This window comes from Bradyrhizobium elkanii USDA 76, assembly GCF_023278185.1.
Classification (GTDB): Bacteria; Pseudomonadota; Alphaproteobacteria; order Rhizobiales; family Xanthobacteraceae; genus Bradyrhizobium; species Bradyrhizobium elkanii.
In genome coordinates this window covers 5,013,018-5,068,739 of sequence record NZ_CP066356.1, presented here as the reverse complement: position 1 = coordinate 5,068,739, position 55,722 = coordinate 5,013,018, and the positions used below count along the sequence as shown (strand labels likewise).

55 protein-coding genes and 1 pseudogene (1 of these 56 cut by a window edge) are annotated in these 55,722 nt (G+C 64.7%); 39 read left to right on the top strand and 17 right to left on the bottom strand.

What is annotated here, in order from left to right; genetic code table 11:
* The 3 genes in view from JEY66_RS24725 to JEY66_RS24715 are tightly spaced (at most 14 nt apart) and all read left to right on the top strand, a layout consistent with a single transcriptional unit that may run on beyond the window.
* Positions 1-323: the end of a carboxyl transferase domain-containing protein gene (locus JEY66_RS24725; protein WP_018271510.1), read on the top strand. It extends 1,282 nt beyond the left edge of the window; the window shows 323 of its 1,605 coding nt (coding positions 1,283-1,605); the start codon falls outside the window, past its left edge; the stop codon is at positions 321-323.
* Between the two features lie 14 nt (positions 324-337).
* Entirely contained in the window at positions 338-2,347 is a 2,010-nt protein-coding gene (locus JEY66_RS24720; protein WP_026192729.1) for an acetyl/propionyl/methylcrotonyl-CoA carboxylase subunit alpha, read from the top strand.
* Positions 2,344-3,258, top strand: coding sequence for a hydroxymethylglutaryl-CoA lyase (locus JEY66_RS24715; protein ID WP_018271512.1), 915 nt, complete (start codon positions 2,344-2,346; stop codon positions 3,256-3,258). Before JEY66_RS24720 ends, JEY66_RS24715 begins: the two co-directional genes overlap by 4 nt.
* Positions 3,259-3,510: 252 nt before the next feature.
* Here the strand turns inward: JEY66_RS24715 and JEY66_RS24710 are convergent, their stop codons facing one another.
* Positions 3,511-3,693 (bottom strand): hypothetical protein, encoded by a 183-nt coding sequence (locus JEY66_RS24710; protein WP_016846867.1) that lies wholly within the window; start codon positions 3,691-3,693, stop codon positions 3,511-3,513.
* 467 nt (positions 3,694-4,160) lie between these two features.
* Between JEY66_RS24710 and JEY66_RS24705 the strand changes: the two genes are divergently transcribed.
* Complete coding sequence (locus JEY66_RS24705; protein ID WP_018271513.1) at positions 4,161-5,777, top strand: sensor domain-containing diguanylate cyclase; 1,617 nt, start codon at positions 4,161-4,163, stop codon at positions 5,775-5,777.
* Between the two features lie 152 nt (positions 5,778-5,929).
* On the top strand, positions 5,930-6,142 hold the full coding sequence (locus JEY66_RS24700; protein ID WP_041482651.1) for a hypothetical protein: 213 nt from the start codon (positions 5,930-5,932) through the stop codon (positions 6,140-6,142).
* On the opposite strand, the gene JEY66_RS24695 is transcribed toward JEY66_RS24700, so the two are convergent.
* Positions 6,126-7,211 carry a tetratricopeptide repeat protein gene (locus JEY66_RS24695; RefSeq protein WP_018271514.1) on the bottom strand — a complete coding sequence of 362 codons (1,086 nt, stop codon included), beginning with the start codon at positions 7,209-7,211 and terminating at the stop codon, positions 6,126-6,128. The genes JEY66_RS24700 and JEY66_RS24695 overlap by 17 nt on opposite strands.
* On the bottom strand, positions 7,208-8,317 hold the full coding sequence (locus tag JEY66_RS24690; RefSeq protein ID WP_018271515.1) for a tetratricopeptide repeat protein: 1,110 nt from the start codon (positions 8,315-8,317) through the stop codon (positions 7,208-7,210). The genes JEY66_RS24695 and JEY66_RS24690 overlap by 4 nt, the downstream gene beginning before the upstream one ends.
* An 849-nt stretch (positions 8,318-9,166) precedes the next feature.
* Here JEY66_RS24690 and ilvD point away from each other — a divergent pair.
* Together ilvD and JEY66_RS24680 are read left to right on the top strand one after the other, a co-directional pair.
* A complete protein-coding gene (gene ilvD / locus JEY66_RS24685) occupies positions 9,167-10,891 on the top strand; it encodes a dihydroxy-acid dehydratase (protein ID WP_018271516.1) in 1,725 nt (574 codons plus the stop codon).
* Positions 10,878-11,714 (top strand): tetratricopeptide repeat protein, encoded by an 837-nt coding sequence (locus tag JEY66_RS24680; protein WP_026192730.1) that lies wholly within the window; start codon positions 10,878-10,880, stop codon positions 11,712-11,714. Before ilvD ends, JEY66_RS24680 begins: the two co-directional genes overlap by 14 nt.
* A 22-nt stretch (positions 11,715-11,736) precedes the next feature.
* On the opposite strand, the gene xth is transcribed toward JEY66_RS24680, so the two are convergent.
* Positions 11,737-12,528 (bottom strand): exodeoxyribonuclease III, encoded by a 792-nt coding sequence (gene xth / locus JEY66_RS24675; RefSeq protein ID WP_018271518.1) that lies wholly within the window; start codon positions 12,526-12,528, stop codon positions 11,737-11,739.
* A 163-nt stretch (positions 12,529-12,691) separates the two neighbouring features.
* Here xth and JEY66_RS24670 point away from each other — a divergent pair, with 163 nt between their 5' ends.
* Both JEY66_RS24670 and JEY66_RS24665 read left to right on the top strand, forming a co-directional pair.
* Positions 12,692-13,825, top strand: coding sequence for an efflux RND transporter periplasmic adaptor subunit (locus tag JEY66_RS24670; RefSeq protein WP_026192731.1), 1,134 nt, complete (start codon positions 12,692-12,694; stop codon positions 13,823-13,825).
* Between the two features lie 3 nt (positions 13,826-13,828).
* A complete protein-coding gene (locus tag JEY66_RS24665) occupies positions 13,829-16,957 on the top strand; it encodes an efflux RND transporter permease subunit (protein ID WP_018271520.1) in 3,129 nt (1,042 codons plus the stop codon).
* A 68-nt stretch (positions 16,958-17,025) separates the two neighbouring features.
* Here the strand turns inward: JEY66_RS24665 and erpA are convergent, their stop codons facing one another.
* Positions 17,026-17,355, bottom strand: a complete 330-nt coding sequence (gene erpA / locus JEY66_RS24660; RefSeq protein WP_018271521.1) for an iron-sulfur cluster insertion protein ErpA — start codon at positions 17,353-17,355, stop codon at positions 17,026-17,028.
* Positions 17,356-17,493: 138 nt separating this feature from the next.
* Between erpA and JEY66_RS24655 the strand changes: the two genes are divergently transcribed.
* The 10 genes and pseudogenes from JEY66_RS24655 to serS all read left to right on the top strand — a co-directional run bounded on the left by JEY66_RS24655 (position 17,494) and on the right by serS (position 28,319).
* Positions 17,494-18,702, top strand: a complete 1,209-nt coding sequence (locus JEY66_RS24655; RefSeq protein WP_026192732.1) for a deoxyguanosinetriphosphate triphosphohydrolase — start codon at positions 17,494-17,496, stop codon at positions 18,700-18,702.
* A gap of 9 nt (positions 18,703-18,711) precedes the next feature.
* Positions 18,712-20,508: an arginine--tRNA ligase gene (gene argS, locus JEY66_RS24650; RefSeq protein ID WP_026192733.1), complete on the top strand. Its 1,797-nt coding sequence runs from the start codon at positions 18,712-18,714 to the stop codon at positions 20,506-20,508.
* Positions 20,509-20,626: 118 nt separating this feature from the next.
* On the top strand, positions 20,627-22,093 hold the full coding sequence (locus JEY66_RS24645; protein WP_018271524.1) for an SPOR domain-containing protein: 1,467 nt from the start codon (positions 20,627-20,629) through the stop codon (positions 22,091-22,093).
* 46 nt (positions 22,094-22,139) lie between these two features.
* A complete protein-coding gene (gene nagZ, locus JEY66_RS24640; RefSeq protein WP_018271525.1) occupies positions 22,140-23,162 on the top strand; it encodes a beta-N-acetylhexosaminidase in 1,023 nt (340 codons plus the stop codon).
* Positions 23,159-23,980, top strand: coding sequence for a segregation and condensation protein A (locus tag JEY66_RS24635; RefSeq protein WP_016846880.1), 822 nt, complete (start codon positions 23,159-23,161; stop codon positions 23,978-23,980). The genes nagZ and JEY66_RS24635 overlap by 4 nt, the downstream gene beginning before the upstream one ends.
* Positions 23,981-24,002: 22 nt before the next feature.
* Positions 24,003-24,872: pseudogene (gene scpB, locus JEY66_RS24630) on the top strand (SMC-Scp complex subunit ScpB); the annotation flags it as partial.
* Positions 24,873-25,034: 162 nt separating this feature from the next.
* Complete coding sequence (locus tag JEY66_RS24625) at positions 25,035-25,268, top strand: twin-arginine translocase TatA/TatE family subunit (protein ID WP_016846882.1); 234 nt, start codon at positions 25,035-25,037, stop codon at positions 25,266-25,268.
* 160 nt (positions 25,269-25,428) lie between these two features.
* Entirely contained in the window at positions 25,429-25,992 is a 564-nt protein-coding gene (gene tatB, locus JEY66_RS24620) for a Sec-independent protein translocase protein TatB (RefSeq protein ID WP_018271526.1), read from the top strand.
* Positions 25,989-26,786: a twin-arginine translocase subunit TatC gene (gene tatC / locus JEY66_RS24615; protein ID WP_018271527.1), complete on the top strand. Its 798-nt coding sequence runs from the start codon at positions 25,989-25,991 to the stop codon at positions 26,784-26,786. The genes tatB and tatC overlap by 4 nt, the downstream gene beginning before the upstream one ends.
* Positions 26,787-26,987: 201 nt before the next feature.
* The gene (serS, locus tag JEY66_RS24610; protein WP_018271528.1) at positions 26,988-28,319 is read left to right on the top strand and encodes a serine--tRNA ligase; all 1,332 of its coding nucleotides are present in this window, start codon (positions 26,988-26,990) and stop codon (positions 28,317-28,319) included.
* 108 nt (positions 28,320-28,427) lie between these two features.
* On the opposite strand, the gene JEY66_RS24605 is transcribed toward serS, so the two are convergent.
* Positions 28,428-28,757, bottom strand: a complete 330-nt coding sequence (locus tag JEY66_RS24605; RefSeq protein ID WP_018271529.1) for a hypothetical protein — start codon at positions 28,755-28,757, stop codon at positions 28,428-28,430.
* 602 nt (positions 28,758-29,359) lie between these two features.
* Between JEY66_RS24605 and surE the strand changes: the two genes are divergently transcribed.
* Entirely contained in the window at positions 29,360-30,127 is a 768-nt protein-coding gene (gene surE / locus JEY66_RS24600) for a 5'/3'-nucleotidase SurE (RefSeq protein WP_018271530.1), read from the top strand.
* A gap of 121 nt (positions 30,128-30,248) precedes the next feature.
* On the opposite strand, the gene JEY66_RS24595 is transcribed toward surE, so the two are convergent.
* Positions 30,249-30,626 carry a response regulator gene (locus JEY66_RS24595; RefSeq protein WP_026192734.1) on the bottom strand — a complete coding sequence of 126 codons (378 nt, stop codon included), beginning with the start codon at positions 30,624-30,626 and terminating at the stop codon, positions 30,249-30,251.
* A 375-nt stretch (positions 30,627-31,001) separates the two neighbouring features.
* Here JEY66_RS24595 and JEY66_RS24590 point away from each other — a divergent pair, with 375 nt between their 5' ends.
* On the top strand, positions 31,002-31,658 hold the full coding sequence (locus tag JEY66_RS24590; protein WP_016846889.1) for a protein-L-isoaspartate(D-aspartate) O-methyltransferase: 657 nt from the start codon (positions 31,002-31,004) through the stop codon (positions 31,656-31,658).
* A gap of 110 nt (positions 31,659-31,768) precedes the next feature.
* The gene (locus JEY66_RS24585; RefSeq protein ID WP_026192736.1) at positions 31,769-33,154 is read left to right on the top strand and encodes a LysM peptidoglycan-binding domain-containing M23 family metallopeptidase; all 1,386 of its coding nucleotides are present in this window, start codon (positions 31,769-31,771) and stop codon (positions 33,152-33,154) included.
* 99 nt (positions 33,155-33,253) lie between these two features.
* Here the strand turns inward: JEY66_RS24585 and JEY66_RS24580 are convergent, their stop codons facing one another.
* On the bottom strand, positions 33,254-34,237 hold the full coding sequence (locus JEY66_RS24580; protein ID WP_016846890.1) for an ATP-binding protein: 984 nt from the start codon (positions 34,235-34,237) through the stop codon (positions 33,254-33,256).
* 190 nt (positions 34,238-34,427) lie between these two features.
* Between JEY66_RS24580 and yajC the strand changes: the two genes are divergently transcribed.
* The 5 genes from yajC to JEY66_RS24555 are packed head-to-tail and all read left to right on the top strand — an operon-like array spanning position 34,428 to position 38,721.
* Complete coding sequence (gene yajC, locus JEY66_RS24575; RefSeq protein ID WP_026192737.1) at positions 34,428-34,784, top strand: preprotein translocase subunit YajC; 357 nt, start codon at positions 34,428-34,430, stop codon at positions 34,782-34,784.
* Between the two features lie 40 nt (positions 34,785-34,824).
* Entirely contained in the window at positions 34,825-36,426 is a 1,602-nt protein-coding gene (gene secD, locus JEY66_RS24570; RefSeq protein ID WP_018271532.1) for a protein translocase subunit SecD, read from the top strand.
* A 10-nt stretch (positions 36,427-36,436) separates the two neighbouring features.
* The gene (gene secF / locus JEY66_RS24565) at positions 36,437-37,471 is read left to right on the top strand and encodes a protein translocase subunit SecF (RefSeq protein WP_018271533.1); all 1,035 of its coding nucleotides are present in this window, start codon (positions 36,437-36,439) and stop codon (positions 37,469-37,471) included.
* A gap of 6 nt (positions 37,472-37,477) precedes the next feature.
* Complete coding sequence (locus JEY66_RS24560) at positions 37,478-37,861, top strand: Mth938-like domain-containing protein (RefSeq protein ID WP_018271534.1); 384 nt, start codon at positions 37,478-37,480, stop codon at positions 37,859-37,861.
* The gene (locus JEY66_RS24555) at positions 37,858-38,721 is read left to right on the top strand and encodes a phytoene/squalene synthase family protein (protein ID WP_018271535.1); all 864 of its coding nucleotides are present in this window, start codon (positions 37,858-37,860) and stop codon (positions 38,719-38,721) included. The genes JEY66_RS24560 and JEY66_RS24555 overlap by 4 nt, the downstream gene beginning before the upstream one ends.
* Here the strand turns inward: JEY66_RS24555 and JEY66_RS24550 are convergent.
* The 4 genes from JEY66_RS24550 to JEY66_RS24535 all read right to left on the bottom strand — a co-directional run bounded on the left by JEY66_RS24550 (position 38,718) and on the right by JEY66_RS24535 (position 41,896).
* Complete coding sequence (locus JEY66_RS24550; protein WP_026192738.1) at positions 38,718-39,002, bottom strand: DUF1488 family protein; 285 nt, start codon at positions 39,000-39,002, stop codon at positions 38,718-38,720. The genes JEY66_RS24555 and JEY66_RS24550 overlap by 4 nt on opposite strands.
* 87 nt (positions 39,003-39,089) lie before the next feature.
* A complete protein-coding gene (locus JEY66_RS24545) occupies positions 39,090-40,193 on the bottom strand; it encodes a serine/threonine protein kinase (RefSeq protein WP_018271536.1) in 1,104 nt (367 codons plus the stop codon).
* Between the two features lie 5 nt (positions 40,194-40,198).
* A complete protein-coding gene (trmFO, locus tag JEY66_RS24540) occupies positions 40,199-41,632 on the bottom strand; it encodes a methylenetetrahydrofolate--tRNA-(uracil(54)-C(5))-methyltransferase (FADH(2)-oxidizing) TrmFO (protein ID WP_026192739.1) in 1,434 nt (477 codons plus the stop codon).
* 111 nt (positions 41,633-41,743) lie between these two features.
* Positions 41,744-41,896: a DUF1127 domain-containing protein gene (locus JEY66_RS24535; RefSeq protein WP_016846063.1), complete on the bottom strand. Its 153-nt coding sequence runs from the start codon at positions 41,894-41,896 to the stop codon at positions 41,744-41,746.
* 732 nt (positions 41,897-42,628) lie between these two features.
* On the opposite strand from JEY66_RS24535, the gene JEY66_RS24530 reads away from it, so the two are divergent.
* Complete coding sequence (locus tag JEY66_RS24530) at positions 42,629-42,913, top strand: hypothetical protein (protein ID WP_016846064.1); 285 nt, start codon at positions 42,629-42,631, stop codon at positions 42,911-42,913.
* Between the two features lie 134 nt (positions 42,914-43,047).
* Here JEY66_RS24530 and JEY66_RS24525 read toward each other — a convergent pair whose 3' ends face one another.
* Entirely contained in the window at positions 43,048-43,863 is an 816-nt protein-coding gene (locus JEY66_RS24525; protein ID WP_018271538.1) for a lytic murein transglycosylase, read from the bottom strand.
* Positions 43,864-43,918: 55 nt separating this feature from the next.
* On the opposite strand from JEY66_RS24525, the gene JEY66_RS24520 reads away from it, so the two are divergent.
* The gene (locus JEY66_RS24520; RefSeq protein ID WP_018271539.1) at positions 43,919-44,068 is read left to right on the top strand and encodes a hypothetical protein; all 150 of its coding nucleotides are present in this window, start codon (positions 43,919-43,921) and stop codon (positions 44,066-44,068) included.
* 26 nt (positions 44,069-44,094) lie between these two features.
* Here JEY66_RS24520 and JEY66_RS24515 read toward each other — a convergent pair whose 3' ends face one another.
* Positions 44,095-45,006: a DUF2189 domain-containing protein gene (locus JEY66_RS24515; RefSeq protein WP_016846067.1), complete on the bottom strand. Its 912-nt coding sequence runs from the start codon at positions 45,004-45,006 to the stop codon at positions 44,095-44,097.
* A gap of 288 nt (positions 45,007-45,294) precedes the next feature.
* On the opposite strand from JEY66_RS24515, the gene JEY66_RS24510 reads away from it, so the two are divergent.
* Positions 45,295-45,708: a DUF3597 domain-containing protein gene (locus tag JEY66_RS24510; RefSeq protein WP_026192740.1), complete on the top strand. Its 414-nt coding sequence runs from the start codon at positions 45,295-45,297 to the stop codon at positions 45,706-45,708.
* A 105-nt stretch (positions 45,709-45,813) separates the two neighbouring features.
* Complete coding sequence (locus JEY66_RS24505; RefSeq protein ID WP_018271541.1) at positions 45,814-46,605, top strand: fumarylacetoacetate hydrolase family protein; 792 nt, start codon at positions 45,814-45,816, stop codon at positions 46,603-46,605.
* A gap of 113 nt (positions 46,606-46,718) precedes the next feature.
* On the opposite strand, the gene JEY66_RS24500 is transcribed toward JEY66_RS24505, so the two are convergent.
* Positions 46,719-46,991, bottom strand: a complete 273-nt coding sequence (locus JEY66_RS24500) for a GNAT family N-acetyltransferase (protein WP_018271542.1) — start codon at positions 46,989-46,991, stop codon at positions 46,719-46,721.
* A gap of 100 nt (positions 46,992-47,091) precedes the next feature.
* Here JEY66_RS24500 and JEY66_RS24495 point away from each other — a divergent pair, with 100 nt between their 5' ends.
* The 4 genes from JEY66_RS24495 to JEY66_RS24480 all read left to right on the top strand — a co-directional run bounded on the left by JEY66_RS24495 (position 47,092) and on the right by JEY66_RS24480 (position 51,350).
* On the top strand, positions 47,092-48,036 hold the full coding sequence (locus JEY66_RS24495) for a tetratricopeptide repeat protein (RefSeq protein ID WP_018271543.1): 945 nt from the start codon (positions 47,092-47,094) through the stop codon (positions 48,034-48,036).
* A gap of 181 nt (positions 48,037-48,217) precedes the next feature.
* Entirely contained in the window at positions 48,218-48,619 is a 402-nt protein-coding gene (locus JEY66_RS24490) for an SPW repeat domain-containing protein (protein ID WP_016846072.1), read from the top strand.
* 210 nt (positions 48,620-48,829) lie between these two features.
* On the top strand, positions 48,830-50,470 hold the full coding sequence (locus tag JEY66_RS24485; protein WP_051110106.1) for an acyl-CoA synthetase: 1,641 nt from the start codon (positions 48,830-48,832) through the stop codon (positions 50,468-50,470).
* 4 nt (positions 50,471-50,474) lie between these two features.
* Positions 50,475-51,350 carry a PCC domain-containing protein gene (locus JEY66_RS24480; protein WP_018271545.1) on the top strand — a complete coding sequence of 292 codons (876 nt, stop codon included), beginning with the start codon at positions 50,475-50,477 and terminating at the stop codon, positions 51,348-51,350.
* Between the two features lie 210 nt (positions 51,351-51,560).
* Here the strand turns inward: JEY66_RS24480 and JEY66_RS24475 are convergent, their stop codons facing one another.
* Complete coding sequence (locus tag JEY66_RS24475) at positions 51,561-51,884, bottom strand: hypothetical protein (protein ID WP_026192741.1); 324 nt, start codon at positions 51,882-51,884, stop codon at positions 51,561-51,563.
* Between the two features lie 4 nt (positions 51,885-51,888).
* The gene (locus JEY66_RS24470) at positions 51,889-52,347 is read right to left on the bottom strand and encodes a PaaI family thioesterase (RefSeq protein ID WP_240537291.1); all 459 of its coding nucleotides are present in this window, start codon (positions 52,345-52,347) and stop codon (positions 51,889-51,891) included.
* A gap of 126 nt (positions 52,348-52,473) precedes the next feature.
* Here JEY66_RS24470 and JEY66_RS24465 point away from each other — a divergent pair, with 126 nt between their 5' ends.
* The 4 genes from JEY66_RS24465 to JEY66_RS24450 all read left to right on the top strand — a co-directional run bounded on the left by JEY66_RS24465 (position 52,474) and on the right by JEY66_RS24450 (position 55,590).
* On the top strand, positions 52,474-53,241 hold the full coding sequence (locus JEY66_RS24465; protein ID WP_026192742.1) for an AAA family ATPase: 768 nt from the start codon (positions 52,474-52,476) through the stop codon (positions 53,239-53,241).
* A 158-nt stretch (positions 53,242-53,399) separates the two neighbouring features.
* Positions 53,400-53,939 (top strand): SRPBCC family protein, encoded by a 540-nt coding sequence (locus JEY66_RS24460; RefSeq protein WP_018271548.1) that lies wholly within the window; start codon positions 53,400-53,402, stop codon positions 53,937-53,939.
* 103 nt (positions 53,940-54,042) lie between these two features.
* Positions 54,043-54,981: a YVTN family beta-propeller repeat protein gene (locus JEY66_RS24455; protein WP_018271549.1), complete on the top strand. Its 939-nt coding sequence runs from the start codon at positions 54,043-54,045 to the stop codon at positions 54,979-54,981.
* Positions 54,982-55,257: 276 nt separating this feature from the next.
* On the top strand, positions 55,258-55,590 hold the full coding sequence (locus JEY66_RS24450) for a PRC-barrel domain-containing protein (protein WP_018271550.1): 333 nt from the start codon (positions 55,258-55,260) through the stop codon (positions 55,588-55,590).
* The last annotated feature ends 132 nt before the right edge of the window (positions 55,591-55,722 follow it).

The window sequence follows — 55,722 nt, the reverse complement described above, 5'->3', positions numbered from 1 at the left end:
ACAGCCCGCGTTTCCTCTGGCTGTGGCCGAATGCGCGCATCTCGGTGATGGGCGGCGAGCAGGCCTCGATGGTGCTCAGCCAGGTGCGCCGCGACGGCATCGAGGCCAAGGGCGAGAGCTGGTCGGCGGAAGAGGAAGACAAATTCCGCGAGCCGATCCGCGCGCAATACGAGAAGCAGGGCAATCCCTATTACGCCACGGCGCGGCTGTGGGATGATGGCGTGATCGATCCGGCCGATACCCGCCTCGTGCTCGGGCTCGGCCTGTCGGCGGCGGCCAACGCGCCGATCGAGCCCACGAAATTCGGCCTGTTCAGGATGTGACCCAGGATCTGATCATGGACCGCTCAAAACTCACCCGGCGTTTCCGCACGCTTCTGATCGCCAACCGCGGCGAGATCGCCTGCCGCGTCATCCGCTCGGCGCGCGCCATGGGGCTGCGCACCGTCGCTGTTTATTCCGAGGCCGACCGCGACGCGATGCATGTCGCGCTTGCCGACGAGGCCGTGCTGCTCGGGCCGGCACGGGCGCGCGACAGCTATCTCAACATCGAACGCGTCATCGCCGCCGCCAAGGAGACCGGCGTCGAGGCGGTGCATCCCGGCTACGGCTTCCTGTCTGAAAATGCCGAGTTCGCGCAGGCCTGTCTTGAAGCAGGTTTGGTGTTCGTCGGCCCGACCGCCGAGATGATGACGGCGATGGGCTCGAAGTCCGGCTCCAAGGCGCTGATGGAGAAGGCCGGCGTGCCCTTGGTGCCCGGCTATCACGGCGAGGCCCAGGACGAGGCGACGCTGGCGGAGGCCGCCAACCGGATCGGCTTCCCCGTGCTGGTGAAGGCGTCCGCCGGCGGCGGCGGACGCGGCATGCGCGTGGTCAATTCGGCGGCTGAACTCACGGCCGCGATCACCAGCGCCAAGCGCGAGGCCAAGGCGGCATTCGGCGACGACCGCATGCTGATCGAGAAATACGTGCAGAACCCGCGCCACATCGAGGTGCAGATCATCGGCGACAGCCACGGCAATCTGCTCTCGCTGTGGGAGCGCGAATGCACGCTGCAGCGCCGCCACCAGAAGGTAATCGAGGAGGCGCCATCGCCGACGCTGAACGCCGCGCAACGCGAGACGGTTTGCGAGGCCGCCCGCAAGGCCGCCGGTGCGGTCAACTATATCGGCGCCGGCACCATCGAGTTCGTCTCCGACGGCAAGGATGTGTTCTTCATCGAGATGAACACCCGCCTGCAGGTCGAGCATCCCGTCACCGAGCTGATCACCGGCGTCGATCTCGTCGAATGGCAGCTGCGCGTCGCCTTCGGCGAGGCGCTGCCGCTGAAGCAGGACGAGATCAGGCTGAACGGGCATGCCATCGAGGCACGCGTCTACGCCGAAAATCCGCAGAAGAACTTCATGCCCTCGGTCGGCCGCATCAAGACCTGGCGCACGCCACAGGAAGGCGACGGCCTGCGCATCGATGCCGGCTATCGCAGCGGCGATAACGTCTCGCCGTACTATGACGCGATGCTCGCCAAGGTGATCGCCTGGGCGCCGACGCGCGAGGGCGCGATCGAGAAGCTCAATCGCGGGCTTGAGGAAACCGATGTCCGCGGCATCGTCACCAATATCCCGTTCCTGTCGGCGCTGGTGATGCACAAGGATACGCGAGCCAATGCGATCGATACCGGTTTCATCGAGCGCGAGCTGAAGAACCTGACGTCGGGCACGGGCGCTGCCGGCGAGTTCGAGCTTTGCGCGGCGGTGGCCGCGATCGTCAACGACGAGCAGAAGGCGGCGCGGCGCGAGGCCAACTCGCCTTGGCAGGCCTTCGGCTGGATGCCGGTCGGCCGCCGTCAGCGGGTGTTTTCGTTCCGGCAGGGCCATGAGCCCGCCCAGACCATCACGCTGCACTATGGCAATGGACCGTCGACGCTCTCCGTCGGCGGCCGCGAGCTCGCCTTCGCGATCTCGTCAGGCGGCGATGACGGCTTCGATCTGACGCTCAACGGCCTCAAGTCGCGCATTGCTTCGGTCGTCGAAGGCCACGAGCTTTACTTGCGCACCCGCAACGGCCGCTTCGACCTGCATTGGGTCGATCCGTTCGGCGGCGAGAGCGAAGAGCAGGTCGGCGAGGACAAGATCGTTGCTCCCTTGCCGGGCACCGTGGTCGCGCTGCTGGCCGAGGAGGGTGCGACACTCGAGAAGGGCGCGCCGATCCTCACCCTGGAGGTGATGAAGATGGAGCAGACCCTGCGCGCGCCCTATGCCGGCGTGCTGAAGAAGCTCAGATGCAAGGTCGGCGACATCGTCGGCGAGGGCGTCGAGCTTGCCGAAGTCGAACCTGCGGCCGCGTCATGAGCGATCAGATCAAGATCATCGAGATGGGGCCGCGCGACGGCCTGCAGAACGAGAAGACGCCGGTCGGCGTCGAGGCGCGCATCGCCTTCGTCGAGGCGCTGGTGGCGGCCGGGCTCAATACGGTCGAGGTCGGCGCCTTCGTGTCGCCGAAGGCGATTCCGCAGATGGCGAGCTCCGACCAGGTGCTGCGCGGCGTCAGCCACATCAAGGGCGCCGAATTCCACGTGCTGGTGCCGAACGAGAAGGGCTATGACGCCGCGCGCGCTGCCGGCGCCCAGGTGGTCTCGGTGTTCGCGGCGGCCTCCGAAGGCTTCTCGCGCGCCAACATCAACTGCTCGGTCGCGGAATCGATCGAGCGTTTCAAGCCGGTGCTGGCGCGCGCCAAGGCGAATGGCGTCAGGGTGCGCGGCTACGTTTCCTGCGTGCTCGGCTGTCCGTTCGACGGCGAGATCAAGCCGAAGGCGGTCGCCGACCTCGCGGTGACGTTGTGGGATCTCGGCTGCTACGAGATCTCGCTCGGCGACACCATCGGCGTCGGCACGCCGCTGAAGGCCAAGCAGATGCTGCGTGCGGTCGGTTCTGAGTTGCCGGTCGGCAACCTCGCGATGCACTTCCACGACACCTACGGCCAAGCGCTGGCCAATCTCTATGCCGGCATGGAGGAGGGCGTCCGCGTCATCGATGCCGCCGCCGGCGGCCTCGGCGGCTGCCCCTACGCCCCCGGCGCCACGGGCAATGTGGCGACGGAGGACGTCGTCTACATGCTCGAGGGCATGGGCGTGAAGACAGGGATCGACATGGACAGGCTGCTGGCCACGACGAACGAAGTCGCCGGCTTGCTCGGCCGTCCGCCGGTGAGCCGTGTTGCGTCCGCGCTCAACGCGAAACGGAAGCGGCTCGGCAACTCGTAAATTGTGGGGTGCTTGGGGCGATTTGGGATTATAGCCGCCTCAACCTTCGGCGCTCGCGCTCGGAGTTATGCGCTGCGAAGCGCAGATTCAAGGCACATAGTCGCGCCCCTGGCTTGCGCAGTCTGGGCTCCCGAAGCTGGACTCTCAACCCATATGCGTTTGGTGCGACAGCGCCTCGCGCTATCGCCGCCCTCCTTGAGGGCGTTTCCTCCCTAGACTTGGGCCGCTTGTTGTTTCGAGCGGCCCTTTTTCTTACGCTGCCGGAGCGTTGATCGTCGCGATCACGGCCCTCATATCGGTCGCCAGCTCGCGATAGTGCCCGCCCAGCCGCTGGTATAGCTCGCGGTTGCTCCCATCCAGCGTCCTGCTAGCGATCAGCTCGCATTCGTCGGCGAGGATCTCAAATCGTTCCAGCTTTGCTTGGAGAGCAGACATGGCGGGCGTTTCCCTGACCGTTACTGAGGGAGTTGCGACGCTACTACTCCGACTGCGTCTAGCGCAGCATAATTATAGGATAGAACTAAATTCTTCCGGGCAGTCACCTTGACCGAATGATGGGAGCGACTTGTCCGCCGTAGCTCGAACAGCGAAGGCGGAAACGCATGAGCGGTAATAAGGTGGTTGGAGCGAACCGAAGCTTTTCGCAGGTGGGAGGTATTCGGATCGGACGGTGGGGCGCAACCATTCCGTATGCGGTCCTCTCAGGAGATCAAGTCGCATTGAGCCTTGCGTCCTTTGGCCGCGAGTCCGTTTTCCATGTCGGTTGGAACCGGTTTTGCGGCGCACACAGCGGTCGTCATTGGCCCGGCTCCCGATTAAACCCTCCCGAAAGCGTTCATGGCTTGGTGACTCAAACGTGCTGAGGTGAAGGGGCTCGCAATTGCTCCAGGTGGATTCTCGCCATGTCCGGACAGGTGTCAGCTTCCCGCGGCCGAACGTTTCTGGCCGGAAAAATCGTCTTCAACTTCGGCCGGTCGGCCTTCGACTGCACGGTCCGCCAGCTCACGGAGACGGGCGCCACCGTGGAACTCGAGAGTGTCGTTGGCATTCCCGATCACATTCAACTGTTGCTCGTCGGCAGCAATCAGGTGAAGCCATGCAAACGGCTGTGGCAATCGGATCGCCAGCTCGGCCTGGCTTTTGAAGAGCAGCAGGCCAACGCTGCGGCGCCCGCGCCTGCTGCTCCTGCACCGGCCGCGATTCCGGAGCGGCGCAGCGGCGATATTCTGCGCGGGCACATGCTGGCGCTGCGCGCGGCGCTCGATCAGATCCCGGTCGGCATCCTGCTTTTGGACTCGGAGCTGAAAGCCCTGTTCATCAATCGTGCGTTTCGGAGCATGTGGGCGCTTCCGGACGCGGTGGCCGACCGCAACCCCACCTTCGCCGATCTGATGCAGCACGGCTGCAAGACCATGGCCTATGAGCTGCCGGCTGAGCAGCTTCATGCCTACCTTGCCGAGCGCGTCCGCCTCGTGAGCGTCGGGGACCCAAACCCGATCGATCTCAGGCGCAGCAATGGTGATGTGGTTCGATGCCAGTGCACGCCGCTGCCCGACGGCGGCCGGATGGTGAGCTACACGCCCGTGACCGACATCGTGCGCGCATCGGACCAGCTGAAGGTGCTGACCGGTGCGCTCGAGAACGTGGAGGACGGCGTCGTCCTGCTCGACCGCGATCTCAATACGATCTTCCTCAATCGGCGAATGCGGGACTTCTGGGAGGTGAGCGAGGAGGAGGTCGCGCGGCATCCGGCTTACATCACGCTGCTCACGCGCAACCGCCGCGCCGTTCCGGCGGGCGCGACACCGGAGCAAATCAGGGCCTTTCCCGCGAAGCGGATTGCGGAGATCAAGGCAGGCGATCACAAGCGCGACGTGCAGACGCCGGACGGCCGCCATATCAGGATCCATTGCTCGACGATGGCAAACGGCGGTCGCATGCTGACCTTCGTCGACGTGACCGATCTTGTCGCTAGCGCACGGCAGCTGGAGGTGCTTGCGACCACCGATCCGCTCACCGGATTGTTCAACCGCAGGCACTTCCTGACGGCGCTGGATGCGGAGTGGAGCCGGTTCCAGCGCTACTATCGTTCCGTATCCGTGCTGATGGTCGATATCGATCACTTCAAGAGCATCAATGATCGCTTCGGTCATGCGGCCGGTGACGAGGCCATCAAGGCTGTTGCCGGGATATGCATTCGGGGCAAGCGCAAGTCCGACGTCGTCGGCCGTGTCGGAGGCGAGGAGTTCGCGGTCCTGCTGCCGGAGACCACATTGTCGCGCGCCCGAACCGTCGCCGAGCGCATTCGCAAGAGGGCGGAAGCATTGTCATTGAGGGCCGATGATCGACTGGTGCCACTGACAGTGAGCATCGGCGTTGCCGAGGCCCTCACAAGCATGCCCGGGATAGACGCCCTGATGAAGGCCGCCGATGCGGCGCTCTACCAGGCCAAGGAGCACGGCCGGAATCGCACGGAGTGCTGGTCACCTCCGTCGCCACCGAAGCTGGCCGCCGGGTAAATTGCAGGAGTGGCTTTGATCGCTGCGCTCCACCGATCGTACGAGCGGCCTATTGCAGCAATGCGCTTGCGTGAGCGGAGCCCGGATGGCTCACGCACAGGGACGAATGTCTCGTGCACCACGGTGTGTAGGTGATTTCCGAGCCTGGGTGCGTGGTCGCAGTTGCGTTCGTTCGCTCGATCAGCGCATTCGACGACGTGCGCCAGGTCAAGGCCTTTGCAGGCCCAGCCGTGGAAGTTTGCGCCAGGCATGAGCCGCCCACCGTCAATCCGGCCAAAACCGACACGATCGGCAGCAATGACGATCGTGCAAATGTTGATGCATTGGTGGCCACTTCCGTACTCCCAGTCACAGTGAATCGCTGACCTTCTCGAAGCATGAATTCAGGCCCATGCAAGCCTGCATCGCCTTCTTGAGTTCTTCCGAGGGCTGACCATCCAGCGCGACGTCCGGGAAACCGTTCTGGCGAAGAAACACCTGCGCCTTCAGCAGCGTGCGACGGCCGCCCGCGTTCAATGCCTCGACAGCTTCCGTGGCCGCATCCCCGAAGCGCTTCAATCGGACCGAGACGAGAGCCCGCTGCATGCGGTAGCGGGCGAGTTCGTTGCCGCCAATGGCATAGTTCGGCCGGCTTCCGATCGGGCCAAGGACCGTGTTGTAGTCCTGCAGCGCCGCAGCGTCGTCGCCTAGAATTTCGTTGGCCATGGCGCGCGTGACGACCAGATCGAGCCGCGGCTCCTCCTTCAAGGCTTCGGTCAAGTCGGCTACGGCCTGTTGCGGATGCCCGGCAGCGACGTTGGCCTTGCCCCGGAGCGCAAGCAGGTTGCTGTTTCGCTGATCGCCGGTAAGGAGGAAATCCAGGTCAGCCACAGCCTCGTCGGGCAGGCCAAGCGCCAAGCGAAGCCTCGCGCGTGCCTCCCGGGAGAAGCGATGGTCGGGATGCGCCGACAATATCCTGTCGAACAGGGGCAATGCCTGATCCGGTCGCGTGTCGATCAGGCGCGCTGCATCAGTCGCTTGCAGGTTTGCATCGTCGGAACGCTGTTGCAGGGCGAGCTTGATCTCGCGTTCGGCGCGAGCGCTATCTCCGGTCGTCAGCGCGAGACGCGCCACGAGGTGACGGATATCTACGTTGTTTGGAGTGAGCTTCAGTGCCTCGTCCGCTTCGACGAGCGCATTGGGCAGTTCGCCCGTGTCAATGTAGAACTTCGCGCGGTCGATGCGCGCGGCCGCCTGCTGTGTTGCGTCCGTTACGTCGGCGAGCGCCGGCAACGGGCAGGGCTGCTTCTTGTATTTCGCGAGCATGCAGGGGGTGGTGGTCACGTGGATGCCGCCGGCCGCGGATTGTCCGGTGTCGAACGCGAGCGCTGGTGTGACTGACGCGACGATCAGGATTACCGCGCAACGCGCGATGGCATTCGAAAATCTCGTCATCGACAGTCCTCGTCAAGCATGCAGGCGCGAACCGCATCGGTCACGGCTGGCCGCGGGTCGGTATCGGGCGCGATTGCGGCGAGGTATCCGCGCTTTTGAAGTTCGCCGAGCTCCCATTCCATGAAGCCCGGATCCAGTTGGAATGCGGTGATGCCCTCGGAGGCTGCTTCCTCGTTCTTTCCGAGCGCTCGCAGCGTCTTCGCGTAGTACCACCGCATGGTGCCGTTGATCGGATATCCCTTCAGTGCCCGCGCGAATTCGGCTGCGGCCGTTTGATATTCGCGGCGGCCGAAGTGGAGCATCGCCTGTTGGTTTAGGCTGAACCAGTAGTCGGGATCGAGAGTCAGCGCCTTGTCGAGATCGTCCTGGGCTGCGCTCAACGATGGCGGAGGCGCACCCGGGGCGTACACGGTCTGTGTAAGCCTGAATTCTGCACGCCAGGCATATGTCAGCGGGTCGGGATCGATCTCAACCGCGTGGTCGTAGGCTTGCTGCGCTTCATTGATGCGCCCGACGATCCTGAGCAGAAGTGCGCGCTCGATCGCCATTGCGATCCGGTAAGTGGTCTGCCTTACATAGCAGGTGACTTCCGATGGTCGGGTGATAACAGGCGTCGGCAACCGAAGGATCGCCTCGGCTTCCTCGATTGCCTCACCGTTGAGGTTGTTTGTCTTGAGCAAAAGGAAGCGATTGTAGCGTGCCAGCGGATCATCCGGCTGCAACCGGATCGCCTCGTCGTATGCCGCTCTTGCCTGCGCGAATTTCTCCGGTCCACCCAGAGAAAGGGCCGCGCCAATCATGCCGTACACATTGCCATATCCGGGCTTGAGTTCCAGCGCGCGGCGGGCGTGGGCGAACAACGTCTCGAAATCCCGCTTGTCAAATGCCGTCCAGCCGCGGCGCAAGTGCAGTTCCGGATCGTCAGGCGCGATCTTGAGGGCGGCTTCATAATCCCTGATGGCGTCGTCCAGATGTTCGGTCCTGTGGAGAGCGCGGCCGCGCACTTTCAAGGCTTCGGCACGCTCCGCCGGCGCAAGCTGGTCCTGGCTTAGGGTGAACGTGCAGCTTCTGACGGTTTGGCGGGGATCGGTCTCGAACATGCTCATCGAACACTGCCCGTCGGCGAGCGATGCTCCGGAATTCCCGACGCAACAGAGTAGAATGAATGATGCGATGACGCCGCTACGCTGAAGCACTGAATCCGCCCCGTGGATGAACGGAGCAGCATTGCCGCTATTGGTAGTAAAATCGGGTCAATACAATCTCGCAAATTTTAGCTGGTTCGCATTTTGTCGGAGGTACCATTATCGGGGCGGCGCTAGCCGGATTGCAAGATCACTGGGTTGCCCGACGGCGCAAGGCCCCGTGACAAAAATATTTCGCTTTATCCGAAGCGCAGTTCAGTGTATAAATAAACCCGTCTCACCCGACCGAGGGGCGGATCGCGATCGTCACGAACGCCGGCGGTGTGAGATGCGGTGGACGCTGATTGCGCAACTGACGAGTGCACGTGAGGTGGACGGCGAAATCGTGCAGGTCGGGACCCCATAACCACCAAACGTGATTGTTGAACGACGCTGGAATGGCGAGTTCCGCTCATAATGACCGCCACTGGATCCTGGTCTTCGCCGGGACCGACAGCGGCTGTCCTTCAATCCAGCTGCTCAAACGAGCTCCGCCAGGCGGCAATCTATAGGCTACCGTGGTCAGGCCGGCGTCAGGTCCCCCATAAGGACTGATAATACATGGTTGCGCGGCGGCCACGATTGTTGCGATGTTGCAACGGTGCCTGAACATTTAACCTTAAAAGCACCCGGTCCGTAGTCGCGCCGCTTTTTAGCCACACCCCGACATGAAAGGATATTCACGTAGCTGAATAGCCAGCGCTCCGACGGCGGGACATTTTTTCGGGTTCCGGCGTTGATGGAGGAAAGAGCGCCGGGAACAGGGTCGCGATGGACGCCAAGACGAACATCAAGGGCAGGCTGCCCAGCCGTCACGTGACGGAAGGGCCCGAGCGCGCTCCGCACCGTTCCTATCTCTACGCGATGGGGCTGACGACAGCCCAGATTCATCAACCCTTTGTCGGCGTTGCTTCATGTTGGAATGAAGCGGCTCCGTGCAACATTTCGCTGATGCGCCAGGCGCAGGCGGTGAAGAAGGGCGTCGCCTCGGCCGGCGGCACGCCGCGCGAGTTCTGCACCATCACCGTCACCGACGGCATCGCGATGGGCCATGACGGCATGCGCTCGTCGCTGCCGTCGCGCGAATGCATCGCCGATTCGGTCGAGCTCACGGTCCGCGGCCACTCCTATGACGCGCTGGTCGGGCTCGCCGGCTGCGACAAGTCGCTGCCGGGCATGATGATGGCGATGGTCCGCCTCAACGTGCCGTCGATCTTCATCTATGGCGGCTCGATCCTGCCCGGCAACTTCCGCGGCCAGCCGGTCACCGTTCAGGACATGTTCGAGGCGGTCGGCAAGCACTCGGTCGGAGCCATGTCGGACGAGGACCTCGACGAGATCGAGCGGGTGGCCTGCCCGTCGGCCGGCGCCTGCGGCGCCCAGTTCACCGCCAACACCATGGCGACCGTCTCCGAGGCGATTGGCCTTGCGCTCCCGTATTCCGCCGGGGCCCCGGCGCCTTACGAGATCCGCGACTCCTTCTGCGCTGCCGCGGGCGAGAAGGTGATGGAGCTGATCGAGAAAAACATCCGGCCCCGCGACATCGTCACCCGCGAAGCCCTTGAAAATGCTGCGGCCGTGGTTGCAGCCTCAGGTGGTTCGACCAATGCTGCGCTGCACCTGCCGGCGATCGCCCATGAGTGCGGCATTAAATTCAATTTGTTCGACGTCGCCGAAATCTTCAAAAAGACTCCTTACGTCGCGGATTTGAAGCCGGGCGGCCGTTATGTTGCCAAAGACATGTTTGAAGTAGGTGGCATTCCGCTGCTGATGAAGACGCTGCTCGACAATGGCCACCTGCACGGGAATTGCCTGACCGTCACTGGCCGAACGATCGCCGAAAACCTCAAAAGCGTGAAATGGAATCCGCACCAGGATGTGGTGCGGCCCGCCGACAATCCGATCACCGTGACGGGTGGGGTTGTCGGGCTGAAGGGTAATCTCGCTCCGGAGGGTGCGATCGTGAAGGTCGCGGGAATGTCCAACCTGAGGTTTACCGGTCCGGCCCGGTGCTTCGACCGCGAGGAAGACGCCTTCGAGGCGGTGCAGAAGCGCACCTACAGGGAAGGCGAGGTTATCGTGATCCGCTACGAGGGGCCCAAGGGCGGTCCCGGCATGCGGGAGATGCTGGCGACCACGGCGGCGCTGACCGGGCAAGGGATGGGCGGCAAGATTGCCCTGATCACCGATGGCCGGTTCTCCGGCGCCACCCGTGGCTTCTGCATCGGACATATTGGACCCGAGGCGGCTGTCGGCGGGCCGATCGGGTTGTTGCAAGACGGCGACATCATTGAGATCGATGCGGTCGCCGGCACCCTTAACGTAAATTTGAGCGACGCCGAACTCGCAAATCGTAAGACCAAATGGGCCCCGCGCGCGACGAACCATACATCTGGTGCGCTGTGGAAGTACGCCGAGCAAGTGGGGCCGGCGGTGGATGGCGCAGTCACCCATCCGGGTGGCGCGTACGAGAAACAGTGTTATGCGGACGTTTAGGCGTACGATATTGGCGTTTGCGTTAGGGGCCATTCCGGTGGCGGGCCCCGGATTCGGATTCGACGGCGCTCCGGTCAACCCACAAGATACGGTTCTTCCTGTGGTTTCCCCGCAGCCGGGGACAGCCGGCGCGCTGAAACGGGCCGCGACCCCGGTGGCGCCTGCGGCGACCTCGCCGACCTCGTCGTTCAGCACGCTGCAGTATCAGGCCGAGGGCGGTCACCCCGTCGCGCAGTGGAAGCTCGGCAAGATGTACGCCGAGGGCGATGGCGTCATCCAGGACGACATGCGCGCCTTCGAGTATTTCAGCCGGATCGCCAATGCGCATGCCGAGGATTCGCCGTCGGCGCCGCAGGCCTCGATCGTGGCCAACGCCTTCGTCGCGCTCGGCCGCTACTATCTGAGCGGCATTCCCAATTCCAAGGTGAAGGCGGACACCGAGCGGGCGCGGGAGATGTTCTCCTATGCCGCGTCCTATTTCGGCAATGCCGACGCCCAGTACGACCTTGCCCGGCTGTACCTGAAGACGCCGGACGCCTCGCGGGACGACTTCCGCTACGGCGCGCGCTGGCTCGGGCTCGCCGCCCAGAAGGGCCAGCATCAGGCGCAGGCGCTGCTTGGCCAGATGCTGTTCAACGGCGACCGGCTGCCGCCGCAGCGGGCACGCGGCCTGATGTGGCTGACGCTGGCGCGCGACAGCGCGACGCCGGATGAGGCCTGGATCAAGGAAAGCTACAACCGGGCGATCGCCAAGGCGTCCGAGGACGATCGCGCGATGGCGCTGCAGATGCTCGAGCACTGGGTGCAGGGCCGCCGGGATTGATCTCCCGGCCGGCCGGTGCGGGTCAGGCGGTCTCGAAATCGAGATCGGCCCAGACCGGGACATGGTCGGACGGCTTCTCCCAGGCCCGGACATAGCTGTCGATGCCGACATCGATCAGCCGGTCGCTCGCCTGCGGCGACATCAAGAGGTGGTCGATGCGCAGGCCCCAGTTCTTCTGCCAGGCGCCGGCCTGGTAGTCCCAGAAGGTGTACTGGCCGGGCTCGTCATTGACGGCGCGGAGCGCGTCGGTCAGGCCGAGGCCGAGCAGCGACTGGAAGGCCTCGCGGGTGGCGGGGCGGAACAGCGCGTCATCGGCCCAGGCGGCGGGATTGTAGACGTCGCGGGCCGCCGGGATGACGTTGAAGTCTCCGGCCAGGATTAGCGGCTCCTCGGCCTTCAGCCGCTCCTTCGCATACCCAAGAAGCCGGGACATCCACTTGAGCTTGTACGGATATTTGTCGGTATTGGCGGGGTTGCCATTGGGCAGATAAAGGCACGCGACCCGGATCACGCCCTGCTTCAGCGTGACGACGCCTTCGAGGAAGCGGGCATGGGCGTCCTCGTCGTCGCCGGCGAGGCCCGATTTGGTTTCGTCGAACGGCAGCTTGGAGAGCAGCGCGACGCCGTTGAAGGTCTTCTGGCCGTGGGTGACGACATTGTACCCGAGCGCCTCGACCTCCAGGCGAGGAAACGCGTCGTCGACGCATTTGATCTCCTGCAGACAGACGATGTCGGGGGAACACTCCTTCAGCCAGTTGACCAGAAGTTCGATCCGTTGCCGGACCGAGTTGACGTTCCACGTAGCGATGCGCATGCAAATGACCGGATTGAAGCCGCACTATTTCACTTAGGTGGCATACCATGGGCGGTCCGCCTGTGCTAACCCTCTCCGGAAACAAGGCGCAACAATTGCCGACGGGGGGAGTGACGACGCGCACCGGCCTTCAAGGGAAGCCGGTGGCGCACGTGCAAAACTTATGAAAAAACGAAATTTGGTTCTGACTGTCGCTGTTCTCGGCATTGCGGCCGGGGCGGCTTACATGACCCGCACGTCATGGATGGGTGGCGGTGCCGCCACCGCGCAAGGGACGGCGCGGCCGCGCGTGGTGTCCGTGGATCTCGCCAAGGCGGAACGCAAATCGGTTCCGGTCGATGCCGATGCCATTGGACAGGTCACGCCGATCTCCAGCGTGGCGCTGAAGTCGCGGCTGGAGACCACCATTGTCTCGGTGCATTTCGAGGACGGCGCCAGGGTCAATGAGGGCGATCTGCTGTTCACGCTCGACGCGCGGCAGATCGACGCGCAGATCGAGCAGGCCGAGGGCGTCCTGGCGCGCGACCAGGCCCAGCTCGAGGGCGCGCAGCGCGACCTCCGCCGCTACACCGAACTGGTCGGCAAGGGCGCAACCACCCAGGTCAACCTCGACAACGCCAAGACCCAGTCCGACGTCCTGATCGGCACCATCAAGGCTGACCGGTTCGCGCTGGAAAACCTTCGCGTCCAGAAGAGCTACACCGTCATCCGCGCACCATTCGCGGGGCGGATCGGCGCTGCCAATGTCAAGGTCGGCAACTTCGTCCGCCCCGCCGACACCCAGCCGCTCGCGGTCATCAACCAGATGGCACCGGTCTATGTCACCTTCGCGATCCCGCAGCGGGCGCTGGTCGATCTGCGCGACGCCATGGGGAAAGGCGATTCCAAGGTCATCGCGACCATTCCCGGTCACCAGCGCTCCGAGCGCGGCAAGGTCGCGATGGTCGAGAACGCCGTCGACGCGACCACCGGCATGGTGACCGTGCGCGGCATCATGAGCAACGAGAGCGAGACGCTGTGGCCCGGCACCATCGTGCAGACCAAGCTGATCATCCGCAGCGAAGACGCGGTCGTGGTGCCGACGGTCGCGGTGCAGCGCAGCCAGAACGGCAATTTCGTTTTTGTCGTCAAGGACGGCGTCGCCAAGGTCCGGCCGGTCAAGGTCGATCGCACCTTCCAGGGCAGCTCCGTGATCTCAGACGGATTGGCGGGCGATGAAAGCGTCGTTGTCGACGGCCAGCTGCTGCTGTCCGAGGGATCGCGGGTCGAACTGCGGGCACGCAAGGCCGGAGCCTGACCGATGACGCTCTCCGAGCTCTGCATCCGCCGCCCGGTCATGACGACGCTGATCACGGCGTCGATCATCGCATTCGGGGTGTTCGGCTTCCGCCTGCTGCCGGTCTCGGCGCTGCCCAAGGTGGACTTCCCGACCATCGCGGTGACCGCGACCTTGCCCGGCGCCAGCGCCGACACCATGGCAGCCTCGGTCGCCGGCATCATCGAGCGTCAGCTCTCGACCATTGCCGGCATCTCCTCGATGTCCTCGAACTCCTCGCAGGGCACGAGCGTCATCACCATCCAGTTCGACCTCAACCGCAACATCGATGCTGCCGCGCTCGACGTGCAGACCGCGTTGACGATCGCGCAGCGCCGGCTGCCGATCGAGATGACGATCCCGCCGAGCTTCCGGAAGGTGAACCCGGCGGACTTCCCGGTGCTGTTTGTCTCGCTGGGATCGGCGACGCTGCCGCTGTCGAGCGTCAACGAATACGGCGACATCACGATCGGGCAGGCGCTATCGCAGCTGCCGGGCGTCGCCCAGGTGCTGATCTACGGCGCGCAGAAATTCGCCATCCGCGTCCAGGCCGACCCGGAGGCCGCCGCCGCGCGCGGCGTCTCGATGGAGGATATCCGCGCCGCGGTGTCGCGCGCCAATTCCTCGACCCCGGTCGGTACCTTGAACGGCCCCAAGCAGGACGTCGCGCTGCAGGCCTCCGGCCAGATGGACAAGGCGGCCGACTACCGCCAGATCTATGTCGCCTGGCGCAACGGCTCGCCGGTCCGGCTCGACGAGATCGCCAAGGTCTATGACAGCGTCGAGAACGACAAGATCGCGACCTGGATGAACGACGAGCGGGCGATCGTGCTCGCGATCCAGAAGCAGCCCGACGCCAACACCGTGGCGGTGGTCGACGCGGTGCTGGCCAAGCTGCCGTCGCTGCGCGCCGCCATTCCGCCCTCGGTGACCATGCAGGTCATGATGGACCGTTCGGTCTCGATCCGGCAGGCGGTCAGCGACGTCGAGGAGACCCTGCTGATCGCGATCGGCCTCGTCATCCTCGTGATCTTCCTGTTCCTGCGCTCGGCCTCTGCCACCTTCATTCCGGCGCTCGCGGTGCCGATCTCGCTGTTCGGCACCTGCGCGGCGATGTACGCGCTGGACTACTCCATCAACAACATGACGCTGCTGGCGCTGACGCTCTCGGTCGGCTTCGTGGTCGACGACGCCATCGTCATGCTGGAGAACATCGTCCGCCATATCGAGCACGGCATGAAGCCGTTCGAGGCGGCACTGAAGGGCGCCCGCGAGATCGGCTTCACCATTATCTCGATCACCTTCTCGCTGATCGCCGTGTTCATCCCGGTGCTGCTGATGGGCGGCATCGTCGGCCGCGTGTTCCGCGAATTTGCGGTCACGATTTCGGTCGCCATCATCGTCTCCGGCTTCGTGTCGCTGACCCTGACGCCGATGCTGTGCGCCCGCGTGCTGCGCGCGCATGACGCGAGCAAGCGGCCGAACGTCGTGCTGCGGGCGTTCGAGGCGATGTTCGAGGCCTGGCTGCGCGCCTATGAATGGGCGCTCGACTGGGTGCTGGCCAAGAAGGCCCTGATGCTGGCGGTGACGCTGGCGACGCTCGGCGGCACCATCTATCTCTACATGATCGTGCCGAAAGGCTTCTTCCCGCAGGAGGACACCGGCTTTCTGATCGGCGTGACGGAAGCGGCGACCGACACCTCGTTCGAGGCGATGAAGGTGCGCCAGCAGGCGCTGGTCGAGGTGATGCGGACCGATCCGGCGGTCGACTATATCAATTCGACGGTCGGCTCCGGCGGTCCCAATCCAACCACCAATTACGGCCGGCTGTTCATCGCGCTGAAGCCGCAGAAGACCCGTGACAACGCCACCGTCGTGATCGGGCGGCTGCGCCAGAAGGCGCGCGAGATCCCGGGCATGCAGGCGTTCTTCCAGAGCGTCCAGAACCTCAGCATCGGCGGCCGTATCTCCAAGAGTCAGTATCAGTATGTGATGCAGAGCGGCGACACCGAGGCGCTGTACCGGGTGGCGCCCGAGATGCGCGACAAGATCGAGAAGATCCCGGGCCTGCTCGATGTCACGACAGACCTCTACATCAAGAACCCGCAGATGACGGTCGACATCGATCGCGAGAAGGCGGCGGTCTACGGCGTCACCGTCGATCAGGTCCGCAACCAGCTCTACAACGCCTACGGCGCGCGGCAGGTCGGCACCATCTACATGCCGTCGAACGACTACCAGATCATCCTCGAGGTGCAGCCGCAGTTCCGCGTCGATCCGTCCGACCTCTCGAAGCTCTACATGAAGACCGCGAACAACCAGACCATTCCGCTGGATGCGGTGGCGAGGCTGGTGCCGACGGTCGGGCCGTTGCAGATCAACCACCAGGGCCAGCAGCCGGCGGTAACGATCTCCTTCAACCTCGCGCCGGGCACCTCACTCGGCTACGCGGTCGACAAGATCACCGAACTCGAGCAGACCGCGAACCTGCCGCCGACGATTGTGACCGGCTTCTCCGGCACCGCGCAGGTGTTCCAGGATTCGCTGCGCGGGCAGGGCGTGCTGATCCTCGCCGCGGTGTTCGCGGCCTTCGTGATCCTCGGCATTCTCTACGAGAGCTTCATCCACCCGATCACGATCATTTCCGGCCTGCCTTCGGCCGGTATCGGGGCGATCCTCACGCTGATGATGTTAGGCATGGAGCTGTCGGTCATCGCGATGATCGGCATCGTGATGCTGGTCGGCATCGTCAAGAAGAACGCGATCATGATGGTCGACTTCGCGCTGGAGCGACGCCGGGTCGGCCTCAGCGCCGAGCACGCGATCCGCGAGGCGGCACTGCTGCGCTTCCGTCCGATCATGATGACGACGTTCGCGGCGATCTTCGGCACGCTGCCGATTGCGCTCGGCGCGGGCGCCGGCGCCGAACTGCGTCAGCCGCTCGGCGTCGCCGTGGTCGGCGGCCTCTGCGTCTCGCAATTGCTGACGCTGTTCATCACGCCCGTCATCTACATCTATCTCGACCGCATCGACCGCAGGCTGCGGCGCAAGCTCGACCCAGAGGGGGAGGCGGGCGGCGACGTCGAGCGGCCGCAGGTGGTCGCGGCGGAATAGCCGAGCGTTCGGCGCGAGCCGGAAACCGGCTCGCCGGGAGAAACCAAACCGCTCGGGATCGCGAGGCGTTAGATCGAGAAGCTGGTGCCGCAGCCGCAGGAGGCGGTGGCGTTCGGATTGACGACGCGGAACGAGGCGCCGATCAGGTCGTCGACGAAGTCGACTTCCGAGCCCATGAGGAACGGCACCGAGGCCGGATCGATCAGCACCACCGCGCTGTCGCGCTCGATCACGAGGTCGTCATCGGCCTGGGTGCGCTCGACGTCGAACTTGTACTGGAAACCGGAGCAGCCGCCGCCCTCGACCGAAATGCGCAGCTTGGCGCCTTCGCCTTCCTTGCTGAGGATCTGCCCGATACGGCGGGCGGCCCGTTCGCTGACGGTGATGGCAGCAGTCATGTCGGTCTCCGAAACCCTATTTGAGCATGATCTGATCGGGATCAGGCCCGGCGTCATCCCCAATTCATTTGGTCGGCCGCCTCAGTCATAGTTAAGTGCGTCGGACCATAGAATCAAATGGATAAGGACTAAAATACAGTGTCGGTCGGAATGGCTGCCCCCCGCGCGCCTTATGCCTGCGACCCCGATTGCAGCCGCGGCCGGCTGGTCGCGGAGCCGCCAAGCCGGACCCGGAGCCCATTCCGGCGCGACTGCGACCGGGTGATCCATTCCACCGCGTTCCGCCGCCTCAAGCACAAGACCCAGGTCTTCGTCTTCCACGAGGGCGATCACTACCGGACCCGGCTGACCCATTCGCTGGAGGTCGCACAGATCGCCCGGGCGCTGGCCCGCCAGCTCGGGGTCGACGAGGACCTGACCGAGACGCTGGCGCTGGCGCATGACCTTGGCCATCCGCCGTTCGGGCATGCCGGCGAGCGGGCGCTCGACGAATGCCTCAGGGATGACGGCGGCTTCGACCATAATGCGCAGGCGCTGCGGGTCGTCACCTCGCTGGAGCATCGCTACCCCGAATTCGGCGGGCTGAACCTGACCTGGGAATCGCTCGAGGGGATCGTCAAGCACAACGGCCCCCTGACCGAGCGCAATGGCGCGCCCGCCGGCCGCTACCTGGAGAGTGGAGTCCCGATCGGAATTGCCGACTACAACAAGAGCCACGACCTCGAGCTCTGGAGCTATGCCTCGCTCGAGGCGCAGATCGCGGCCTTCGCCGACGACATCGCCTATGACGCGCACGATATCGATGACGGCCTGCGTGCCGGTCTTTTCGCGGTCGACGATCTCAAGGAGATGCCGCTGACCGCTGAGATCATCGCCGAGATCGACCGCCACTATCCCGGGCTCGATGAGGTCCGGCGCGGCGCCGAACTGGTGCGAGAGCTGATCTCACACTTCATCAGCGCAGTCATCAACGAAGCGAGCCGGCGCCTCGCGGCCGCGCAGCCGCAATCGGCCCACGACGTGCGCCACCACAATGCCCCTCTGATTGCGTTTCCCTCCGAGGTGGCGGAGCAGGAAGCGGCGATCAAGGCGTTCCTGTTCCGGCGGATGTATCGCCACAAGCGGGTGATGCTGGTGATGGGGGAGGCGGAGGAGGTCGTCCGCAATCTGTTCGAGCGCTACCAGCAGTCGCCTGAAGACCTGCCGGCGGAATGGATCGAGGGGAGCGTGCAGGAGACCGGGAGCGCTCGGAACAGGCGGATCGGCAATTTCATTGCCGGGATGACCGACCGTTTCGCCCTGATCGAGCACCAAAGGCTTTTTGACTCGACCCCGGATTTGCGTTAGCGCCCTGCCATGGCCGACACGACTGCTTCACCACACCTTTTTGCCGATATGCTGACGCGCGTGCACGCGATCTGTGCCGCTGTCGCAGCCGAGGACAATTGGCCCGCCGGCATCGATCTGTCCCGCGTCGTGGTGGAGCCGCCGCGCGACGCCAACCATGGCGACATGGCGACCAATGCCGCGATGGTGCTCGCCAAGGACGCCAAGGCGAAGCCGCGCGAGCTTGCCGACAAGATCGCCGAGCGGCTGCGCGCCGATGCGCTGGTGGCCTCCGTCGATGTCGCCGGGCCCGGCTTCATCAACCTGACCTTGAAGCCGCAGGTCTGGGCGGACGCGCTACGCGCCGTGCTGGCCGCCGGCTCGGCTTACGGGCGCAGCGACATCGGCAAGGCCGAGAAGGTCAATGTCGAATACGTCTCGGCCAACCCGACCGGGCCGATGCATGTCGGCCATTGCCGCGGCGCCGTGTTCGGCGACGCGCTGTGCAGCCTGCTGCAATTCGCGGGCTTCGACGTCTGCCGCGAATATTACATCAACGACGCCGGCGCCCAGGTCGACGTGCTCGCGCGTTCGGCGTTCCTGCGCTACCGCGAGGCGCTCGGCCAGGACATCGGTGCGATCCCGGAAGGGCTCTATCCCGGCGACTACCTCGTGCCGGTCGGCGAGGCGCTCGCCAGGGAATATGGCGAGAAGCTGCTCGACATGGAAGAAGCCGCGTGGCTGCCGATCGTGCGCGACAAGGCGATCGCCATGATGATGGAGATGATCAAGGGCGATCTCGCCGCGCTCAATATCCATCACGATGTGTTCTTCTCCGAGCGCTCGCTGATCACGTCAGGCAACAACAAGGTCGCCGAGACCATCGATTTCCTCCGCGCCAAGGGCGACATCTACGAGGGCCGTTTGCCGCCGCCGAAGGGCAAGCCGGTCGAGGACTACGAGGACCGCGAGCAGTCGCTGTTCCGCGCCACCGTCTATGGCGACGACGTCGATCGTCCGCTGATCAAGTCGGACGGCTCCTACACCTACTTCGCCTCCGACATCGCCAACCACCGCTACAAGTTCGAGCGTGGCTTCACCAATCTGATCGACGTGTTCGGTGCCGATCACGGCGGCTACATCAAGCGCATGCAGGCCGCCGTGAAGGCTGTGACCGCGGGCAAGGCTGTGCTCGACGTCAAGATCGTGCAACTCGTGAAGCTGCTGCGCGACGGCGAGCCGGTAAAGATGTCGAAGCGGTCGGGCGAGTTCGTCACGCTGCGCGAGGTGGTCGACGAGGTCGGCTCCGACGCTGTCCGATTCATGATGCTGTTCCGCAAGAACGACGCGGTGCTCGATTTCGACCTCGCCAAGGTGATCGAACAGTCAAAGGACAACGCGGTCTTCTACGTCCAGTACGGCCACGCCCGCGGCCATTCGATCTTCCGCAACGCGCGGGAGGAAGCGGTTCCCGATCTGCCCGAGACCGATGAGGCCCGGCTGGCCTATCTCCGTAATGCTACGGTCGAGCGGCTGACCGACCCGGCCGAGCTCGATCTGCTCAAGCGGCTTGCGCTTTATCCGCGGATGATCGAGGCTGCGGCGGTGGCACATGAGCCGCACCGAATCGCTTTTTATCTCTATGATTTGGCCAGTGAATTTCATGCGCTGTGGACCAAGGGGCGCGATTTGCCCTATTTACGCTTCATTATCAATAATGATGCAGAGATCACGAGGGCGCGACTGGCAATGGTTCAGGGCGTCGTCTCGGTTCTGGCATCGGGCTTAGCTGTTCTAGGCGTCCACGCTCCGACCGAGATGCGGTAGGCAGGGGCATTAGGCCCTCACGAGTGGGGATTTGTGAGGGCATCTGGCAGAGGCCAACTCGTACGGACCGGCTGTGCCGGCGATCTTGGCGCTGTCCCGAAGGGGATGCATCATCACAATGGCTGATCGATATCAGGACCGACATTTTCCCGCCGACACGGCTTCCAAGGCCGACAGCGATCCGCTTGCCGAACTGGCACGGCTGATCGGCCAGACGGATCCCTTCGGCTCCGCCAACAAGCCGCCGCCGCGGCCGCTGCAGTCGCGCGCCAACGCGCGGCCGCAACAATACGAGCCGCAGGCCGCGGACGAGGATGCGCCGCCCGCGGGCCCGCCGACCTGGATGCAGCGCGCGCGGCAGGAGGCCGTCGCTCCGCCTCCCGTGCAGCACACCGAAGACGAAGAGCCCGAGCAGGACTACCAGCCGAAGCCGGTGCATCCGTTGCACCGCTATGCGGCTCAGCAGGCGCAGCCCGCGCCTGCGCCTGTGGCGCAATATCGTCCGGTCGAGGCCCCTCGGCAGCCGGAGGCATTTGACGAGGAGCCGCACTATCAGGGTGGCGGTCAGAGTCAGGATCCGTCGCGCTATGACGACGCGCTCTACGGCCAACTGGAAGCCGGCGAGCAGGACCTGCAGCGCGATCCCGCCTATCCGGACGATCCCTATGCCTATGAGGAGGCCTACGAGGAAGAACCCGAGCCCCGTCGGCGGCGCAGCGGCCTGATGACGGTCGCCGCGGTGCTCGCGCTTGGCGTGTTCGGCGTCGGTGGCGCGTATGCCTACCGGACCTATGTCGGTTCGCCCCGCAGCGGTGAGCCGCCGATCATCAAGGCCGACAACACGCCGACCAAGGTAATTCCGGCCCAGGCCGACGCGCCGGCCAAGACGCCGGACCGCATGGCGACGGGCGACGGCACCGAGAAGATCGTGTCGCGCGAAGAGACGCCGGTCGACGTCAATTCGAAGACCGCCGGACCGCGCGTCGTGTTTCCGCCGCTGAACGCCAATGCGAATCCGCCGCCGGCGGCCAGCGTGCAGACGGCGCAGCCGGCGCCAGCGCCGGTCACCGCGAACGGCACGTTGCCGAACAACGAGCCGCGCAAGGTCCGCACCCTCTCGGTCAAGGGCGATACACCCGATGGCACGCAGGCCACCGCGACTGTGCCGGCGAAACCTCCGGCGGCGGCGAAGCCTCCGGTGTCGCGCGGCAACCCGGCTGCGGCCAATGCCAGCGTCAACTCGCCAATGTCGCTGGTTCCCGGCCAGGCTGAAGCGGCTCCGGCCGCGCCTCCGACCCGGGTGGCGTCCACCTCGGCGGCTCCGGTTGGTGGCGGCGGATATCTGGTGCAGGTGTCCTCGCAGAAGAACGAGGCGGACGCGCAGGCGTCGTACCGGACGCTGCAGGGCAAATATCGCAGCGTGCTCGGTTCGCAGCCTCTGGTGGTGAAACGCGTCGATCTCGGCGAGAAGGGCGTTTACTACCGCGCCTTCGCGGGCCCGTTCGCGTCGTCGGAAGAGGCGAGCCAAGTGTGCAAGAGCCTGATGTCGGCGGGTGGGCCGCAGTGCCTCATCCAAAGAAATTAAAGGCCGTTTCCTTGACCCGTGAGCTGCATACGGCCTAATCGGCCGAATGACGAACCGCGCATTCATCACGGGCATCTCCGGGCTGATCCTCAACGAGGCCGAACGCGAATTCATTCGCACCGAGCGGCCATGGGGCTTCATCCTGTTCAAGCGCAACATCGAGAGTCCTGCCCAAGTGGCGGCTCTTGTTGGGGAACTCCGGTCCGCAGTCGGCGTCACCGATGCTCCGGTCCTGATTGACCAGGAAGGCGGGCGGGTGCAGCGGCTTGGCCCGCCGCATTGGCCGGCCTATCCGCCGGGCGCGAGCTTTGGGGCGCTCTACGACATCGATCCGAAGCTCGGGCTTGCGGCGGCGCGGCTCAGCTCACGGCTGATTGCGGCCGACCTGATCGACCTTGGAATCACCGTCGATTGCCTGCCTTTGGCCGACGTTCCCGTGGCCGGGGCGGATGCGGTGATCGGCAACCGGGCCTATGGAACTGAACCCGGCAAGGTCGCGGCGATCGCCCGGGCGGTCACGGACGGGCTGGAACAGGGCGGGGTCCTGCCGGTTCTCAAGCATATTCCCGGCCATGGCCGGGCCACGGCGGACAGCCATTTCCGGCTTCCGACGGTTGATACCGCCAAGGCCGAACTGGAACGGACCGATTTTGCCGCGTTCCAGCCGCTTGCCGATCTGCCGATGGCCATGACTGCACATGTTGTGTTTAGCGCGCTCGACCCCGTCCATCCGGCGACGACTTCTGCGACAATCATCGAACAGGTGATTCGCGGCCTGATCGGGTTCCAGGGTTTGTTGATGAGTGATGACGTGTCGATGAATGCGCTGGCCGGGTCAATTGCCGAGCGGACCCGCGCCATCGTCACCGCCGGTTGCGACATGGTTCTGCACTGCAACGGCAATATTGACGAGATGCGCGAGGTCGCACGCGAAACGCCGGAACTGGCCGGCAAGGCGCTTGAGCGCGCCACGGCGACGCTCGCCGCGCGCAGGCCGCCTCAGCCGCTCGACCGGCAGACGGCACGGGCTGAACTGGATGCGTTGTTGGATCGGGTAGGGACGGCATGACCGCTGAAATTCTTTCGTTTGATACCGGGCGGCCGGCCGACCTCGCCGAGGGCGAACCGGCGCTGGTGGTCGACGTCGAGGGCTATGAGGGCCCGCTCGACCTGCTGTTGACGCTGGCGCGGCAGCAGAAGGTCGACCTGTCGAAGATCTCGATCCTCGCGCTTGCCGACCAATATCTTTCGTTCATCGAGGCCGCGCGCAAGATTCGCCTCGAGCTTGCGGCCGACTATCTGGTGATGGCGGCGTGGTTGGCGTTCCTGAAGTCGCGGCTTCTGCTGCCTGAGCCGCCGAGCGCGGAGGGACCGAGCGCCGAGGAAATGGCGACCGCGCTCGCCAACCGGCTGCGCCGGCTGGAGGCGATCCGCGAGGCGGCGAACCGGCTGATGAACCGGCCCCAGTTTCAGCGCGATATCTTTCCGCGCGGCAATCCGGAATCGATCGCCGAGATCAAGCATCCGAAGTTCACCGCGACCCTGTACGACCTGCTGTCGGCCTATGCCACGCAGCGCCAGTCGCGCGTTCTGACCACGGTTCATCTGCAGAAGCGTACCGTGTGGTCGCTTGCGGAAGCACGCGCCTCGCTGGAGCGGCTGGTCGGCATCGCCGAGGACTGGAGCTGCCTCGACGAGTATCTGATGAATTACGTCGCCGATCCCACCCAGAAGGCGACGGTGTTCGCATCGAGCTTCGCTGCGGCCCTCGAGCTGGTTCGCGAGGGCGAGATGGAGATCAACCAGAAGCAGGCGTTCGCGCCGATCTATTTCCGAAAGCGTCAAGCGCAAGCCGCAACGGCGGCGCCGGACCTGTCGGTTGAGTAAGTGGAAGAAGGAGAGCAAGCCCATGGCAAGCTTGGCGGAAGTGCGCAGAGAAGAGCCCGAGGAGGAGGTTTCTCCTATGGATCCGGTGGCGCGTCCTGAGGAATTGCGGCTCCTGGAAGCCCTGTTGTTCGCATCGGCCGAACCGATCGATCAGGCAACGCTGGCAAAGCGGATGCCCGACGGCGTCGACGTCAAGGCGGCGCTGGCACAGTTGCAGGCGGAATACGCGCCGCGCGGCGTCAACCTGGTGCGTGTCGCCAACAAGTGGACGTTCCGCACCGCCGGCGATCTGTCGTGGCTGATGACGCGCGAGAGCACCGAGACCCGGAAGCTGTCGCGTGCCGCGATCGAGGTGCTGGCGATCGTCGCCTATCACCAGCCGGTGACCCGCGCCGAAATCGAAGAGATTCGCGGCGTGGTTACGTCGAAGGGCACGATCGACGTGCTGCTCGAGACCGGCTGGATCCGTCCGCGCGGCCGCCGCAAGACGCCGGGCCGTCCGCTGACCTTCGGAACCACCGACGCGTTCCTGTCGCAGTTCAGCCTGGAAGCGCTCGGCGACCTGCCGGGGCTCGAGGAGCTGAAGGGTACGGGTCTGCTCGACTCGCGTCTGCCGACCGGATTTTCCGTTCCGTCGCCGTCGGATGACGCGACGCTGCGGGAGGACGAGGAACCGCTCGAGCCGGGTGATACGCTGGAACTGCTACTGGCGCCGGCCGTCGAGCCGGAAGCCGAGGAACCGAAGGCTGAAGCCGAAGCGACTGCGGAGGTTGAAACCACCGCCGAGGCCGAGGTCGAGGCGGACGTTGCCTCTGACGCGGATGCGGCCGAACCTGACGCTGGCGAGCCGGAAGACCGGGCCGACCACGCGGGTGATGAGGCCGACACCGAGGACAAGGGCGAGTAAGCCTGAATATTCCCGGTTAAGCCTAGCAATATTACGTAGCCGCGACAGCGATTTGCCGCGGCCGAGGTCCTTGTTTTTGACACCCCGCGGGCCTACCTTCCGGCAAAGTTCAGGCCGGTCCGCCGGCCATTTCTGGAGGGTTGCAGGATGGGTTCGTTGAGCATTTGGCACTGGATCGTCGTGATCGCAGTGGTCCTGCTGCTGTTCGGACGCGGCAAGATTTCGGATCTGATGGGTGACGTCGCTCAGGGCATCAAGGCCTTCAAGAAAGGCATGCAGGACGACGACAAGGTCGCCGAGAAGACCGAGCCCACCAAGTCGATCGATCACAATGCGGCGACGTCGGCCGCGCGCCAGGACGTCGGCAGCAAGGCCGTCTAACGCGCTTGTACTGACGCATATTTCGACGTTTTTTCTTGCGCGAAACGGTGACGCCGTCGCACAGACGCGCTATGGACGCCGATTGAGAAAAGGCGCCGGCAGCCCCAGCTCCTGTGAGGAGCGATGGGGCCGATGGCGGCGCGCTTAGGCGGAAGAATTCATGTTCGATATCGGGTGGAGTGAACTGGTCGTCATCGCGGTCGTCGCGCTGATCGCCATCGGCCCGAAAGAACTGCCGGGCGTGCTGCGCATGGTCGGGCAATGGATGGGCAAGGCCCGCAAGATGGCCTCCGAATTCCAGGGCCAGTTCCAGGAAGCCATGCGCGAGGCCGAGATGGCCGACCTCAAGAAGAGCTTTGACGAGGTCAGGGAGGCCGCGACCGGCATCACCAGCGGCAACATCATGACCTCGCTGCAGAAGGACGTCAGCGACGCCCTGCAGATCGACAAGCCGGTCGATGCGCAGGTCGCGTCCGCAATCGACGCACCGGTGACGTCCAGCGACGCACCGGTGACGTCCAGCGACGCACCGGTGACGTCAAGCGACGCACCGGTGACGCCCACGACTCCCGCCGAGCCGACGCCGGAAACCTTCGTCGAGGCCGAGGCGCACACGGCCGCCGGCGAGCCGCTCGCGATCACCAATGAGGTGAAGGGCGAGCCGACGCCGCAGGACGTGACGCCGGCACAGTCCGATGTGCGCAAGGACGCGAGGGCGTCATGAGCGCCGAAGACATCGAGGCCAGCAAGGCCCCCTTGATGGATCACCTGATCGAGCTGCGTTCGCGGCTGATCAAGGCGTTGCTCGGCTTCGGTGTGGCCTTCATCATCTGCTTCTTCTTCGCCAAGCAGATCTACAACGTGCTGGTCTGGCCGTTCGTCTGGATCGCGGGGCCGGAGAATTCGAAATTCATCTACACCGCGCTGCTGGAATATTTCATCACCCAGCTGAAGCTCGCCTTGTTCGGCGCCGGCTTCATCTCGTTTCCGATCGTCGCCACCCAGATCTACAAGTTCGTCGCGCCCGGTCTCTACCGGCACGAGCGCAACGCCTTCCTGCCGTATCTGATCGCCACCCCGGTGTTCTTCGTGATGGGTGCGGCGCTGGTCTATTTCGTCGTGCTGCCGATGCTGGTGCGGTTCTCGCTCGGCATGCAGCAGGCCGGCGGCGCGGAGACCGCGCAGATCCAGCTGCTGCCCAAGGTCGGCGAATATCTTTCGCTGATGATGTCGCTGATCTTCGCCTTCGGCATCGCGTTCCAGCTGCCGGTGATCCTGACGCTGCTCGGCCGCATCGGCATCGTCACCTCGAAGATGCTGAAGGAGAAGCGGCGCTACTTCATCGTGATCGCCTTCATCATCGCCGCCGTGCTGACGCCGCCCGACGTGCTGAGCCAGGCCTCGCTCGCGATCCCGCTGCTCGCGCTCTACGAGGGCGCCATCATCGCGGTCCGGATCGTGGAAAAGAAGGCTGCGACCGCGAACGCCTCGTCCGGGGCGACCAATCCCGCTGAATAGGTGATTTTGCCTCACACTCAGCGTCATACCCCGCGAAAGCGGGGTATCCAGTACGCCGCGGCCTCTCGGTGACACGCTGACGTCTCTGGAATACTGGATCGCCCGCCTTCGCGGGCGATGACAGTTGTGCTAGTTGAGGCACACCACAAAACGTTGACATACAACGTTATCTGCCTGAGCGACGTTAGGACCCCGACTGCCATGCACGACATCAAAGCGATCCGCGACAACCCGACGGCCTTCGACGCCGGCCTGAAGCGCCGCGGGCTTGGGCCGTTGTCGCCGTCGCTGCTGGCGATCGACGAGAAGCGGCGGGCGGCGATTCTGGCGTCCGAGCAGGCCCAGGCGCGGCGCAATGCGGCCTCGAAGGAGATCGGCGAGGCCAAGAAGGCAAAGGACGAGGCGCGCGCGGCCAAGCTGATGGCTGAAGTCGCCGAGCTGAAGACCACGATGCCAGAGCTCGAGCTGGCGGCGAAATCGTCCGATGACGAACTGACCAAGGAGCTGTCGTCGATTCCGAACCTGCCGCTCGACGAGGTGCCCGACGGCACCGACGAGCACGGCAATGTCCAGCACCATGTGTTCGGCAAGAAGCGTGACTACGGCTTTGCGCCGAAGCTGCATGACGATCTCGGCACCGCGCTCGGCGATATGGATTTCGAGGCGGCGGCGAAATTGTCCGGCGCGCGTTTCGTCGTGCTGAAGAAAGGGCTGGCGCGGCTCGAGCGCGCGATCGGGCAGTTCATGCTCGATTTGCACACCGGCGAGCACGGCTATACCGAGATCAATCCGCCGCTGCTGGTGCGCGACGCCGTGATGTTCGGCACCGGCCAGTTGCCGAAATTCGAGGACGACCAGTTCTGGGCGATCAAGGGTGAATTGCTCGCGGCACCGGATGCCGATCTGCGCAGCGAGCGCCTCGGCCTGATCCCGACCGCCGAAGTCTCGCTGACCAACCTCGCGCGCGAATCGATCCTGGATGAAAAGGAGCTGCCGATGCGGCTCACCGCGCTGACGCCGTGCTTCCGTGCGGAGGCCGGCGCGGCGGGACGCGACACGCGCGGCATGATCCGCCAGCACCAGTTCACAAAGGTCGAGCTGGTATCGATCACGACGCCGGAAGCCAGCAAGGATGAGCTGGAGCGCATGCTGTCCTGCGCCGAGCAGGTGCTGCAGAAGCTCGACCTGCATTATCGCGTGATGACGCTGTGCGCCGGCGACATGGGCTTCTCCGCGCAGAAGACCTACGACATCGAGGTGTGGATGCCGGGGCAGGGCGACGGCGGCGCCTATCGCGAGATTTCGAGCTGCTCGGTGTGCGGCGATTTCCAGGCCCGCCGCATGGACGCGCGCTATCGCGGCCCCGACGGCAAGCCGCGCTTCGTGCATACGCTGAACGGCTCCGGCACCGCGGTCGGGCGCGCCTTGATCGCGGTCATGGAGACCTATCAGCAGCAGGATGGTTCGATCGCGGTGCCCGATGTGCTGCAGCCCTATATGGGCGGGCTCAAGGTCATCGAGCACGGCATGTGAGGCGAGGGCCAGTGTGATGCCGCTGCACCGTGACATCCACTGGCTTGGTCGACAATGGGCCGTCACGGGCTACGGTCTGCAGCTGATCAATCAGAAGCAGATGGGCTATTACGACATCGAGGCGGCGCGCCTGTGGGACGCGCGCGTGACCGAGGTGCAATCGAAGGCCTGGATCGACAGGCCCGACTTCGACAAGGCGCTGGAGATCGCGCGCGGCAAGTTCGGCCAGATGGCGCCGGCCGATCTGCCGCCACTACCGGCACCGATTGCCTCGCCGCCACCGCCGGTGCGGGCGACGCCGCCGGCCGCGCCGCGCGCGCCGCTTGACGCGACATCGGTGCCTTCGATCGAGGAGCTGCTGGCCAGGCTGAAATCAAAATCGGCTGCAACGGCGCCGGTCGCAAAACCTGCCGAGGCACTCGCTCCGGTGCCGCCCAAACCGTCCAGGGCTGAGCCTCGCGGGTCTGAAGCTCCAAAGGCCGAAACTCTCACGACCGCACCCGCCAAGGCTGATCCCATCACGGCCGATCCCATCAAGTCCGAGCTCCCCACATCGGAGCTTCCGAAGCCCCCCAGGTCTGAGCCTCGCCAAACCGCTGCAATTGCGCTTGAGCCGGCCAGGCCGGAAGCTCGGAAGGTCGAGCCGCCCAAGGTTGAAGCTCTCAAATCTGAAGCTTCCAAGGCTGAAGCGCCAAAGCCTGGACCCGCCAAGCTCGAGCCTCCAAGGTCAGAAACTGTCACGTCCCGGGGTCTCGGGGCCGAACTGCGTCAGGTCCCACGGGTCAAAATGCCAGAGGCGCCGCGGCCGACGCCCGTGATCGCGGTTGTTCGGCGGCCGGCCAGGCCGGCCTGGCCGGTGTTCGAGCGGAAAATTGCCGGCAGTGCGCGATTTGTCCGTCCATGGCGCGTGACGTCGGCGCGATGGCACGGGCCATCGCCAGGTTTGCCTCCGCGGCCCTAGCCGGTTAAGACGGCAATCAACTCAAGAAACCGCAGCGTAAGAAACCCGCGTCGAATCGGAACAAGAGGCACTTTGACGGATGCGAATTCTCTGCACCAATGATGACGGCATCCACGCTCCAGGCCTGCAGGTCGTCGAGCAGATCGCACGCGCGTTGTCCGACGATGTCTGGATCGTTGCCCCCGAGCTCGATCAGTCCGGCGTCTCGCATTCGCTGTCGCTCAACGATCCGCTGCGTCTGCGCGAGGTCAGCCCGCGTCATTTCGCGGTGCGCGGCACGCCGACCGATTGCGTCATCATGGGCGCGCGCCACATTCTCGGAGACAAGCTGCCCGATCTCGTGCTGAGCGGTGTCAACAAGGGCCGCAACGTCGCCGAGGACGTGGTCTATTCCGGCACCATCGCCGGTGCGCTGGAAGGCACCATTCTGGGCTTTCCGTCATTTGCGCTGTCGCAGGAATTCTCGATCGAGACGCGCAACGCGCCGCTGTGGGACACTGCGCTGAAATTCGGACCCGACATCATCCGCAAGGTGATCGGCGCCGGCGTCCCCAGGAACACCGTCATCAACGTCAACTTCCCGTCCTGCATGCCCGATGACGTGAAGGGCATCCGGATCACGCGGCAGGGCAAGCGCAATCAGGGGTTCCTGAAGATCGATCGCCGTCACGACGGACGCGGCAATCCGTATTTCTGGATCGGCTTCGAGCGCGCGGCGATGATGGACACGCCGGCCGAAGGCACCGATCTCGCCGCGCTTGCGGCGCGCCACGTCTCGGTGACGCCGCTGCGGCTCGACCGCACCGATGAAGCATTTTCGGAAACGCTGCTTGATACGCTGAAGTGAGCTCGTGTAGCCCGGATGGAGCGGAAGCGAAATCCGGGGGCGCTCGCATTGCGTGCAAAATTTCCCGGATTGCGCTTCGCTGCATCCGGGCTACGCACCTCCAATCCGGTGAAGATCTAGACTAAACCGGCGCGCCCTTCATCGCGCTGGAGATCACCTGGGCCAGCGTTTCCAGCTGGAAGGGCTTTTGCAGCGCGGGACGGTCGCGATACTCCGGAGGCAGGCCGGACGAGCCATAGCCGGTCGCGAAGATAAAGGGGCGGTTGCGGGCGTTGATCAGCTCGGCGACCGGGGTGATCACCTTGCCATTGACGTTGACGTCGAGGATCGCGAGGTCGAATTCGGTCGATTGCGCAAGCTTGACCGCTTCGCCGATTTCGCCGGCCTCGGCCGCGACGCTATGGCCGAGTTCCTCCAGCATATCGGCGACCATCATCCGGATCATGACCTCGTCCTCTACGAGGAAAACTGAACAGCCCGCCGGCCGTATCGCTGTCATGATGGAATCCTTGCCCGTCCCTGAATTAGGCTCGCAAATAACATTACAGCGCGCAATGCAAACGTTTGGGAATTGGTCCTTTTCCAGCGCGCCACAGCGTTTGCCGCTTGGCCCTGGCCGACCTTGTTGCGCTAGATTTGCCCAACGGCCAACGAGATGTGTTGGCTCTATCAGAGCCCAGATCTGCACCACCCAGACGTTAACCCGCGCATCGTCGCGATTATATGTGGTGCAACCGGGCCGGCGCCAATGCGAAACCGGGCGACGGTTCCTGGCCGGGAACAAAACGCGACGGGAAATTTTTCCTTAACGCGGTATTTCGGATTTCAATGGCATCTAGAGGGCGAGATTCCGCGCTGCTGCCCAGAGACGCTGATGAACATGGCCGTGAACCCCGATCCGACCGAGAAGATGATGTTCCAGCTGACCCTGCGGCGGCGCGGGGTGAGCGATCAGGCGGTGCTGCGCACGATGGAGGAGGTGCCGCGCGAGGTCTTCGTCGATCCGCGCGATCGCAACGAGGCCTATCGTGACAGCGCGCTTGCGATCGCCTGCGGGCAGACCATCAGCCAGCCTTTCGTCGTGGCCTACATGACCGAGCAGCTGCAGCTGCAGAAGGACCATCGCGTGCTCGAGATCGGCACCGGCTCGGGATACCAGGCGGCCGTGCTGTCCCGGTTGTGTAAGCAGGTTCTGACCATCGAGCGCTACCGGACGCTGGCCGACGGCGCCCGCAAGCGCCTCGAAAAGCTGGGCTATTACAATATCGAGGTGCTGCTAGGGGACGGCTTCGACATTCCGGCCGGGGCAGGCGACTTCGACCGCATCATCGTTACCGCGGCGATGGAGCAGATACCGGAGAAGCTGCTGGAGCGGCTCAAACCCGGCGGCATCCTGATCGCCCCGGTCGGGCCGCATCAGGGTATCCAGACCCTCGTCCGCGTGGTGCGGACCGAGAACGGCTTCGACCGCAAGGAATTGGTCGACGTCCGCTTTGTGCCGGCGCTGCCGGGAATCGCGCGCGAATTGTAAATTTGGCGATTTGCTGCTTGGCACCAACGCCTTATTCGCAGGGTTAAGCGGTTATTTACTCGGTACGTGTTTACTCAAAACAGTCTTTTGTTGCGTACGAGTGAGTAACCATGTCTGGGGTTGTTGAGTTGCTTCGCTCGCGTCGCGTGCCGCAGGTTGCGGTGCTGACGCTGATGTCCATGGCTTTTGCCGGTTGCAGCGCCGATATGTCGTCGCGCTTCTCGCAAAACTCCTACTCGCAAAATCCGTTTGCGTTTGATCCGCAGCCGACCGGCACCGTGCAGCAGGCGCCGCCGCCGCGCGAGTTGCCGCAATACGCACGGCCGCGAACGCAACCGCAATATTCGCAATATCAGTCACAGCCGTTGCCGCCGCCGGTCGCAGCAGCGCCGCAGTCCTACCCGGTCGCCAATGCCGGCGTCTCCGGAGGAGGGCGCGGGGTGTCGTCCTACACGCCGGCGCCCGCGCGTCCGCAGATCGAATCCACCGGCACCGTTCCGCATTCGGTCGCAGCAGCCCCTGCCGGGCATAACGGCACCACCATCATCGTCGGCACCAGCGACACGCTGGAAGTGCTGGCGCGCCGCTACAACGTCTCGACCGCCGAGATCCTGCGCGCCAACGGCTACAAGGGACCGCGCGCGCTGTCGCCCGGCCAGCAGCTGGTCATTCCGCGCCCAACCGCATCGGCCGCGGCGCCGGCGATGGCCGCACCTGCGGCGCGTCCCGTCGCCGTGGCAGCCGCGCCTGCCGGCGTCCACTTTGTCAATCGCGGCGACACGCTGCACAGCATCGCGCGCCAGCACCACATTCCCGTGGCCGAGCTTGCCCGCGCCAACAATCTCGACCAGTCGGCCCGGCTGAGCCTCGGAATGAAGCTCGTGGTGCCCGGCGCCAAGACGGCGATGGCGGCACCTGCGCCCGTTGCGCAACCCCTTGCTGCCGCGCCGGTTGCTGCCGTGGCTCCGGCACCGGCGGTCGCAGCCCCGAAGGTCGTTGCAACCGCGCTGCCGCAGCAGAGCGCGCGGCTGGTCCAGCCGACCGCGACGGTCGAACAGCCGGCGGCTGCCGCTGAAGCGCCCGTCGTCACCAAGTCGAGCGAGGCCACCGGCGCATTGCCGACCTTCCGCTGGCCGGTGCGCGGCAAGGTCATCACCGCCTACGGCTCGAAGACCAACGGCAAGGTCAATGACGGCATCAACGTCGCGGTGCCCGAGGGCACGCCGGTGAAAGCGGCCGAAGACGGCGTCGTCGCCTATTCGGGCAATGAGCTGAAGGGTTACGGCAATCTCGTCCTGGTTCGCCATTCCAACGGCTACGTCACCGCCTACGCCCATGCGAGCGAAATCCTGGTGAAGCGCGGCGATACCATCAAGCGCGGTCAGGTGATTGCCAAGTCGGGCCAGTCCGGCGAGGCGGGCTCGCCGCAGCTCCATTTCGAGATCCGCAAGGGATCGTCGCCGGTCGATCCGCTCCAGTTCCTCAACGGCGCGTAAGCTACGCGTCGGGACTTCAAGGGACTTCCAAGTCTCACAACAAAGACAGCGGGGGTGGCGCAAGCCTCCCCCGTTTTGTTTTGTCGATTGCCGCGGTGATTAATTGCCGCTCAGCCGCACACCGAGCCGGCCCGCGAGCTCCTGCGTGTACTGCCAGGCGACGCGGCCCGAGCGCGAGCCGCGGGTGGTCGACCATTCGAGCGCCTCGCGCTCGAGTTCGCCGTCGGCGATCTTGATGCCGTAATGGTCGCAATAGCCCTTCACCATCGCGAGGTATTCGTCCTGGCTGCAGCGGTGGAAGCCGAGCCAGAGGCCGAAGCGGTCCGACAGCGAGACTTTCTCCTCGACCGCTTCGCCCGGATTGATCGCGGTCGAGCGTTCGTTCTCGATCATCTCGCGCGCCAGGAGATGCCGCCGGTTCGAGGTCGCATAGAGGATGACGTTGTCGGGGCGCCCCTCGATGCCGCCTTCCAGCACGGCCTTCAGCGACTTGTATGAGGCATCGTTGCCGTCGAAGGAGAGGTCGTCGCAGAACACGATGAAGCGGAAGGAGGAGCTGCGCAGCAGCTCCATCAGGCCGGGCAGGCTCTCGATGTCCTCGCGGTGTATCTCGATCAGCTTCAGCCGGTCGGCCGGCCTGCGGTCGATATTGATGCTGGCATGGACCGCCTTGACCAGCGACGACTTGCCCATGCCGCGGGCGCCCCAGAGCAGCGCATTGTTGGCGGGCAGGCCGTTGGCGAAGCGCTCGGTGTTCTCCATCAGGATATCGCGCATCCGGTCGACGCCCTTGAGCAGGCTGATCTCGACGCGGCTGACGCGCGGCACCGGGGCGAGGCGTCCGTCCGGATGCCAGACGAAGGCGTCCGCGGCGCCGAAGGTCTCGGCCGGATCGAGGGCCGGGGAGGCGTCCGCGAGGCGGCTGGCGATGACCTCCAGGGCGTTCGCGATCCGCTCGGCCGCTGCGCCGTCGAACGCCGTTACCGGGCGTTTTGTCGCGGCGTTTTCAGCACGCTTGGCGACAGCCTTGGGGGTGGTTTTGCGGGTTGCTTTACTGGTCGTTTTCTTGGCTTTTTTCGGCATTTGTCCAGTTCCTGACGGCGCAGCCTTATCGGGCTGGCGGCGGTCCCGCAAGCGCCCTAAATGAAGGTGCGTTAACGTTGCAATTGGGACCGCGGCCGCTATAGTCCGCGCGAATTTGTCCGGACCGCCATACCGCCCCGAATCCGAGGGCGCTGCCGGTTCTTTCCCGTCTTATCCGAGGATCGTCCGAATGCTGATTACTCCTGCGTTTGCCCAGGCTGGAGCGACTGGTGACACCAACAGCATGTTGATGTCGCTGCTGCCATTCGCGCTGATCTTCGTCATCATGTACTTCCTGATTCTGCGCCCGCAGCAGAAGAAGGTGCGCGACCATGCGGACCTCGTGAAGAACATCCGCCGCGGCGACACCGTGGTGACCTCGGGCGGCCTCGTCGGCAAGGTGACCAAGGTGGTCGACGACGACCAGATCGAGTTCGAGATTTCGGACGGCGTTCGCGTGCGCCAGATGCGGCAGATGATCTCGGGCGTGCGGACCAAGGGTGAGCCGGCGAAGGGCGACGCCAAGGACGAGGCGTCCGCGAGCTGATTGCCGCGGAGCCTCTTGCCGAATCTGACAGGTCAATTCGATGTTGTATTTCACGCGGTGGCGAGCGCTGGGGATTGTCCTGACAGCGCTGGTGGTCTGCCTGTGCGCCGTGCCCAATTTCTTCCCCGAAGCGCAGGTGAAGACCTGGCCGGCCTGGGCGCAGCGGCGCCTGGTGCTCGGCCTCGACTTGCAGGGCGGCTCGTATCTGCTGCTCGAGGTCGACTCCAACTACGTGAAGAAGGAGAAGCTCGACCAGATCCGCGACGATGTCCGCAAGGTGCTTCGTGAAGCCAAGATCGGCTACACCGGCCTCAACACACGCAACGACGCGGTGGAAGTCCGCATCTCCAAGGAAGGTGACCAGGCGACGGCGTTGTCGAAGCTCCGCGAGCTGTCGCAGCCGCTCGGCGGCCTGCTCGGCTCCAGCGGCCAGCGCAGCCTCGAGGTTGCCGACGCCGGCGGCGGCCTGATCCGCCTGACGGTCCCGCAGGCCGCGATCACCGAGCGCATCCGGCAGACCATCGAGCAATCGATCCAGATCGTCGAACGGCGCGTCAACGAGCTCGGCACGGTCGAGCCGGTGATCCAGCGTCAGGGCACCGACCGCATCCTGGTCCAGGTGCCGGGCCTGCAGGATCCGACACGCCTGAAGGAACTGCTCGGCAAGACCGCCAAGATGGAATTCCGCATGGTCGACAGCTCGGTGTCGCCCGACCAGGCCCAGCAGGGCCGCCTGCCGCCGGACTCCGAGCTCTTGATGAGCGCGTCACCGCCGCCGGTTCCGTATGTCGTCAAGAAGCAGGTGCTGGTTTCCGGAGGCGAGCTCTCCGATGCCCAGCCCGGATTCGACCAGCGCACCGGCGAGGCGATCGTCAGCTTCAAGTTCAATACGTCGGGCGCGCGCAAATTTGCGCAGGCGACCGCCGAAAACGTCGGCCAGCCGTTTGCGATCGTGCTCGACAACAAGGTGATCTCGGCACCCGTAATCCGTGAGCCGATCACCGGCGGACAGGGCCAGATCTCCGGCAGCTTCACCGTGCAGTCGGCCAACGATCTGGCGATCCTGATGCGTGCCGGCGCGCTGCCGGCACCACTGACCGTGATCGAGGAGCGCACCGTCGGTCCCGGCCTCGGACAGGACTCGATCGAGAAGGGCGAGCTCGCGGCCTATGTCGGCTCGATCCTGGTCATCGTGTTCATGCTGATCACCTATCGGCTGTTCGGCGTGTTCGCCAATATCGCGGTGGCGATCAACGTCGCCATGATCTTCGGGCTGCTGTCGCTGCTCAACGCCACGCTGACCTTGCCCGGCATCGCCGGAATCGTGCTGACCGTCGGCATCGCGGTCGATTCCAACGTGCTGATCTACGAGCGCATCCGCGAGGAATTGCGCGGCGGCCGCAACGCGATCTCGGCGATCGACGCCGGCTTCAAGCGGGCGCTGGCGACCATCCTCGACTCCAACATCACCACCTTCATCGCCGCCGCCGTGCTGTTCTACATCGGCACCGGACCGGTGCGCGGCTTTGCCGTGACGCTCGGCATCGGCATCATCACCACGGTGTTCACCGCCTTTACCCTGACGCGCCTGATCGTCGCCGGCTGGGTGCGGTGGAAGCGGCCGCAAACCGTGCCGATCTGAGAGGCCTGTTGTGACACATACCGTTCTCATTGGCCTTGGCATCCTGATCGCCGTCTTGACCGTGGTCGCGACGCTCGGCCTGCTGCCGTCGCTGCGCATCGTGCCGGACGACACCCATTTCGACTTCACCCGCTTTCGCCGCATCAGCTTCCCGATCTCGGCGCTGCTCTCGATCCTTGCCATCACGCTGTTCTTCACCCACGGCCTGAATTTCGGCATCGACTTCAAGGGCGGCACGCTGCTGGAGGTGCAGGCCAAGTCCGGCACCGCCGACATCGCCGCGATGCGCACGACCTTGAACGGCCTTGGCCTCGGCGAGGTGCAGCTGCAGCAGTTCGGCGGTCCGGCGGAAGTCCTGATCCGCGTCGCCGAGCAGCCCGGCGGCGACAAGGCGCAGCAGGACGCGGTGACGAAAGTGCGCGGCGCGCTCGGCGAATCCGTCGACTATCGTCGCGTCGAGGTGGTGGGACCGCGCGTCTCCGGCGAACTGCTCGCCTACGGCATGATCGGCCTGATGTTCGCGATCATGGGCATCCTGATCTACCTTTGGTTCCGGTTCGAATGGCAGTTCGCGCTCGGCGCCATGATCGCCAACGTCCACGACATCGTGCTCACGATCGGCTTCATGTCGATCACCCAGGTCGATTTCGACCTCACCAGCATCGCGGCGCTGCTGACGATTCTCGGCTACTCGCTCAACGACACCGTCGTGATCTACGACCGCATCCGCGAGATGCTGCGGCGCTACAAGAAGATGCCGATGCCGCAGCTGCTGAACGAATCGATCAACTCGACGCTGTCGCGCTCGATCATCACCCACGTCACCGTGACGCTGGCGCTGCTGGCACTGCTGCTGTTCGGCGGCCAGGCGATCCACAGCTTCACCGCGGTTATGATGTTCGGCGTGGTGCTTGTCGGCACCTACACCTCGATCTTCATCGCGGCGCCGATCCTGATCTATCTTGGTGTTCACACCACGCGGGGTGGAGAGGCGGCGCAGGACGTGCCGGCCAGGAAGCCGGACACGGCGGCAGCCAAGAAGTAGCCGGTCATGAGCAACTCCTCGGACGCTCCCCATCTTCCGAGGTCGGCGCCGATCGAGGCCTACGGCAAGGGCGGCTTCGCGTTTGCCGATATGTCGCACCGCGGCTCGCTCTTGTGCCTGCCTGACTCGATCTGGGCCTGGCCGGTCACCAGGCCGCAGGAGATCGACGAATACTCGCTGCAAAAGGTGTTCGCGGCCGCCAACGCGATCGACACGCTTATCGTCGGCACCGGCACCGACGTCTGGGTCCCGCCAAAGGGCTTGCGCGAGGCCCTGCGGGCCGTGCGGGTGGTGCTCGATCCGATGCAGACGGGACCTGCGATCCGCACCTACAACATCATGCTGGGCGAGCGGCGGCGCGTCGCGGCGGCGCTGATCGCGGTGCCATGAGCGCGACGGAGGCACCGAAGGACGGCGCGGCCTTCTGCGCCGATCTGGTGCGGAGCCATGACTTCGTGCGCTACGCGTCGACCTTGTTCCTGCCGGGTCCGGAACGGCGGGCGATGCTTGCGATCTACGCCTTCAACATCGAGGTCTCGCGCGTGCACGAGCAGGTCAGCCAGCCGCTGCCCGGCGAGATGCGGCTGCAATGGTGGACCGACATGCTGGCCGGCGCGGGCCATGGCGGCGTCGAGGGCAATCCGGTCGCGGCAGAACTGCTGCACACGATCCGCAATCACCGTCTGCCGGTCTCGCCATTCTCGCTGCTGGTCGAAGAGCACCAGTTTGATCTCTACAACGACCCGATGCCGTCGCTGACCGCGCTGGAGGGCTATCTCGACGCCACGGCCTCAGTGCTGTTCTCGGAGGCCACGCGCGTGGTGGCGCGGCCGTCGGAGGCGATCGATCACCTGGCTCGTCATGCGGGTCTTGCCCAGGGCATGGCGCAGGTCATCGCTTCGCTCGGCCGCGACGCCTCACGGCAGCAGCTGTTTCTGCCGTTGCAGCTGTTGCAGCAGCACGGCGGCAGCAAGGAGGAAGTGTTTGCCGGCAAGATGACGCCGAACATCCGTGCCGCGATCGATCAGCTTGCGGACGCGGCCCAGGGTCATCTCAAGACCGCATTCGGACTGCTTGCGGATGTCCCGTCCGGCGTGAGGCCGATCTTTCTGCCGCTCGCTTGCGTCAGGCGCGAGCTGAACCGGGCGAGGAGGGAGGACTACGACCCGTTCCTGCCGAAGCCGGTCTCGCGCCTGCGCACGCTCTGGACGTTGTGGCGAGCCGCGCGCACGGAGGAATTCGGTCGCTAGCTCTGCTCTTTCGGGATGTGCTTGGTGAAGATCCGGATCGTTGCGCCCTTGACCATCGGGCCGCTGTCATAGATGTCGGATGCGATCTGCTCGACCGCGTCGCGCAGCGCAACGAACTGGGCTTGCCGCGCCATGCTCGCCGTTCCGCGCGTGCCGGCCAGCTCGTCCAGCGCGGCGTCGCTGATCTGGCATTCGATTTCCTGGTCGCCGTTCATCATGGTGAATCCAAACGCCAGTCGTTCGGAATCATATCCCCCGATTCGGCCACGGGTGAGTGGCATTAAACTTGTCCCTTGAGCGCGCTACCCCTCGCAAAGAGTGGAGCTTCGCACCGCGTTTGTCGAGGGCCACGCGCCGAGAAGCGCGCTCTAACCTGTCGGCCGGTCCATCTCGGCGACTTCAAAATTGAAGCGGTCGCGCAGATTCTTGCGTTGCTCGAGGATGTCCTTGAGGAACTCGCGATCGGCGTCGCTGCGCATCATCGGCTCGATCAGGTCGATCTGGTTCATGGCGACGAGCTGCAGGATTTCGGTGCGCGGCTTGCCGGCGGCATCGCGCGGCAGCGCGTGCACGATCTGGATGTGTTCGGGCGGCTTCACGCCCCTGGCCGCGGTAAGCTCATTGCGCAGCGTCTTCTCCAGCGCGGACTGGTCCGCCTCGACGAAGGCATAGAGTCCGACGCCGACGCGCCGGTCGGCAAAGGCGACGATCGCGGTGTCGCGCACCTGCGGATTCTTGCGGATCAGATCCATCAATACCGGGGCGTCGTTGACCAGTCTCCGGCCGCCGCCTTCGCGGTCGGTGAAATTGAAGATGCCGCGGGTGATCGCCTGGTAGACCTTCTTGCCGGTCTTGAGCCAGATGCTGGCGACCGCGGACTTCTTTGCGAGCACCTTACGCTCTTTCGGCGTCAACGCCTCCGGCGCGTAGCTGCGCTTGTGCTTCAACAGATGCCGAAGATCCTCATAGGCGGCGATGCGGAACAGCCGGTTGCGGGTCTTGAAGCATGCGGCAAGCTGGAAGTCGGTGAGGTAGGCGCGGCCATCGCGGCCGACCAGCCAGTTCTGCTCCTTGGCGAGATCGTTGTGGCAGATGCCGGCGCGATGCAGCTTGCGCAACGCGGCCTTGGCGGAACGGAAATAGGCGACATCGCCATGCGGCTTCGCCAGATGCAGCGCCGCGCCGTCGATGAAGCCGCGCACCAGCGCGCGCCGGCCGGCCCACAACAGCTTTGGCCCGACGTCGAGGTCGCGCGCCAAGGTCAGCGCGCGGCGCTCGCGGGAGAACAGATGCAGCGCCAGGCCGAACGACCAGAACGGCACCTGATCGAGCCGGCGCAGCACGCCATCGACCTCGCCGTCATCGGCGCGGAAGCGGCCACGCTCGACGGTCGAGAACACGTCGCGCTTGAGCAGCACGCCCTGGCTCCACCGCATCGACAGGGTGGTGTCATCGTCTTTCGGCAAGCTCATGACTGTCAGGCCGCTGCCGCAACGCGCAGATGCTCTGCGATCCAGTGGTCGAGATCGGCGAGCGCGCGCGCGCTGATCGCCTGCTTCTTGGCGACGGTCTTCTCGTTGCCGCGCAGCCGCGAGCCGTCCGGCTTCTTGGTCGGCGCACTGGCCAGCGGCGGGAACAGACCGAAATTGATGTTCATCGGCTGGAACGAGCGCGACCCGGCCTCGATCGTTTCGATGTGGCCACCGGTGATGTGGCCGAGCAGCGCGCCGAGCGCGGTCGTCGCGGGCGGCGGCGTCAGCGCGGCACCGCGCATGTCGGCGGCGGCGCAGAGGCCGGCGATCAGGCCGACGCTGGCCGACTCGACGTAACCCTCGCAGCCCGTCATCTGCCCGGCGAAGCGCAGCCGCGGCTGCGCGCGCAGACGCAGCTGACCGTCGAGCAGCTTTGGCGAGTTCAGGAAGGTGTTGCGATGCAGGCCGCCGAGGCGGGCGAACTCCGCGTTCTCGAGGCCGGGGATGGTGCGGAACACGCGCTGCTGCGCGCCGTGCTTCAGCTTGGTCTGGAAGCCGACGATGTTGTAGAGCGTGCCGAGCTTGTTGTCCTGCCGCAGCTGGACGATCGCATACGGCTTGACGGTCGGGTTGTGCGGATTGGTCAATCCTACCGGCTTCATCGGCCCGTGGCGCAGCGTCTCGTGACCGCGCTCGGCCATCACCTCGACCGGCAGGCAGCCGTCGAAATAGGGCGTGTTGGTCTCCCAGTCCTTGAAGTCGACCTTCTCGCCGTCGAGCAGCGCGGCGACGAAGGCGTCATATTGCTCCTTCGTCATCGGGCAGTTGATGTAGTCCGCGCCGGTGCCGCCGGGGCCGACCTTGTCGTAGCGCGATTGAAACCAGGCCACCGACATGTCGATGGAATCCTTGTGCACGATCGGCGCGATCGCGTCGAAGAATGCCAGCGCGCTCTCGTCGGTCAGCTGCCTGATGGCGTCGGCAAGCGGCGCCGAGGTGAGGGGACCGGTCGCGACGATGACGTTGCTCCAGTCGGCCGGCGGCAGTCCTGCGACTTCCTCTCGGCTGATCTCGATCAGCGGATGTTCGTTCAGCGCCTTGGTGACGGCGGCCGAAAAGCCGTCGCGGTCGACCGCCAGCGCGCCGCCGGCGGGCACCTGGTTGGCGTCGGCCGAGCGCATGATCAGGGAGCCCAGCCGCCGCATCTCGGCGTGCAGCAGCCCGACCGCGTTGTTGGCGGCATCATCGGAGCGGAAGGAGTTCGAGCAGACCAGTTCGGCGCAACCGTCGGTCCGATGCGCCTCGGTCATCCTTTGCGGGCGCATTTCATGCAGCACGGCGCGGACGCCGGCATTGGCGACCTGCCAGGCGGCTTCCGAGCCGGCGAGCCCCGCGCCCACGATGTGCACGGGTTGGGAAGAGGATTGATGCGGTGTCATCGCGCAGCGTTAGCGCGTTTTGATCTCATATGCATCTGAAACCGCACCACAAACGACAACGCCCGCTGTGGAAGCGGGCGTTATCCGTTTAGCAGATGGCCTTGCGGCCGATTAGCCGTTGTAGGTGCCGGCCGCAACGCGCGGAATGTCCGAGCGGTCGAGGCCGATATCGGCGAGTTCACGATCGCTGAGCTGGGACAGTTCGCTGACATTGCGCTGATAATCCCGGAAAGCCTGGATCATGCGGATGAGCGAGAGCAACATGGTAGTCTCCTAGTAATTCAGATTCAGCTTTTCCAAAGCTTCATCGTTGAAGTGAATATAGATGATATAGTGCAGTGCGGTAGTTCCGATGTTGCGATGCAGCTAGGCTCAAAACGCATGGCGGCAGTAAGTTCCGGTTAACCGTTTGGCGCATGGAGCGCTGCCCCGTAGACGGAAGTTCCATCAAGGCGGAGTATTCCAACAAAACGTTCCTGAAATCAGTCAGTTATTGAAGTCTTGGCAGGCATGGTTGCGTCATTTACGTGGTAATTACGGACCGTTTGTTCAAGCCGAGGTCCCTCGTTGCGGGAGGGGTCACAGCGATGTGTTCCATGCGTGATTCGCATGCGCGCGGTTGTCGTTAAAATGATCTTATATTCACTTCATTGCGATCTCGGACAGGAAATGGTGTCGCGTCAATCGGTCGCATTGACGCAAGTGGTAATTTGATCCTGTGCGCAACGGATTTCCGTCGCGGGGTCGCATGTCGCGCAGGATGCGCTGCTGATTATCGGAAGTGAGTCTCGATTGAAGTGAATGCGTCGAGCAAAGCTATTGCGGCGCTGCTTCCTTACTGCCTTGTAATCAAAACACTATGCAGCGCATGCGCGATACGCGCGCAGCGCTCATCACATTTGTATCGCGCGAAGTTCATTCTGAACGGTGCCGGGAACAGCGAATAATCGTTCCGCAGATTCCGCAATCACGCTGGGATCTGTCCAAGAACAACAGATGGATCATCCCATGATTAAGACATTGATCGCAGCAGCCACCGTGGCTGCCGTTGCCTACGCTGTCGCTCCCGCTCAGGCTGCGCATCGCCATCTTGCGGGCCTCGGCTGCAGCGGCGCCAATCTCGGCAAGACCGAAGCTGCAGTCGAAGCTATGGCTGACAATGAGGTCAAATTCGCGGCGGAGAAGGAAGTCTCGCTCGCCCAGGACGCGATGCTGAACAACAAGTGGGGCGCTTGCGGCGCGCACCTCAGCAAGGCTGCCGAAGCCAGCATGGCGAAGTAAGCTTTGATCATTGCGATAAGGGCCGATTGCCTGGGGCGATCGGCCCTTTTTGATTCACCCCTAGCTGGAGCAGCGTTGATCGAGTCAGAGCGGAAGGCTGGCCTCGCTGCGCCACGCAATCTGGTGTGAAAGCGCTATGGAGCCTTGGCGAGCTGGGTGGCGAAGTGGCCGATCGTCTTCGCATACACTTCGCTCTTGTTCCACTGCTGGATCACCGCAAAATTCTCGCTGCCGGGCTCCCAGCCCTTGCCCTTCTTCCAGCCATAGCTCTTCAGGTAGTTCGCCGTCGACGCCAGCACGTCGGGCACGTTGTGCAGGAGGTCGCGCTTGCCGTTGCCGTCAAAGTCGACCGCGAACTTGATGTAGGACGACGGCATGAATTGAGTCTGGCCGATCTCGCCGGCCCAGGCGCCGCGCATCTCCTGCGGCGGCAGATCGCCGCGCTCGACGATGCGCAAGGCGTCCATCAACTCGGCCTTGAACATGTCGGAGCGGCGGCAGTCATAGGCGAGCGTCGCCAGTGAACGTATGGTCGGAAACTTGCCGGTGTTGACGCCGAAATCGGTCTCCAGTCCCCAGATCGCAACCAGGATCTCGCCCGGCACGCCGTAGGCCTCCTCGATCCGCGACAGCACGGAGCCGTAGCGCTTCATCATGTCGGAGCCGCGATTGAGCCGCGGCGGCACCATGCGGCCCGAGAACTGCTCGAACGTCTGGCTGAACACCTGCTGCGAATGGTCGCGGGCGAGGATCGCCTTGTCCTGCGTGACGCCGGTCAACCCGGCCTGGATCGCGTTCTGCGAAATGCCCTTCGTCGCAGCCTCTTTCTTGAAATCGTCGAGCCAGGATTCGAACGTGCCCGTGCCGCATTGGGCGGCCAGCGCCGACGCCGTCGAGGTCAGGAGCCACGCGCCAATGGCGAGCGTGCGAAAGCAAAGGCGAGAGGTCATAGGCAATTCACTCCGGAGTCTGCGATGTCATCGATGGTCGCGAAGGGCGGCGGGTATGTTCGCGGCAACAGCGGCCAAAACAAGGCTCGTGACCGAGCCGCTTTTTCCTCAGGCAGCGCTGCAAATGCCACGCCAGTTTCACACCCATTTGACGATCCTGAACGACAAACCGCCGGCCGAACATATCGGCCGGCGGTTGCTTTGACGTTTACGAATCCGGGTTAGCGGCGCTTAGCCGCGATCGCCGCGCCGCCACGGAAACAGATTGGCCGGGAAGTCCGCGGCGGGCTTGCGCTCGCGCGGTTCGGGGATCACCGGCCGCGCGTTCGGATCCTTGACGATGACCTCGCGATAGAGATGCCAGGTGGCGTGACCGAGCAGCGGGATCACCACGGCAAGCCCGAGGAAGAACGGGATCGTGCCCAGCACCAGCAGCACCGCGACGATCAGGCCCCAGGCCGCCATCGGCACCGGGTTCTGTGCGACGGCGCGCATCGACGTCACCATGGCTTCGCCAGCGGTTGCCTGGCGGTCGAGCATCATGGGGAAGGCGATCACGCTGATGCAAAGCGCGACGAGCGCGAACAGGAAGCCGACGCTGCAGCCGACCACGATGAGCCACCAGCCTTGCTGGGTGGTCAGCACGCGCGCGGCAAAATCGGGAATGTTGGCCGCGGTCTCATAGCCGAACACCGCCGTGTAGATCGCCTGGGCGGTGGCGATCCAGGTCACGAACAGCGCGAACAGCAGCGTTCCGACCCCGAGCATCGCGCCGAATGACGGTGAGCGGAATACCTCCATGGCATCCCAAGCAGATGCTTCCCCGCCATCCTCGCGGCGGCGGCTCATCTCGTAGAGGCCGATGGCGGCAAACGGGCCGAGCAGGGCAAAGCCCGCGGCCAGCGGAAACAGCAGGGGCAGCACGGAATAGCCGTGCACGGTGCGCGCAAGCACGAGGCCGAGCACCGGATAGATCAGGCAGAGGATGATGGCGTGACTTGGCACCGCCTTGAAGTCTTCCCAGCCGAGACGCAGCGCATGATGCAAATCGGACAGGCCGATGGTGCGGATGACAGGCGCAGACGCGGCGCCTTGTCCGCTCTGCGTCATCGATGTGACATTGCCTTGGTATGACGTGGCCATGGTCGTTGTCTCCCTCTGGGCGGTCGCATCTGGCGCCCGGCACGCGGGCACAAACCTGCCGCCTCTCGAAGCGATCACGAGCAAGCCAGACGCGAAAGACAGAGCAGGGAACTGGCCGTGTCGCGAACTGTAGAACAAGGGTACTCCCAAACCGTGCCAAAAGCACTCACGCTTAAGTGAATGTCGCATTGGCAAGCTATGGAGGGGGCGATAGACTTGAACTGCGACCTCGGTCAGGCGCGCCAAGGCCGTCTGGCCTTCACATCTCAACTCTCTTGGGAGCGAACGATGAGCATTTTTGGAAAAATCATGGGCGCGATCTTCGGCAGTAGCGCCAGCGCCGCGCCCGCCGGCGGAGCGGCCACAAGCGCAGCTCCCGCCGGTGGATCCGGCAGCGCATCGTCGTCTCCCGCCGCGGTGCCCGCCGGTGCGGCGCCGGCGCAGTCGGTTGACGTCGCCCCGATTCTCGACAAGGCGGTTGCCGCGAAGGGCGAGAAGCTCGAGTGGCGGACCTCGATCGTCGACCTGATGAAGGCGCTCGACATCGACTCCAGCCTGTCGGCCCGCAAGGAGCTCGCCAAGGAGCTCGGCTACACCGGCGATACCAACGATTCCGCCAGCATGAACATCTGGCTGCACAAGCAGGTGATGACGAAGCTCGCGGTAAATGGCGGCAAGCTGCCCCCCGACATCAAGCACTGACGGGATCATCCTCCCGCGCATAGCCAGGGCTCGCGCCAGCGCGGGCCCTTTTTTATCGACCGGCGAGCATTTATAGATCGGCCAAGAACAACGAGGAGAACGCCCATGACTGATCTCGATCGCCGGACGATGCTTGCGACCGGCGCCCTCGCACTGGCCGGCGCCGCCGCGCAATCCGCGCCGGCCCATGCCGAGGCCGCGCCAAAGGCGATGTTTCCGGTCGCGGCCGTGACGATCCCGATCGTCGGCGCCAGCGAGGTGTTTCAGGTTCGCCGCATCTACTGCATCGGCCGCAACTACGCCGCGCACGCGATCGAGCGTGGTTCGGACCCGACGCGCGAGCCGCCGTTCTTCTTCCAGAAGCCGACGGATGCGATCCAGAATGTCGCGATCGGCACCGTCGCCGATCATCCCTATCCGTCGCTGACCAAGAACTATCACCACGAGGTCGAGCTGGTCGCCGCGTTGAAGTCCGGCGGCACCAATATTCCGGCCGACAAGGCGCTCGATCACGTCTATGGCTACGCGCTCGGCCTCGACATGACGCGGCGCGATCTGCAGAACGGCATGGCCGCGGAGAAGAAGCCCTGGGAGATCGGCAAGAGCTTTGACCATGCCGCGGTGCTCGGGCCGATCCATCCGGCTGATAAGACCGGCCATTTCACGCAAGGGGCGATCTCGCTCGCGATCAACGGCACGGTGCGACAAAGCTCGGATCTGAAGAACATGATCTGGAGCGTCGCCGAGCAGATCGCAAAGCTGTCCGAGGCATTCGAGCTGAAGGCCGGCGACATCATCTATTCCGGTACGCCGCAGAACGTCGGCCCTGTGGTCAAGGGCGACGTGCTGCTGTGCAAGCTCGAGGGCCTGCCCGACATGTCGATCAAGATCGTCTGACGAACGCGGGCAAAAGCGTTTTCGAGCGAAGTGGATACCCGGTTCGCGTAAAGAGAACGCGTCATAAGGAGCGGCTAGAGCCCCGTTCCGATTCCATCGGAACGGAACGGGCTCTAGCCGGCAAGGTCCGCGTATTCCGGATGCTTGTCGAGGTAATCCACCACGAAACCGCAGCCGGCGATCACCTTGCGGCCGTCGGCGCGGATCAGCTCAAGCGCACCCTTGACCAGCTCCGATGCGATTCCGCGGCCGCGCAGGGCGTGCGGTGTTTCGGTATGGGTGATGATGACGGCCGCGGGCGTCCGCCGGTAGTTCGCAAAGGCTGTGCCGCCCTCGGTGTCGAGCTCGAAGCGGTTTTGGTCACTGTTGTCGCGCACGGCGGCCATCGCAAAATCCCGGTTGATTGACAGGCCCTGATGTAAGCGTGTGAACCCGCCGGTGCAAAGCCGCGACCAACCCGCAAATTGGCATTTGTGGATTGACGATATGCGCATTTTGGCCTGCCTGACCGCCGTATTGCTCGGCGCCGCCCTGACGCTTCCAAACCCGCCGAAAGCCGCCGCCGGCGACGATCCGAACTGGCAGACCTGCGTCGGCCTGACGACAGCGCCCGGCGACCGCGTGGCCGCCTGCACCACGGTGATCGACGGCAAGACCGAGACCGGCAAGCGGCTGGCCGGCGCCTATTGCAATCGCGGCCATGGGCTGACCGAGAAGCGCGAGCTCGATGCAGCGCTCGCCGACCTCAACGAGGCCATCAAGCTCGATCCCGCCTATGCCTGCGCCTACACCAATCGCGGCCGCGTCTACGCCTTCAAGCGCGATCTCGATCATGCGATTGCCGATTACGACGAGGCGATCCGGATCGATCCGGCGTTCGCGCTGGCCTACAACAATCGCGGTGATGCCTGGCTCAACAAGGGCGATCTCGACCGCGCGCTGGCCGATCTCAGCCTCGCCATCAAATTCAATCCGCAGCTCGCCACCGCCTATGGCAATCGCGGCTTCGTCTACTACCGCAAGCGCGACGCGGCCCATGCGATCGCCGACTTCACCACGGAGATCAGGCTCGAGCCCAACGTGCTCGCCTATATCAACCGCGGCAATGTCTATCGCGATACCGAGCAGCTCGATCGCGCAGTCGCCGATTACGGTGAGGCGGCGAGGATCGCGCCGACCGATGCGCGCGGCTGGCGCAACCGCGGCATGATCCGTCTCTATCAGGGTGACAACAAGGGCGGGCTCGCCGATTACGACAAGGCGCTGCAATACGATCCGAACGACGTCTATTCCTGGAATAATCGCGGCCAGGCCAAGCTGCGGCTCGGCGACAAGAAGGGTGCGGCGGCCGATTTCCGCAAGGCGCTCGAGCTGCAGCCCGATCTGCAAAGCGCCAAGGGGGCACTGGCGCGGCTCGGCGGGGCCCGGTGACACCCTGCCGGCCACGATCGCCGCTGCCGCGTCGCACACCCGCTGGACGGGCCTTGCGGACGGATGCAGTTCGATTAGGTTTGATGTCAGACATACGCCCCTGATGCGGCCGGATGGTCGTCTGGTACGGAGTGGCGGAGCCGGCCGCCGAACGTATGCCTCTTGTCGGAGGAGGTTCGTCATGTCGGACAATCGTTTCTTCAACACACACCGTCCCTGGGAGGACTGGGTCGGCATGCTGCTCGGCGTGCTGATCATGGTCTCGCCCTGGTTTCCGATGCAGGTGAGCGGCGCCGTCGATATCGAGCGCAGCCACCTCGTCCTCAACAGCTTCATGGTCGGCATGCTGGTGCTCGGCATCGCCCAGCTCGAATATGTCGCGCTGCACCGCTGGGAGGAGGTCGCAAGCATCCTGCTCGGCCTCTGGCTGATGGCATCGCCCCTGGTCTTCGGTTATGCCGAGGACCACTGGCTGCAGTTCTGGCACATCCTGCTCGGCGCACTGGTCGCCTTTATAGGCGCGTTGCAGCTGTGGCAGGACTGGAACCTGAGCGAGCAGGAACTCGCCAAGCACCCGCAGTAGCGGCCTGGGCAGAAAACAACGGGTTGGCCGCCGCCTGCGCGCGGTATCATCGGGGTGCGCCCGGCGGGCCTTGCCGAAGGCGGCGGCTTGGCGATAAACCGGATGGTACCGACCCCTTGCGGCGCTTGAAGACGCCCGGTTCTGACCGAGGAAATACCCGATGACCGTCCTGACCTTGCCCTGTCTGTTGTGCGTATCGGCGGGGCGGCAATGAGCGGGACGGCTGCTGCCGCTCCGCGCGGCGGGATCGCGCGGGTGTCGCGCCGGGTGATGAACCTCGCCTACATCCTGACCCAGAACGCCCGCCGCCACGGCGATCGACCCGGCTTCATCTGGAACGAGAAGGCCTGGTCCTGGCGCCATATCGACCAGAACGTCTCGGCGCTGGCGGCGGCATTGGCGGCGCGTGGCATCGTCAAGGGCGACCGCATCCTGGTGCATTCCAAGAACTGCGACGAGATGTTCTGGTCGATGTTCGCGGCCTTCCGGCTCGGCGCGGTGTGGGTGCCGACCAATTTCCGCCTGATGCCGGACGAGGTCGCCTATCTCGCGGAAGCCTCCGGCGCCAAGGCATTTCTCTGCCACGCCGACTTCCCCGAACATGCCAAGGCGGCCGCCAATCCCGCGCTCGAATTCGTCTGGCGGATCGGGGAGGAGGGCACGTTCGGCGAGGCGACCGTCGGTGACGTCATCGTCAGACACGCCGGCGCTGTGGTCGAGAACGTTGCCGTGGACTACGACGATCCCTGCTGGTTCTTCTTCACCTCCGGCACCACCGGCCGCTCCAAGGCCGCCGTCTTGACCCATGGCCAGATGGCCTTCGTGATCACCAACCATCTCGCCGACCTGATGCCCGGCACGACGGAAGAGGACGCCTCGCTGGTGGTGGCGCCGCTGTCGCATGGCGCCGGTGTGCATCAATTGGTGCAGACTGCGCGCGGCGTACCGACCATCCTGCTGCCGTCGGAGAAGTTCGACATCGCCGAAGCCTTCCGGCTGATCGCCAAGCATCGCGTCAGCAACATGTTCACGGTGCCGACGATCCTGAAGATGATGGTCGAGCATCCCGCCGCCGACCAGCACGACCATTCCTCGCTGCGCTACATCATCTATGCCGGCGCGCCGATGTATCGCGAGGACCAGAAGGCGGCGCTGCACAAGCTCGGCGGCGTGCTGGTGCAATATTTCGGCCTCGGCGAGGTCACCGGCAACATCACGGTGCTGCCGCCCGGCCTGCACGATCCCGAGGACGAGCCGCGTGCGCGGATCGGCACCTGCGGCTTCGAGCGCACCGGGATGCAGGTCTCGATCCAGGACGACGATGGAAGCGAGCTGAAGGCGCACGAGACCGGCGAGATCTGCGTGATCGGTCCCGGCGTGTTCGCGGGCTATTACGACAATCCCGAGGCCAACGCGAAGGCGTTTCGCGACGGCTGGTTCCGCACCGGCGACCTCGGCCATATGGACGAGGAGGGTTTCGTCTACATCACCGGCCGCGCCTCCGACATGTACATCTCGGGCGGCTCCAACATCTATCCGCGCGAGATCGAGGAGAAGCTCTTGACGCATCCCGCGGTCGGCGAGGTCGCGGTGCTCGGCGTGCCCGATCCGTTCTGGGGCGAGGTCGGCGTCGCCGTCTGCGTCGCGCGCGAGGGCACCGAGGCGGTCGCGGAGGCGGAGCTTGCCGCCTATCTCGCGCCGAAAGTGCCGCGCTACAAGATGCCGAAGCGCTTCTTCTTCTGGGAGGCGTTGCCGAAGTCCGGCTACGGCAAGGTGCCGAAGCGGCTGATCCGCGACGAGCTCGAGGCGCGCGGGCTGCTCGAGGTGATCGCCAAATCGACGGGCGCGTGAGGCGATGCGCAGCATCGCCCAGCCCGGCGCTCCGCATCCAGAGCGCATCCAATGGGTCAGCGCGCGCGGCCGCGCCTTTTCATTCGTGCTCGAGGCCGGCATTCCGTTGCTCGAAGCCGTGCGCCGCGGCTTTGCGGCAGAAGGATTTTCCGGCGGCGTATTGAGCGCCAGGGGCGGCGCGGTCGGGCCGTTCGCCTATGTGATGCCGGCGCTGTCGAAGGACGGCGTCAACGCCGCGTTCTACAGCGACACGTTCCGTCCCGACGGTGTGACACGCCTCAAGCTTGCGGCGCTGACCTTCGGCGAACGCGACGGCGCGCCGTTCTTTCATTGCCACGGCGTGTGGACCGAGGCCGATGGCCGCTTCAACGGCGGCCACATGCTGCCGGATGAAACCATTGTCGCCGAGCCGTTCGAGGTCAACGCGTTCGGGATCGACGGCGCGACGTTCCTGGCCAAAGCGGACAGCGAGACCAATTTCAAGCTGTTCGGCCCCGTCGCCAGCGCGCCGCGCGGGGCGAAGACCACGAGCCATGCCTTCGCGCTCCGGCTGCGGCCGAACCAGGATTTTGCCTGCGCGCTGGAAGGCTTCTGCCGCCAGCACGGCATCCTGCGCGCGCGGCTGCATGGCGGCGTCGGCTCGACCATCGGGGCCGTCTTCACCGACGGCCACAGCGTGGTGCCGTTCGCGACCGAGCTCGCGGTGACCGCGGGCGAGATCGCACCGGACGCGGATGGCCGGCTGCATGCCGAGCTCGACATCGCGCTGGTCGACTATCTCGGCGGCATCGCCGAGGGACGCCTGGTGCGCGGCGACAACCCGGTGCTGATGACGATGGAGCTGGCGCTGGAGGTGCTGGCGGAGGCGGAGCAGCCGTAGGGGCATGGCATACCCCATCCCCGCGTCGTCCCGGCGAAGGCCGGGCCTTCGCCGGGACGACGGGGAGTGTGTCATGCCGCCTGCGCGTCACACATCCGTATTCTCGCGACATGTTTGCCCGAGCGTTGCATTTCGCTCCGCCCTCGCTTGAGCGGAGGGTGCAGGGAAAGCGGTGCTTGCGCCGTCAAGCAACTCAGATGTATGGGCCGCTCACCGCCGCTTGCGGACATCGATGTTGATGTCGAGGTCGATGGCGCTGACGCAACGTTGCTCGGTGCGGTGCGAGCCGCCTTCGTACCAGGGGCCCTTGCGCAGGCTGACGTCGCTGACATTGGCGAGCCGCAGGCAGCGCCATTGCGGCAGCTTGCCCGAGCTCTCGCCCGCGAATTGCCAGGCCAGCACGACCTCTTCACCGCTCTTGTTGTGGCCGATGATGTGCGGACAGAGCTCGCGCGGCCGGCCGTCATAGATGCAGACAACCTGCTCCTCGGTGAGGATCGCCTTGCGGAAAAGCATGTAGGCGCGACTTGGCATCGGCTCAGTCGTCGAAGACGCGGAAGACGGCGGCGGCTGTCACCAGCAGCTTGTCGTCGGCGAAGGCTTCCGCATCGACGAAAGCGAAAGTCCGCGTCACCTTTTTCACGGTCGTGCGGCCGATGATCCATGGACCCGGCGCGGCGCCGCCGACGAAGCGCGTGTCCAGCGAAACGGTCGCGCATTTGCGTTTGGTTGCCATGAACACGGCACTGCCGAGGGCGGTATCGAGAAAGCCGAGGATCGCCCCGCCATGAATGTAGCCGTAGGGATTGCCGTGCCGGTCGTCGCTCTGAAACCCCCATTCAGGCGCGGCGTCGCCGGTCTCACGCCAGTAGTAGGGGCCATTATGGTCGATGAACCCTGGGCGGCTCGGCAGGAGCTTGAACCCTTCCGGAGGCGAGGTTTTCATTTCGGGGATCCCAACAAGGCTTGCTGATTCCGCGTCGTATGCGCGGGACATTGAACCTAGCATTGTGCACCGACGTGCGCGCCAGGCCAGCCCGCGTGTTCCCGTTGTGTTCTTGACGGATTCACCTCGATCTGGGATCGTGGTTGGCGCCGCCGCGGCGTGCCGGAAGCAGGACGAATGGCCAGAGGACGACACCGCCCGATCAACATGCCCGCGCCGTATCTGAGGCGCGTCTGGCTCGATCCCGCGCGCATTCCCAATCGCAACGCATATCCATTCGTGCTGCCGCTGCTGCGCGACGATTTCGAGCTCAGCTTCGACAAGGCGATCACCATCATCGTCGGCGAGAACGGCACCGGCAAGTCGACGCTGCTGAAGGGCATCGCCGTGATGGCCGGCTATGACGATGCCGGCGGCGGCAAGGGTTATCGTGCGGTCGACCACAGCAATGCCGTTGAGAAGATGGGCGGCTCGCTTGCGTCGGCGCTGCGTGCCAGCTGGCTGCCCAGGATCACCAACGGCTGGTTCTTCCGGGCGGAAAGCTTCTTTTCGGTGGCGCGCTATCTGGATCAGGCAGCGGTGGACGTCAGAGACCTGCCACCGAACTTCCTGTCCTATTCCCACGGCGAGGGCTTCCTGCGCTTCTTCAACGAGCGTTGCCAGCGGCAGGGCATCTTCATCTTCGACGAGCCGGAATCCGCGCTGTCGCCGTCGCGCCAGATCGAATTCCTCAAGCTGCTGCACCGAATGAACGGCACCGGCCACTGCCAGGTGATCATGGCCACGCATTCACCGGTGCTGATGGCCTATCCGAATGCGACGCTGCTGCGGGTTACCAAATATGGGCTGGAGCCGGTGGGCCTGAAGGACACCGATCACTACCGGCTGATGCGCGAGTTCTGCGACGACCCCAAGGGGTTCGTCGAGGCGGCGATCGAGGACTGACGCCGCTGCCCGGCAGGCTTGCCTCCCGGGGAAGCCGGCCGCGGCGACTTCGCTCTGGTGCAAGAAGCGGGTCGCCGGTCTAGTCTAGAACCTCCAATCATAAACTGCGGCATACGCCAGGCGGCGCAGGGCCGGCAGACATCGGGAGAGGACCAAGGATGAGGCGGACGATCGCGAGGGCCGGCGTGGTGGTGGCGGCATTGGCTGTGTTGGGGGCCGCGTGGGCTCACGGGCCGACCCGCCAGAAGGTGCGGGAATCGATCGAGATCGACGCGCCGCAGGCCAAGGTGTGGGCGGTGATCGGCAATTTCCAGGACATGAGCTGGCTCGCCGGCGTCACCAAGACCGAGGGCGAGAAGGGCAACGAGATCGGCGCCACGCGGCGGCTGACGCTGGGGCCCGGCGCCACCGTCGACGAGGAACTCTACAAATACGAACCGGAGATGATGAGCTATTCGTACCGGATCACGGCGGTCGACGTGAAGGTGCTGCCGGTCACCAACTATTCCTCGACGCTGACGGTGTCGCCGGCGCCCGACGGCAAGTCGAAGCTGGAATGGGCCGGCGCGTTCTACCGCGGTTTTCCGAACAATGATCCGCCGCCGGAGCTGAGTGACGAGGCCGCGGTGAAGGCGGTGAGCAGGCTCTACAAGGCCGGGCTCGAAGCGCTGAAGAAGAAGATCGAGAGCGGGACCTGAGCATGATCCGGCAAAGAGCGAAGCGGTTTTCCGACAGGATCATGCTCAAAACAAGGAGCTAGAGCGCGATCATGGTTCGCCCCAATCTCATCGGGCTTTAGCGATGCGCGCGATTGTGCTCGTCGCGCTGCTCGCCAGCCTCGGCGCCGCGCGCGCCGAGGAGGCATTCGTCACCAACCAGCTCAGCGACGACCTCACGGTGGTCGATCTCGCGACCTCGAAGCCGGTCGCGACCATCGCGATCGGCGGCAAGCCCGCCGGCGTTGCCGTCAGCAATGACGGCCGCTTCGCCTATGTGACCAGTCCGGATGCCAAGGCGGTCACCGTGGTCGACGCGTCGACGCGAAAGGTCGTCGGTCGGGTCGATGTCGGCGGCGGGCCGCTCGGCATCGCGGTCGCGCCCGACGGCGCCACGGTCTATGTCGCCGACTGGTACGCCGCCGTGGTGCGGGTGATCGATGCCAGAGAGCGGCGTGTCGCCGCAAGCATCGCGGTCGGTGCATCGCCGTCCGGGCTGGCGGTGACGCCGGATGGGCTGCTGCTGCTGTCGGCGGATCGCGACGATGACAGCGTCTCCATCATCGACACCGCCTCGCGCGAGCGGCGGGGGATCGTGAAGGTCGGGACGCGGCCGTTCGGGGTCACCATCGATGCCGACGGCAAGCGCGCCTACACCGCCAATGTCGGCACCAACGACGTCTCCGTGATCGACATCGCGACCGCTCGCGAGGTCGGCCGCGTGCATGTCGGCCTGCGTCCCTACGCGGTGGCGCTGGCGGAGGGCCGCGGTTTCGTCACCGACCAGTATGACGGCAAGGTCAGCGTGTTCGACCTCGCGACGTTGCAGCCGGTGAAGCGGATCACGGTCGGCGACTACCCCGAAGGCATCGAGGCGACCGCCGACGGCAAACGCATCCTGGTCGCGAACTGGGAGAGCAACACGCTGAGCGTGATCGACGCCGCCGAGCTGAAGGTGATTGGCGAGGTCAAGGTCGGCGACGGCCCAAGAGCGTTCGGGGCGTTCCTCAGACGGACGGAGTAGGGGGAAGGTGCGTGGGGTGTCCCAAAATATCGAAAACAACCCCATGCACAGTAGCCGGCGGCGAGCCGGCATTCGACACGGCCACTCGGGAAAAGCGACTTGACGCGTCGGGCAAATCAGCGGTACGTTTTTATTATTCCGAAATTGTGCAAGCGTCCGCCGGCGCAGGATAGAGCCAACCGCGCCCTGCGACCTGTCGCCGAGTTGCGACCCATTGGCTCACCAGCGCGGCAGGCCTATATTATCAGGCAAACACCAGGAAACAGGGAGGATGCCATGCATCATACCTTGGTGCCCAGTGTCCGGGTCGAACACGTCTGCGTCTTCGGGCGCGACGGGACGAAACTTGGGTCGATCGAGCGGCTGATGCTCGACAAGGTGAGCGGAACGGTGGCCTACGCCATCATCAAGACCGGCGGCGTGCTGAGTACCCACCACCACTATCCCGTCAGATGGGCCGCGCTGCGATTCGATCCTGTCCGCCAGGCCTTCGAGGCCGAGGTGACGCTGGAGGATTTGCGCGCAGGGCCGTCGGAGTTCGACGGCGACGAGTTCGACTGGGGCGACCGCTCGCAATCGTATACGCACCCGAACTATTGGGCGGTGTAGGGCGTAGTTGAGGCCTGCCGTAGCCCGCATGAGCGAAGCGACATGCGGGAGCGGTCAACCTGTTCGGCTGATAGACCCCGCATATCGCTCCGCTCATGCGGGCTACTTGCTTAGTTCAAGACCGGTATACAT

Bases quoted from the DNA above. Each gene is read 5' to 3' on its own strand.
- JEY66_RS24720 (WP_026192729.1), top strand. From the start codon at position 338: ATGGACCGCTCAAAACTCACCCGGCGTTTCCGCACGCTTCTGATCGCC.
- JEY66_RS24715 (WP_018271512.1), top strand. From the start codon at position 2,344: ATGAGCGATCAGATCAAGATCATCGAGATGGGGCCGCGCGACGGCCTG.
- JEY66_RS24710 (WP_016846867.1), bottom strand. From the start codon at position 3,693: ATGTCTGCTCTCCAAGCAAAGCTGGAACGATTTGAGATCCTCGCCGAC.
- JEY66_RS24705 (WP_018271513.1), top strand. From the start codon at position 4,161: ATGTCCGGACAGGTGTCAGCTTCCCGCGGCCGAACGTTTCTGGCCGGA.
- JEY66_RS24695 (WP_018271514.1), bottom strand. From the start codon at position 7,211: ATGACGAGATTTTCGAATGCCATCGCGCGTTGCGCGGTAATCCTGATC.
- JEY66_RS24690 (WP_018271515.1), bottom strand. From the start codon at position 8,317: ATGAGCATGTTCGAGACCGATCCCCGCCAAACCGTCAGAAGCTGCACG.
- ilvD (WP_018271516.1), top strand. From the start codon at position 9,167: ATGGACGCCAAGACGAACATCAAGGGCAGGCTGCCCAGCCGTCACGTG.
- JEY66_RS24680 (WP_026192730.1), top strand. From the start codon at position 10,878: ATGCGGACGTTTAGGCGTACGATATTGGCGTTTGCGTTAGGGGCCATT.
- xth (WP_018271518.1), bottom strand. From the start codon at position 12,528: ATGCGCATCGCTACGTGGAACGTCAACTCGGTCCGGCAACGGATCGAA.
- JEY66_RS24670 (WP_026192731.1), top strand. From the start codon at position 12,692: ATGAAAAAACGAAATTTGGTTCTGACTGTCGCTGTTCTCGGCATTGCG.
- JEY66_RS24665 (WP_018271520.1), top strand. From the start codon at position 13,829: ATGACGCTCTCCGAGCTCTGCATCCGCCGCCCGGTCATGACGACGCTG.
- erpA (WP_018271521.1), bottom strand. From the start codon at position 17,355: ATGACTGCTGCCATCACCGTCAGCGAACGGGCCGCCCGCCGTATCGGG.
- argS (WP_026192733.1), top strand. From the start codon at position 18,712: ATGGCCGACACGACTGCTTCACCACACCTTTTTGCCGATATGCTGACG.
- JEY66_RS24645 (WP_018271524.1), top strand. From the start codon at position 20,627: ATGGCTGATCGATATCAGGACCGACATTTTCCCGCCGACACGGCTTCC.
- nagZ (WP_018271525.1), top strand. From the start codon at position 22,140: ATGACGAACCGCGCATTCATCACGGGCATCTCCGGGCTGATCCTCAAC.
- JEY66_RS24635 (WP_016846880.1), top strand. From the start codon at position 23,159: ATGACCGCTGAAATTCTTTCGTTTGATACCGGGCGGCCGGCCGACCTC.
- JEY66_RS24625 (WP_016846882.1), top strand. From the start codon at position 25,035: ATGGGTTCGTTGAGCATTTGGCACTGGATCGTCGTGATCGCAGTGGTC.
- tatB (WP_018271526.1), top strand. From the start codon at position 25,429: ATGTTCGATATCGGGTGGAGTGAACTGGTCGTCATCGCGGTCGTCGCG.
- tatC (WP_018271527.1), top strand. From the start codon at position 25,989: ATGAGCGCCGAAGACATCGAGGCCAGCAAGGCCCCCTTGATGGATCAC.
- serS (WP_018271528.1), top strand. From the start codon at position 26,988: ATGCACGACATCAAAGCGATCCGCGACAACCCGACGGCCTTCGACGCC.
- surE (WP_018271530.1), top strand. From the start codon at position 29,360: ATGCGAATTCTCTGCACCAATGATGACGGCATCCACGCTCCAGGCCTG.
- JEY66_RS24595 (WP_026192734.1), bottom strand. From the start codon at position 30,626: ATGACAGCGATACGGCCGGCGGGCTGTTCAGTTTTCCTCGTAGAGGAC.
- JEY66_RS24590 (WP_016846889.1), top strand. From the start codon at position 31,002: ATGAACATGGCCGTGAACCCCGATCCGACCGAGAAGATGATGTTCCAG.
- JEY66_RS24585 (WP_026192736.1), top strand. From the start codon at position 31,769: ATGTCTGGGGTTGTTGAGTTGCTTCGCTCGCGTCGCGTGCCGCAGGTT.
- JEY66_RS24580 (WP_016846890.1), bottom strand. From the start codon at position 34,237: ATGCCGAAAAAAGCCAAGAAAACGACCAGTAAAGCAACCCGCAAAACC.
- yajC (WP_026192737.1), top strand. From the start codon at position 34,428: ATGCTGATTACTCCTGCGTTTGCCCAGGCTGGAGCGACTGGTGACACC.
- secD (WP_018271532.1), top strand. From the start codon at position 34,825: ATGTTGTATTTCACGCGGTGGCGAGCGCTGGGGATTGTCCTGACAGCG.
- JEY66_RS24560 (WP_018271534.1), top strand. From the start codon at position 37,478: ATGAGCAACTCCTCGGACGCTCCCCATCTTCCGAGGTCGGCGCCGATC.
- JEY66_RS24555 (WP_018271535.1), top strand. From the start codon at position 37,858: ATGAGCGCGACGGAGGCACCGAAGGACGGCGCGGCCTTCTGCGCCGAT.
- JEY66_RS24550 (WP_026192738.1), bottom strand. From the start codon at position 39,002: ATGCCACTCACCCGTGGCCGAATCGGGGGATATGATTCCGAACGACTG.
- JEY66_RS24545 (WP_018271536.1), bottom strand. From the start codon at position 40,193: ATGAGCTTGCCGAAAGACGATGACACCACCCTGTCGATGCGGTGGAGC.
- trmFO (WP_026192739.1), bottom strand. From the start codon at position 41,632: ATGACACCGCATCAATCCTCTTCCCAACCCGTGCACATCGTGGGCGCG.
- JEY66_RS24535 (WP_016846063.1), bottom strand. From the start codon at position 41,896: ATGTTGCTCTCGCTCATCCGCATGATCCAGGCTTTCCGGGATTATCAG.
- JEY66_RS24530 (WP_016846064.1), top strand. From the start codon at position 42,629: ATGGATCATCCCATGATTAAGACATTGATCGCAGCAGCCACCGTGGCT.
- JEY66_RS24525 (WP_018271538.1), bottom strand. From the start codon at position 43,863: ATGACCTCTCGCCTTTGCTTTCGCACGCTCGCCATTGGCGCGTGGCTC.
- JEY66_RS24520 (WP_018271539.1), top strand. From the start codon at position 43,919: ATGTTCGCGGCAACAGCGGCCAAAACAAGGCTCGTGACCGAGCCGCTT.
- JEY66_RS24515 (WP_016846067.1), bottom strand. From the start codon at position 45,006: ATGGCCACGTCATACCAAGGCAATGTCACATCGATGACGCAGAGCGGA.
- JEY66_RS24510 (WP_026192740.1), top strand. From the start codon at position 45,295: ATGAGCATTTTTGGAAAAATCATGGGCGCGATCTTCGGCAGTAGCGCC.
- JEY66_RS24505 (WP_018271541.1), top strand. From the start codon at position 45,814: ATGACTGATCTCGATCGCCGGACGATGCTTGCGACCGGCGCCCTCGCA.
- JEY66_RS24500 (WP_018271542.1), bottom strand. From the start codon at position 46,991: ATGGCCGCCGTGCGCGACAACAGTGACCAAAACCGCTTCGAGCTCGAC.
- JEY66_RS24495 (WP_018271543.1), top strand. From the start codon at position 47,092: ATGCGCATTTTGGCCTGCCTGACCGCCGTATTGCTCGGCGCCGCCCTG.
- JEY66_RS24490 (WP_016846072.1), top strand. From the start codon at position 48,218: ATGTCGGACAATCGTTTCTTCAACACACACCGTCCCTGGGAGGACTGG.
- JEY66_RS24485 (WP_051110106.1), top strand. From the start codon at position 48,830: ATGAGCGGGACGGCTGCTGCCGCTCCGCGCGGCGGGATCGCGCGGGTG.
- JEY66_RS24480 (WP_018271545.1), top strand. From the start codon at position 50,475: ATGCGCAGCATCGCCCAGCCCGGCGCTCCGCATCCAGAGCGCATCCAA.
- JEY66_RS24475 (WP_026192741.1), bottom strand. From the start codon at position 51,884: ATGCCAAGTCGCGCCTACATGCTTTTCCGCAAGGCGATCCTCACCGAG.
- JEY66_RS24470 (WP_240537291.1), bottom strand. From the start codon at position 52,347: ATGTCCCGCGCATACGACGCGGAATCAGCAAGCCTTGTTGGGATCCCC.
- JEY66_RS24465 (WP_026192742.1), top strand. From the start codon at position 52,474: ATGGCCAGAGGACGACACCGCCCGATCAACATGCCCGCGCCGTATCTG.
- JEY66_RS24460 (WP_018271548.1), top strand. From the start codon at position 53,400: ATGAGGCGGACGATCGCGAGGGCCGGCGTGGTGGTGGCGGCATTGGCT.
- JEY66_RS24455 (WP_018271549.1), top strand. From the start codon at position 54,043: ATGCGCGCGATTGTGCTCGTCGCGCTGCTCGCCAGCCTCGGCGCCGCG.
- JEY66_RS24450 (WP_018271550.1), top strand. From the start codon at position 55,258: ATGCATCATACCTTGGTGCCCAGTGTCCGGGTCGAACACGTCTGCGTC.